A 55,342-nucleotide genomic window follows, 5' to 3' on the forward strand; every position below is an offset into this window, starting at 1 on the left:
CGCCGCGCGCTATCTTGCCAGGCCGGACGGCCCGCGCGTTGGCGCCATGGGCTTCGTCGGTTGGGATACGCACATCGCCGAAGGCGCGGCTTCGGGGCAGCTGTTCAACCTGCTTGGCGCGCTCGACGGTGCGCTCGCCTCGATCGAGACCAACATGGGCGAGGCCTGGCACGACACCGTCGTTGCCGTCGTCACCGAGTTCGGTCGCACCGCGCGGATCAACGGCACGGAGGGAACGGACCATGGCACCGGCACGGTCGCATTCCTCACCGGCGGTGCATTGAAGGGCGGCCGCGTGATCGCGGACTGGCCGGGATTGAAGCCGGCACAGCTGTTCGAGGATCGCGACCTGAAGCCGACGACGGATCTGCGCGCCGTGCTGAAGGGGCTGCTGCGCGATCATCTGCGTGTCGAGGACACCGTGCTTGCCAGCACCGTGTTCCCCGACAGCGCCGATGTCGCGCCGATGAGTGGACTTGTCGGTAGCGGATGAAGCGAGACGCGCGAGATGCGCGGAATCACGATTGGGATCGTCATGTGCTTTCTGACCCAACGGGAGATCGAGTTTCTGACCGGCCTGCAACGGCGATGGCGGAAGCTTTATTGGCGTGAGCTCGCGCGGCTTCTCACGGAGAGCGCGGCGCGCGAGGCGCACGCCGTTTTGTGGCGAGAGTCCCACGGCTGACGCGCCCTGACCGGACGCGCTGTGTCTCGCTTCGAGACGCATGAGGAACTGTGGTGGAATCGCAACAGCTTGCGCGAAACCGCAGCGGCCGCAGGGCGGCTCCTTTTCCGACAAGGTTCTGCCTCCATTGAGCGCCGGACTAGGGGCAGGTCGGAGGCGCGCAATCATGTCTCGATTCGAATGTGCCGAAACGGTTGATCCGCAGACCCACGCAAGCCGCGGTTCCCTGTGCGGAGCGGTTACTCGACTTGTCCTTAGCCTGATTGCTGCCGTATCGCTCGCGGCCTGCGCGCAGTCGCCGGTCGCGCGGCAGAAAGCGGAATTCGCAACTGCAAGCCGGCAGGCCATGACCGAGCATCGTCACGAGGCCCGCAGGCTCGCGGGCGTCTACGCCCGGCCGCGCCATCATGCGCCGACCCACGCGGCTGAGAAGCCAACGGCCGCGCATGGCGTTGCGAGCTTCTACTCGGAGGACCAGGAGACCGCGAGCGGGGAAAAGTTCGACAAGCACGAACTCACCGCCGCTCATCCTACGCTGCCGTTCGGCACGCGCCTGCGCGTGACCAACGTCTCCACCGGCCGCTCGGTGACGGTCCGCGTCAACGACCGCGGACCTTATGTCCGCGGGCGCGTCGTCGACGTCTCCTATTCGGCCGCCGAGGCGCTCGGCATGGTCAACAAGGGCGTCGCCAACGTGAAGCTTGACGTCGTGCAGTAACCGCCGCGTCGCGGGAGTCCAGCTCTGCGACGTCGCATCCGCATACCGCGCTTAACCGGCTGTTAGTCTCGCTGAAGCACCATGGCGGGCACACAATCTCGACGGTTCGGGGAGGACGCGTGAACACGATCCAGCATCTTGAGGACCAGGCTGCGCGCGCCGAGCGGCTGGCGAAACGGATCACGGATACGCTTACGGTCGAGAAATTGTTATCCTTCGCGGGCGACCGTCGCCGCGAGATCGAGGCGATGGCCGGCAGGCGCCGGAAGGCCTGATCATACCGAACACCGGAAGCGATCTAGCGTGCCGCAATCCGCGCGCGAAGTGCCGCGTGCAGGCCGGACGGAGTGCGGGAGCTCGCGCAGATGTGGCGCTCGACGAAATCCCGGAGATGGTCGGGCAGGTCGGTGCCGTCGATGTCGCAGCGGGATTGGATTTCAAGGGCGACGTCGGCCGAGATGTCCTTGACCCAGTGCTCAAGTGTGTTGAACGAAATGACCCGCACTGGATCTCTGAAGCAGCCGGCGATGAACTCGCCGATCGTCTGGTCGAGATCGACGCGCTCGATGCGGATTTCCCTGGCGCCACTGATCCGGTCGATCACGACGAACAGTGTTTGATCCGCGCCATAGGGCACATCGAGGGATGACAAAACGGCTTCGAGCATCGTAGGCACTCACGCTTTCGCTTCGCATACCGTCAACGGGAAAAAGCAGAAGAATGTTCCTCGCGATGTCGTTCGTCGTCGCGCGGCGTCAGAGATAGTCCCGCAGCCGAGACAGCTCGGCGATGTGCTCGGGCGAGAGAATCTCCGTCACCAGCGGCGGTTGTGGCGACGTATGGATCTGATAGAGGTGCCTGGTTGCCTGCGGCTTCTCCATGAAGGCCGTGATGCATCGGTCCAGCGTATCTTCGAGCACGAGGTAGGTCTCCCGGTCCTCGCGCCGTTGGTTTCCGAGCGAGGGCCATTTGCGCAAGCGCGCGGTTGCGCCGAAGTTCACTTGGGATTCGGAAGACATCTGCCCCTGCTACGCGCTCACGCAAAAAGAACCCCAGCACACATGGTCGTGTGCCAGGGCCCACATCTATCGCTGCATCTCAATGCCACGCGCTCCCAACGCCGGCGGCCAAGATTCGTTCCCAGTCGGCGAAACCATTCTCGACCGCATCTGCGGGCCCCTGGGCCGGTCCCGGCCCGCAGGTCACGTCATGAGAGCCGCGATGCCGGCAGTCAGCTCGCGGCGGCCGCGATCTTGTGCGCGGGCGGCGCTTGACCGCGGCTCGCGTCATCGCCGCGCCGTGCCTCCGGCGGAAGGCCGGCGAAGCGGCGCAAGGCGTCCGCCATCTGTACCCGTCCACTGACGCCCGTGATCACAACGTCGACCATGGTGAAGGACGAATGGAAATGGCCGCGCGCCTGCAACTGCTCGACCGGAACGCCCGCGGCTGCGAGCGCGTCCGCATAGGCGACGCCTTCGTCGCGCAAAGGATCGAACTCGCAGGTCACCACGAACGCCGGCGGCAGGCCGGCGACCTTGCCGCGCAGCGGCGAGACGCGCGGATCGGTGCGCTCGGCGGGCGAGCAGTAGATGTCCCAGAACCAGTACATCAGCGAGCGCGTCAGGAAGTAGCCGACCGCATTCTCCTCGTAGGATGGACGGTCGAACGTGCAGTCGGTGACCGGGCACACCAGAAGCTGGCCCGAGATCTGCGGGCCTCCACGATCGCGCGCGAGCTGACAGGTGACCGCGGCGATATTGCCGCCGGCACTCCAGCCCGCGACCAGCATCGGCCCCGGGGTGCCGCCGAGCTCGTCCGCATGCGCCGCGACCCAGCGCGTCGCTGCATAGCCGTCCTCGGCCGCCGCCGGGAAGCGGTGCTCCGGCGCATGCCGGTAGCCGACGCTGACGAAGATCATGTCCGTGCGCCGGCACATGTCGCGGCAGAACGGATCATCGGACTGCTCGTCGCCGAGCACCCAGCCGCCACCGTGGAAATAGACCACGATCGGGTGTGGCCCCGGCGTCGCCGGCCGATAGAGGCGATAGGGCAGCGGGCCGTCAGCGCCCTCCAGTGTGCCATCGATGACCTCGGCGACCGGCCGGCCTGCGGGGCGGGCCTTGTTGAACTCGTTGACGAAGGCGCGCGCACCCAGAGCGCCCATCGATTCGATCGGCGGCAGGTTCAGCTGCGCCAGCATGCCCAGCACGATGCGCACGTCCGGCTGCAGGCGCACGACCTCGCCGTCATTGCACTGCGCGGCGACGTTGGGCCCGGTGAGCTTGAAGCCGAGCATGCCGCGGGCGACGATCTCGTTGCAGATGCTACGGTAGGGGCCGACGCCGCCGGTATAGGGCATCAGGCCCTGCACCTTGCCGGGAACGTTGGCGCCCGTGTACCAGGTGTTGGCAAGCCGATGCAGCGTCAGCATCGAGCAGTCGGCCATGTGCTGACCCCATCCGGCCTGCGCTGTCTCGGTCGCCTCGATGGTGGTGAAGCCGGCGTCGCGAAGTGCGGCCAGGCGCTCGACCACCCAGTCGACGTGCTGCTCGATCGATACCGCCATGTTCGACAGCACCGACGGGCTGCCCGGTCCCGTAATCATGAAAAAGTTGGGAAAGCCCGCGACCGTCAGGCCGAGATAGGTCTGCGGCCCGTCCGCCCAGACCTCGGACAGCGACATGCCGCCGCGGCCGGTGATCGGATGCACGGCCCGGATCGCGCCGGTCATGGCATCGAAGCCGGTCGCGAACACGATGACATCGACCTCGAAGCTGCGCTTGTCGGTGGTGATGCCGTTAGCGGTGATCGTCTTGATCGGCTCCTGCCGCAGATTCACCAGCGTCACGTTGAGCCGGTTAAAGGTCGCATAATAGTTGGTATCGAGGCAGGGCCGCTTGGCGCCGAACGGATGGTCTTGCGGCATCAGGGCCGCGGCGGTTTCGGGATCCTTCACGACGCTGCGGATCTTCTCGCGGATCAGGTCGCAGATCAGCGCGTTGCCGTCGACATCGACGGCCTGATCAGCCCAGAGCTGGGTGAGGATGTAGACGAGATCGCCCTTGCCCCACGCCTCTTCGAAGCGCGCGCGGCGCTCGGCGTCGCTGAGCTGCCAGCTCACGGAGGTCTGTTGCGGATAGGGCACGCCGGCCATCGACCAGCGCGCCTGCTCGCGATATGCGGCGCGGTCGCCTTGCAAGAGGCCGAGCCGGTCCGCCGGTGCGGGGCCGTTATGGGCGGGCAGCGCGAAATTCGGCGTGCGCTGGAACACGGTCAGCTGCGCCGCCTGTTCGGCAATCATCGGGATCGACTGGATGCCTGAGGAGCCCGTGCCGATCACGGCGACACGCTTGCCCGCGAGATTGACACCGTCATGCGGCCAGCGCCCGGTGAAATAGACCTCGCCCTTGAAATCCTTGACGCCGTCGATCTCTGGTGGCTTTGGCGCGGAGAGACAGCCCGTCGCCATGATGTAGTGGCGGCAGGAGACGGCCGGGCCGTTGCTGGTCGTGAGCTGCCAGCGCCCGGCTGCCTCGTCCCACCGCGCTTCTGTGATCTTGGTCTTGAAGCGGATGTCGCGCCGCAGGTCGTAGCGATCGGCCACGAAGCCGAGATAGTGCAGGATTTCAGGTTGGGTTGCGTATTTTTCCGACCAGGTCCAGGCCGTCTCGAGATCCGGATCGAAAGTGTAGCTGTAGTCGATGGTCTGAATGTCGCAACGTGCGCCGGGATAGCGATTCCAGTACCAGGTGCCTCCGACATCGTCGGCTTCTTCCAGCGCGACGCTCGTCAGGCCCGCCTTGCGCAGCCGGTGCAGAAGATAGAGACCGGCAAAGCCTGCGCCGACTACGGCGACGTCCACGTGTTGGGCTTTCCCGGTGGCTTCCGAAGCACGTGCTGCAACCATTGCCTCAGCCATGCGATTATCCTCCCGAGCATTTTGCTTTGTGGATAGGCTATCGCCGCGGCGGTGGTTTGTCATCAGCGCAGATTCAATCCTGGGTAGCGCGAGATGCTGCGGACTGCAGCCCGCGCAGCGTACGCCGCGCCGCAACAATCGTCGTGAGCGCTTGATTTTTCGAGGCAATCACGCTGTTGTTCCGTCGATTGCCGAGTTCCGTGACGTTGCTCTCGGAGGACAAGGCTCTCAAGGCTCTTAAGGACCAAGGCTCTCACGAAACGTCATGAAGAAGCTGAGCGAGCGAACCAAGGCGAACATGGACGTGGTGCTGGAGGAAACCTGCCGTCAACTGCCGCATGGCGGCGACCACGACAGCCGCAGGTTCATTGCCGAGCGCTTGATCAAGGCGGCAGAAGCCGGCCATTCGACGCTCGGAGAGCTCGGCATCGTCGCGCGCCGCGCGCTCGCGGAGCTGACCGGCAAGGATGGCTAAAGCGCAAGCGTGGGGTCGTCCGGATCGCGCGCCGCGAGCAACTGCCGGCTTGCCGAGCCGCATGTTACCGACGTAACTTGGCGTCGAGCTTCTCGCGCATTGAGATTTCGCCGATGCGGTCCTTGCTGGCGCTCGCTACGGCTTCGATGGTCTCTTCAGTGGTCCTGGGACAGGTCGGCTTGGCCGCGGCCCAGCAGGCCGTGCAATTTCCGTTTGCCCTGACGCATGAAGGCCAGATGCTCGGCGCTGTGGAAGGCGAGGTGGCCTCTTTCAAGGGCCTGGCCTACGCGGCCGCGCCACTCGGGCTGCTCCGATGGCGCGCGCCAGAGGCGCTTCCCGAGAGCTCGGAAATGCGGACCGCCTACGATTTCGGTCCGGCCTGCCTGCAGCCGGCGATGCCGCATGCGAGCGAGGATTGCCTGACGCTGAACGTCTTTCGGCCCTTCGGCGTCGATGGACCGCTGCCGGTGATGGTTTTCTTCCATGACGGCGGCTTCGTGACGGGCACGGCGAATGATCCCTTGCTCGATGGCGCGAAGCTTGCGCAGGCTGGCATCATCGTCGTGACGATGAATTATCGTCTCGGCGTGTTCGGCTGGCTTGCGCATCCCTCGCTCGCCGTGAACGCGCCGGACGGCGCGAGCGCCAATTACGGCATGATGGACCAGATCGCGGCGCTGCGCTGGGTTCATGACAATGCCGCCGCGTTCGGCGGCGATCCGGGCAACGTCACCTTGTTCGGTTCGGGCTCCGGCGCGACTTCGATTGCCCTTCTGATGCTTTGCCCACAGGCAAGCGAGTTGTTTCACAAGGCGATCTTGCAGTCGCTGCCCGCGCGCCAAGGCGTGCCGTCGCTGCAAGAGGCTGAGGCCATTGGGCAACGCGTGTTCTCCCTGGTCGCCCGCGACAGGAGTACGTCCGATCCACGTGCGTTGGATACGAGAATGCTGCTTGCGGCCGAAACCCTGCTGTTCGCCAAATCCGCGCGCAGCTTCGGCCCGGTGCTGGACGGACGGCTCGTGACGGAGGACATCGCGAGCGGCTTCGGTGCCTCACATGAAAGCCGCATCCCGGTGATCATCGGCTCGAACGAGGACGAGACGAGTTTTGTCGGCGAGCCCGACCTGAAGGAGGAGCTCCGCCTCGCCGGTGAATCGGCCGATCGATTGAAGGCGCTCTATCCCGGCATCTCCGGCAAGCCTGCGGAGCTTGCCGCCCGGCTCTACACGGACCGGATTTTCACCGAGCCCGCGCGATACCTCGCGCGTCTGCACACGGCGACTGGTGCGCCGACCTACCGCTATCGATTTTCCTACATGGGCGAAGCCCAGCGTGCGAACGGCGATGGCGGTCACGGACGGGAATTGCAATTCGTCTTCGGCGCCCAGGGCGTGCCGGGCGCGAGCCCGTTTACGCGCGCCGACCGCGAGCTTGCGGGTCAGTTGCGCAGCTACTGGACCAATTTCGCAAGGACCGGCGATCCCAACGGGCCGGGTCTGCCGCCTTGGGACGCAAGCTCGCAAGGCGAGCGCTTGCTGCTGATCTCCAATGATGGAATAGCAAGCAGCGACGATCCCCTGTCGGGGCCGCTCGATCATCTCGAACGGCGGAGCCCAAGGGGATGAGTGGCAGGCGGGGCCACGCCGTCAGACATTCGCGGCGCCTGAACCGCCTCTTCCTGAACCGACTCTTGACGGATTCTTGGAGCGTCACCACGCATAGCGCACGCTTGCCTTGCCGGCATAGCTGCGCGTGACCTTGGAGAACTCGCCTTCGAACGTGCCGGCGGCCGACCAGCCGCTCAGCCACTTCTTCTCGACCGATCCCGTGACCAGCGCGGAGTCCGCCGCCATCGCTGCGCCGTTCACGACGAAGCTGGCGCCAGGCAGCGACTGGAACGTGGCGCCGACAGTGTGGTCAGGATTGAAGTCGTGCGCCCATGCGACGCGGCCGCGGAGGGTGACGATGCCATTGGCCTGGGCGAAGGATTTGTCGGTGCGGAGGCCGAGTTCGGTGCGCGTGTCGGTGACGCTCTTGGCGTTGTAGGCCAGCGCAAACAGGTTGCTACCGACGATCGCCTGCTCGGCATAGGCCGGCAGGTCGAAGGTCGTGAACTGGGCAGCGGCATAAGGTGTCCAGCCAAAGCCTTGTGTGACGAAGCGATAACCACCCTCGAGCCGGCCGGAATAAGCATTGGCATTGAACTCGGCGCGCAGGCGATCGACGCCCGCGATGGTCACCGTGCGATCGGCTGTGATGTGTTGCCAGCCGTAGGCCAGCGCTGCCGAGATGTAGGCCGGACCATTGCTGTGGCGCAGATAGGCGCCGGCCTGGAACAAGTCGGAGCGGCCGGAGCCGCCATTGGCGACACCAAAATTGGTCCCGCCGCCGGCCAGCGCAAAGCCGGCCAGCGTATCTGCCGAGAACCAGTAATCGGCCCCGGCGGCGGTCCCAAATACGCGGCTCGTCGTGTCGTTCGAGCCGATCACCGCATTGCCATCCGTCGATTGCGATCCGCCAAAGCCCGCGGCCCACACGCTCCAGCGCTGTTCGAAGGTGCGCGGCGGCGCCTTGGTGACCATCGCAAAGGCGTCTGTCCGCTTGCGCGCAGCGTAGGCGCTTGTTTGATCCTCCTCGGCAAATCCAGCCACGGCGCCTGCCGAGCCCGGCCCGCCATTCCGCCGTGTGAAAGGATCAGTGAGCAGGCCCATGAACTGGCCCATCGCATTGAATGTCGTCTGCTGCGCCGCCGTGCCAAGCTCGCCGGAGGCTTGGGTCAGGCCGGCCGATGTCAGGGCGCCGTAGACCAATGGAATGCTGCCGTTGGCATTGAAGAAGTTGGTCAGGGCGTTGCCGACCGCCTGCTGATTGCCGTTCAGCCCGCCGGGAATGGCGAAGTTCAGGACCAGATTGAGATAGGCGTCGTGGGCGTCGTAGCTCAGCGTGGTGTGGAAGTTCGCCGGCAGGTTGGTGTCGACCAGCGAGCCGAACGTGCCGGAGACGCCGCCGGCCGCCGTGAGGATCGTGTAGGTCTTGCTGACATAGCTACCGCTGGCGAACACCGCGTCCACCGTGGCACCGCCGAGCTGCGCCGTGCCCGTGACGGTCGCATAGGACGCGGTCGCAGGGTTCACCTGCACCTGATAGATAGAGCCAGGCGACAAGGTCAAGCCGGCGACCGACATGGATGTACCCGCGGTGCCATTGCCCGGCGCGAATGTGCCACCGGCATTGACCTGCATCGCTCCCACCGAGCCAGTGCCGGTCAGAGTGGTGCCGCTGTTGATCGTGGTCAGGCTGGATAATGCGATAGACCCGTCCACCCGCAACGTGCCGCCGCTTACGGTGGTCGCGCCGCTGTAGGCGTTGTTGCCGGAGAGCGTCAGCGTGCCGGTGCCGATCTTGGCCAGCCCGCCGGTCCCGAAAATGCTGCCTGAAAACGTCGTGCTGGTGCCATCATTGCCGGTCGTCAGCGTAGCCGAGCCGAGCGTCACGGAGCCCGCGCCGGCGAGCGAGCCGATGGTCTGATTGAAATTGTTGAGATCGAGCGTGGCCCCACTCGCGACGGTGTAGGCGCTGCTCGGCGAGAAGACGCCCGCGGCGCCGGCCTGCAATGTGCCGGCGTTCACCGCGGTCGGCCCCGAATAGCTCCCGGCACCGGAGAGCGTGAGCGTGCCCAGGCCGGTCTTGGTCAGCCCGCCCGGCCCGCTGATGGTGCCGGACAGCGTGGCGTTGTTGCTGGCGGTGTCAAAAGTGCCACCCTGGCTCATCAGCGTGATGGGCAGCGAACTCGCGATATTGGCGCCGGCGAACTGCATCGTCCCACCGGTGAACACCGGGCCGCTGGCGCCGCTCGCGCCCGAGGCCAGCGTGCAGGCCAGCGCCCCCGACGTGTTCGCCTTGAACGTCAACCCGGGGGCCAACAATGCGTTGCCGTTGGAGCACATGCCGAGCAAATTTGGCAAGGCTCCGGCCGGAAGTGTCCCAATGACCGCGTTGGTCGCGGTGTCGATCACGGAAACCGAATCGCTATAACGGTTAGCCACATAGGCACGGGTGCCGTCGGGACTGAGCGCGATTCCATGGGGAGAAGACCCGACGGCGATGGTGGCAGTGACCGTATTGGTCGCGGTGTCGATCACGGAAACCGAATTGCTGCCTACGTCAGTCACATAGGCACGGGTGCCGTCGGGACTGAACGCGGCATGATAGGGAGAGGACCCGACGTTGATGGTGGCGGTGACCGTATTGGTCGCAGCGTCGATCACGGAAACCGAATTGCTACCCTGGTTAGCTACATAGGCGCGGGCCCCGTCGGGACTGAACGCGACACCAAGCGGAGCAGACCCGACGTTGATGATGGCGGTGACCGTATTGGTCGCGGTGTCGATCACGGAAACCGAATTGCTGATTGTGTTCGTCACATAGGCGCGGGTCCCGTCGGGACTAAACGCGACACCAGCGGGAGCATGCCCGACGGTGATACTGGCAGTGACCGTATTGGTCGCGGTGTCGATGACGGAAACCGAATTGCCGCCTCTTTCGGTCACGTAGACGTGGGTCCCGTCGGGACTGACCGCGACACCATATGGAGGAGAAGATATGCCGCCGATGGTGGCCGTGATCGTATTGGTCGCGGTGTCCAGAACCGAAACGGTGCCGGTAGGATAATTGGTGACATAGGCAAGGGATTCATCGCCTCGCACGGCTACAGCTATGGGGCTATTGCCGACGCCGATGGCGGATCCAACGGGATTGCCGGTGGATGAATCCAGTACCGAGACGGTGTTGTCGCCAGAGTTGGGCACATAAAGGAAAGGCCCGGTCTGAGCCTCCGCCGCCCCGCTCGCGATCATCGGCAGCAGGAAGGCTGAGGCCATCAGCGCACGCTTACCGCTCCCGCCACGCAATTTTCCAAGAGTGCCCCAATTACCAGAACGGATGCGGATCGGCCCGGTGCTGAAACGAGCGATGGCAGTCCTGGGCATGCGTAACCTCAAAAAAGCTGTACGCTCCGATCGGGAGACGCACATCGGATGAATGAGGTGCCGGCCAGTTCGATGTCTTGGGCCAGCGTGCCAAGCCACTGGAATAGGGCGCCATGAGAACGCGAAGGCGCGATACGGTCACGGCGCGTCGCGCGGCTGCTGTCGAACAGCGCCGTTGAGTGGATTGCGGTGACAATTGTGAGGATTTTGGCGACATCGAGCACGATCGGCGTTGCCGGCACTCGATCCCGCTGTATGACGGATCTTTTTGGTTGCCAGGGAAAATCGACGTGGATTCGGCGAATGCGCCCAACGTCTTCGTTAAGTCCTACAAGGGGGCGTCTAGCGGACGAGAGTACGAAGCGTGGCGCGAGGAGACATGCCGGCTTCTCTGCAGACTCGACATCTCGCCGAGTGAGGGTGACAGCATCGACTGCCAGCTGCGCGTCAGCCTGCTCGGAGGATTGACGTTGTCTGTTCCGAGCGGGTCGTCAGCTCATTTCGAGCGCACGCGCGAGATCCTGCGCGACGGGTACGATGATCTGGTTCTGGTTATCGCCACCGCCGGGCGAGTGCTGATCACGCAGGAGGAACGCGAAATCGAATTGTCGGAATCGCAGATGTGCCTGATGGACATGAGCTTGCTCAGCAAGATCAGCCAGAGGGACGGAGTTCAGTTCAAGACCGTCGCAATGCCACGTTCCACGCTCTTGACGGCCTATCCGAGGGCCGAGAACGGCATATCACAGGTTCTGGGAGACCGGCCCAAATTGCGGGAAACCATTTCCCGCTATCACGACCTGTCCACGAACCTTGCGCCACATCTTGACGTGGTTGGCCAGCAGCTGATGGCGCAGCACATGGTAGACCTCGTTGGGCTCCTGCTCGGCACCGAGGCCGAACGTGAGAGCGGCGGTCATGCCGCCGCGCGCTTCGATCTGATGCGCGCCGACATGCTCGCAAGTCTCGGCCGCCACGACCTGTCGCTTGGATCGATCGCCCGGAAGCACGGCCTCAGTCAGCGCCACGCGCAGCGCTTCTTCGCACAGGCTGAAACCACCTTTACGGAATTCGTGCTGGAGCATCGGCTCATGCTGGCCCGCAAGCTGTTGCTCGACCCCATCAATCGGTCGCGCAAGATCATCGACGTGGCGTATCTTTCGGGATTTGCCGATCTCTCCTACTTCAACCGGGCATTTCGGCAGCGCTTTGGCATGACGCCGACGGAGATGCGCGGCGACTGAGAACCGAGGCTCTACGCCGCGAGCTCGACGCGGGGCGCCGGCGTCAGCTTCTCTTCCTCCAGGAAGTCCATCGCGCCGTCCTTCTCGACGGCGTAGCACCGCCGGCCTTCCCTCGACATGTAGACGGCGCGGACGACCCCGCGGCGGCCCTTGTCACTGTTGACGACATCCCCCAGCGCAAACTTTGCCATCTTGCTTCCCACAAAAACCAACCGATCGAGTGCTTCGACCGGCTGCGGATTTTGGAAGGCAAATCGTTAACGGCTTGCTAACCATGTGCGTTTCCCTATGCTCACCGCCGAAAAGCGCGTAGGGCTACGCCTCGCACTTGTTGCAACAGAGATGAGCCGACGGCGATGACGCGATTTCCGACCTTCTTCCTGTCGCATGGCGGTGGACCCTGGCCGTTCATGGACGACAGGCGGGTGCAATATGCCAAGACCGCGGAGGAGTTCAGCCGGCTACCCCAGCGGCTGTCGTCGCGACCGAAGGCGGTGCTCGTCATCACCGGTCATTGGGAAGCGGACGAGTTCACGGTCTCGACCTCGGCGCATCCGCCGATGGTCTACGACTATTACGGTTTCCCCGAGCATACCTATCACCTCAAATATCCGGCGCCGGGCGAACCGGCCCTGGCCACGCGGGTGAATGAGCTTCTGGGTCGTGCCGGCATCGATTGCCGCGAGGACGCCAACCAGGGCTTCGATCACGGCACCTTCGTGCCGCTCGGCCTGATGTATCCGAATGCCGATATGCCGATCGTGCTGTTGTCGCTGAAGTCGACTTACGATGCGGCCGAGCATATCAGGGTAGGAGAGGCGCTGACAGCGCTGCGCGATGAGGGCGTCGTGATCATCGGCAGTGGTCTCACCTATCACAACATGCGCGGCTTCGGGCGCGCGGAATCCAAGCCCGTCTCGTACGAGTTCGAGGCCTATCTGCGCGAGGCTATCGGCCAGCCGGACGCTGCGCGGCGCAATGCCATGCTGATCGACTGGCAGAACGCGCCGAGCGCGCGCCTTGCCCATCCGCGCGAGGACCATCTGCTGCCGCTCATGGTCGCAGCCGGTGCGGCTGCGAGCGACGCGGGACACCGTCTGTTCATCGACGAGGTCGCGAGCGTCGCTATGGCGTCGTACGAGTTCGGTGGGTGAATATCTGTATTCTTCCTCCTTCTCTGACCGTGCGTTGGGTGGTGGGCATGTCGCACCTCCACGAAAGCTAGCGAGCGTACAGCGCAAATTTCGGCTTTTCGGGGTAAAGCAGAAATCTGCTCGATCAGGACAATGCCCGCGATCTATCCCTTTACGGAGTTCGTCGTGGCTGGCGGCCTGATGGGCTACGCCACGGATCTGGTTGAATTGAACAAACGCATGGCGGCCGGATCTAGTCGCTGCCGCGCCATCCTAAGCCGCCACCTAACGGCCGTCCCACAGGCTTGACCCTTCGACGTTAAGTCCCAGCCGCTGCAGTCTACGCGCGATGAAGGCCTGGCACGCCAGCTCGGCTTTGATCGCCGCGTGCTCGGGCAAGCGCCCGCAAGCTAATGGAAGTTGCGCGGGGCGCGATCCGGCACGAAAGTAGTACCCCAAATAACCCCTCCATTCGAGTGCATAGAGGCTGGCACTTACTCTAGAAATACTCGCGCTAACTTTAGAAATGGTCGCGGGTCTATGTCATGCCGCGCTACCGCGCCTACATTCTCGACGAACACGGCCACCTCGTTGGCGCGGTCGACCTTGAGTGCGCTGACGATGAGGAGGCAAAAGAGCGCGCCAGACGGTTGGATAGCCATCGCGTAGAGCTCTGGCGACAAGTGCCGTTGCTTGACCTGACGGTCCATTGAGCTATCGAAGGCGGGCGCGAGCACACGGCTCGCAACAGACTGAGCCAAGCTAACGCGTGTATACTGGCGGCCGTTGTTGGCACGCGATCCGCGCTCTGATAGCCGCACAAGAAACGTTGTGGGTCAGGGGCGACCCCCTACTCATCGCTCCCCTCAACCGTGAACTCGACGTTAATCCGCCGATACTTGCGCCTGAACTCGGCAAGGATCGGGCGGGCCAGCTCTAGCGCCTCCGCCAATGTCGCCGCCCTCAGACTGCCAAGTACGTCGAAATCGACATCATTGGTCTTGATTCCCTTGAACACGAACCTGATCGCGTCCGGATGATCTTTCTCATCGGGCATACTGGCTCCCTCATCAGGCGCGCGCCCCTCCTCGTGTATATCTTGCCAAGCTGACGACCGCGTAAATTGAAATGCAGCTCGCCACTGGTTGAGCGAGATGTGTGACACTTTAGACACGGCGGTTCCATTATGAAACCCATGCGCGTCGAGGGCGACCGCGCACTTGATCACGCGCGGCGGCTGCAACTTGATCGATCGCTTGCTTGGATCCTGGCGGCGGCGCGCAAGCCCCGCGTGAAGCAATTCAATCTCAGGTGAGACCGAAAAAAAGGACGCGGTGCACCGCCTGTGTCTCAATTCCCACACTACAGTTAAAAGGCGTCCGTTGGTCGCCTTTCGAACCGACGGGCCAGACCCGACCGTTCAATCCTGTACGCGTTCTATGCGAGATTCCGGGATCACTGGCGAAAATGGAACGCTCCCTGGTTACCGACATGCCGCGCGACAAATATGTCGAGCGCTGCAAGCAACGAGCCTTCGCTTATCTCGACCAAGGCGATCTCAAAAAAGCAGCCACTTTGTTTGTTGCCGATATGAACGTCCGTCCCGATTGCGAATTGCCACACCACTTGGCGATGCTCAGCGTTTCGCTCCTGATGCGTGACGATGCGCTCGGCTGGAGGGCGCTCATCGAAGGATTGAGGTGACGGACGCCTCCGTCGGTTTTGGCATCATTTGAATTCTGTTCGTTTCGCTCTTTCGCGATGCTTTCGTACCACGCCATATCGCCGGGGACCGGTTGCTGACCGAGGCGATGCCGCCGCTTGCGGTGTAAAACGACCAGAAAGAGTTTCAGCACGGCTTCCTCTGAACTCCAGAACGTTGCCCCTATCTTCGAAGGGATGGCGATCCTGAGTGACTAACTGGAAAATCCTGCCGGAAACGCCACGTCTCGTGCAATCAATTGACCCATCAATCGGTGGGCAAAAGAAAGCGGACAAGCGTGGATAGGAAGCGCCTCCGCTTGAGTACCTCTTAATGGTGGACGCGAGATCTACCGTTTGTTCGCGACGATCGGCATCATGCAGGCACTGAACGCCGCGAGGTAAGACAATGACCACCGATCACCTCTTGCAGTCGCCGCCGATCCGTCACAGCAACCGCAAACCCGGCATCATTGGAGCCGCAATTCTTATGTTCGGGTCAATTGCCGCTGCCATCGTTCTTGGGGGAGAAACGCGCATCTCGGGCGGCTTCGAACCGTTCGAGAAATCAGCGAATGAGCGCGTCTCGCAAGCCTTCGAGGACCTTGATGGCCTCGCGCCGATCTCTGAGGACCTGAAGACTGCGCTGGCGTCGCTGAGCCAGAGCGTCCAACGCGAGCAGAAGCCCCCGGTTCGGGCCGAGGGGCAGTGATCCCATCGCTCAACAACTTGCCTTGGAATGTCCGATAGCAGCAGCGCTTATCCGGCAGGGACCACAAGGAGGCAAATGCGAGAGGGTGAACTGCCCGTACTCATCCGTATTTCAGCTTCATGACAAGGATGCCGCCGGCGAGCACCATGGTGATCGCGTTGGCGGCCACCAGCGGCGCGTCGCCGGAGAGCAGGCCGTAGACTAGCCAGAGCGCAAGCCCCAGCATCATCGCGAGGAACATGCCGAGCGAGATGTCCTCGGTGGAACGGGTCTTCCAGACCTTGATGAATTGCGGGGTGTAGGCGAGGGTCGTGCAGGTTGCCGCAGCGAACCCGAGCAGCTTGACGATGAGCGGTTCCATGGTGGCCGCCCTATAGCACTGATTCGTTGATAGAAATGCGTCTGTTGACCCGTCATTACCGGCGGGCTGCTATGATCGTGCGATAGAGTGCCGCATAGTCGCCCGCCCGGTTGCGCCAGGAGACGTCGGTCGTCATGCCGCTCAATTGCAGCCTGCGCCAGGTCAAATGGTCGTGGAAGGCGAGGTTCGCCTTGCGTAGCGCGGCGGCGAGCCCCTGCGCCGTCACTGGTCCGAACTTGAATCCGGTCGCGTCGTGGCCGCTGCTATCGGCCTCGCCGATGTCCACCACCGTGTCCGCAAGCCCGCCGACGCGCGAGACGACCGGCACGGCGCCATAGCGAAGCGCACAAAGCTGGGTGAGACCGCACGGCTCGAACCGCGACGGCACGACAAGCGCGTCGGAGCCCGCCTGGATGAGGTGGGCAAGGATCTCGTCATAGCCGATCACGACGGCGATGCGGCCGGGATGAGCGCGTGCCGCGGCCTGATAGCGGTCCTGGAGGTCGGCATCGCCGCTGCCGAGCAGCGCGAGCTGCATGCCTTCGCCGAGAATCGTCGGAATTGTCTCGAGCAGGAGATCGAGGCCCTTCTGCCACGACAGCCGACTGATCACGCCGAGCAGAAGCGCATCCGTGGACGGCGCGAGATTGAACTGTCTTTGCAGCGCCGCCTTGTTGGCGGTCCGGAATTGCAGCTCCTTCGCGCCGAAGCGATAGGCGATGTGCGGGTCGGTCTCGGGATTCCACACTGCCGTGTCGATGCCGTTGAGGATTCCGCTGAGCACGCCCGAGCGCTCGCGCAAGAGGCCGCCGAGCCCCATGCCGCCCTCGTCGCCCTGGATTTCCTGCGCGTAGGTCGGCGACACCGTGGTGATGCGGTCGGCGAATTGCAGGCCGGCCTTCAGGAAGCTGATCCCGCCAAAATATTCGACGCCGTGCAGGCTGAAGGACTCAGGCGGCAAGCCGAACGAAGCAAGCATCTCGTAGGCGAACTTGCCTTGATAGGCCATGTTGTGAATGGTCATCACGGTCCCGGGACGGGGGCCGCTTGCATAGTGCAGATGGGCTGGTAGCAATCCTGCCTGCCAGTCGTGGGCATGCACGACGTCAGGCACGAACGAAGGGACGAGGCCGAGCCCGATATCGGCGGCGACGCGCGACAGCGCCGCAAAGCGCACGCCATTATCCGGCCAGTCGATCGCCTCTGCGGTAACGTAGGGGTTGCCCGGCCGCTCATAGAGATGTGGTGCGTCGAGCACGAAGAGGTCGAGTTCGTCGTGCGTGCCCGCGAGCAGGCGCGCCGGCCCGCCGAAATAATCCGGCCAGCGCCGGATTTCCTCCGCCTTCGGCAGGGCCCGCATGACGGCCGGATAGCCCGGCACCAGCGTCCGCATCTCGACGTCATGGGCTTTCAATGCGGCCGGCAGCGCGCCGGCGACATCGGCAAGACCGCCGGTCTTGATGATCGGATAGATTTCCGATGCGACCGCAAGGACGCGCGTCAACGCCATGCGTTCAGCCTGTCGATCATCGGCTGCGTGATGAGCGAGATGCCCTGTTCGGTGGTGCGGAACCGTTTTGCGTCGAGCTCGGGATCCTCACCAACGACGAGCCCTTCAGGAATCTCGACGCCACGGTCGATCACGACGTTGCGCAGCTGCGCGCCGCGGCCGACACTCACGTAAGGCATGATCACGGCGTTCTCGACATTGGCATAGGAGTTGATGCGCACGCCCGTGAAGAGCAGCGATCGCCGCAACGAGGCGCCGGAGATGATGCATCCGCCTGATACGAGCGAGCTCACCGCCTGTCCGCGCCGGCTCTCCTCGTCGTGCACGAACTTGGCGGGAGGCGTGATCTCTGCATAGGACCAGATCGGCCATGAGCGGTCGAACAGGTCGAGCTCCGGCACCACGTCGGTAAGGTCGATGTTGGCGGCCCAGTAGGCGTCGACGGTGCCGACGTCGCGCCAATAGGAGCGCGTGTCGTCGCCGGACCGGACGCACGAGCTCGAGAACTGGTGCGCCACCGCGCGGCCGTTCTTGACGATGTAGGGAATGATGTCCTTGCCGAAATCGTGGCTCGAGTTCGGGTCGGCGGCGTCACGCTTCAGCTCCTCGTACAGGAACTTGGCGTCGAAGACGTAGATGCCCATGCTGGCGAGCGACATGTCGGGCTTGCCGGGCATCGGCGGCGGGTCTTTCGGCTTCTCGAGAAACGACTTGATGATGCCGTTGTCGTCGATATGCATGATGCCGAAGCCGGAAGACTCGGTGCGCGGCATTTCGAGGCATCCGACGGTGACGTCGGCGCGGCTGTCGACGTGCTGCCGCAGCATGAGCTCGTAATCCATCTTGTAGATGTGATCGCCGGCGAGCACCACGGTGAAGCGGGCACCGTGCGACTCGATGATGTCGATGTTCTGGTGGACGGCATCGGCCGTCCCGACATACCACATGGTCTCCGAGACGCGCTGGCTCGCGGGCAGGATGTCAAAGCTCTCGTTGCGCTCGGGACGGAAGAAGTTCCAACCCATCTGGAGATGCCGGATCAGGCTGTGGGCCTTGTATTGGGTCGCGACCGCGATGCGGCGGATACCGGAGTTCACCGCGTTCGACAATGCAAAGTCGATGATGCGGGATTTGCCCCCGAAATAGACCGCGGGCTTGGCGCGCCGGTCGGTCAGCTCGAGAAGACGGCTTCCTCGTCCGCCGGCGAGAACGAAGGCCAGGGCCTGGCGCGCGAGTGGCTCATTTCCAACACGATTCATTCTGTCCTCCCGAGGGCCCCGTTTTTATCGCCCCGAAACTTCCCTCGCGGGAAGCCGGTGGCGCCTGTATCGAAGCAGAATTCTAGCTGCACGGATAACAATTCGGAAAGTGGTCTGTTGGTTGCCATCGGTTGCGGTCCGCCCCGCGGCTCCGCTTTTTTCGATTGCCGAGTCTTCCCGATCGCCCCGAAAGGGTGGTAGGCTGATGGCTATTTCAGATCGCTTTCATATTTTTTGGATTTATTCGATGCCCTGCGCCAACGAAATGTTCGGCCTGCTGCGGCTGCTTTCAGTCGGGCTGGCCTACCTGACCGGCACCCCGGATCACCCCGTACAGAAACGCGATCGCGCCGAGGCCTGGCAGGTCCTCTCGCCCTGCGCCGAGACCGCCTCCTTTGACGGGGCGTGGACCCTGTCGTTGAAGGACAACGGCATCGCCGTCGCCAAGAGCAATCGCCACGCGCAGTTGCTGCAAGGCCACTGGGAGCTCGTTGACGGCGGGACGCCCACCTATCGCATCGACGTGCTCGCCTTCGGCAATGATTTTGTCGTGGTCCCGACGGCGGCCGGCTGCCTGCTCGGCTCGGGTACGCTCAGAAACGTCGATCTGCGCCAGAGCTGGTTTACGCATGGCAGCCGCGAGGCAGGCGATCTCCTGGCATCGGTGAGCGATCCAGGCGTGAGGACCAAGTAGACGCTTCGGTGCGGCTCGCGGGCCTTCGTCCTGCGGCATTTCAGCGCCCGCGGCGAAGCCGCTGGGATCCGTGCCGGCTTTCCGAGGTTTGAGGCGGCGGGAGGCGACGACCGGCCGGGATGCCTTGTGCGGTGCACGCAAACGGATGCTTTGATTCAGCGCAAAGATGCAAGATCATGCGGCGTGCGACCCTTCTTCCAAACGAAACGTCAGACAGGGAGCAAGGCGATGAGTATCTGGAAAGCGGCAATAGCCTGTTCACTCGCCGGTGCCGTCATGGCCGGTCAGCTGCAGCAGGCCGCGGCGGCACCAATGCCGACCAACGTGGCGACGATGAAGGCCATGGTCTCCGACGACGTCACGCAGGTGTACTGGCGCGGCGGATGGGGCTGGCGCGGTGGCGGCGGATGGGGCTGGGGCTTGGGAGCGCTTGCAGCCGGCGCCATTATCGGTGGCGCCATCGCAAGCAGCGCGCCTTATGGCTACTATGGCGATCCGTACTACGGCGGCCCCTATGGCTACGGCGGTGGCTACGCGCCAGCCTACTACGGCTACGCACCCGGCTACGCCTATTCGCCCTATTACGCCCGCCCGTATCGACCCTATTACGGCGACAGCTATGGCTATTACCGGCCATATCGCGCCTACCGCCCCTACTATGGCGGCTATTGGTAATCGCGCGAGCGTGCGTCGGCGGTTCTGACGGTCGACCCCGCCAAGGCTCGGTGCTCGCGCTGGCTCGCGCGAGCGCCGGTGACGGGCGGGCTATCCGTGGTTGGTCACGGCAGAAGCGCGATGATCGCAAAGCCGGCGTCGATGACGATGGGCTCCGACGACGAAAAATAGACGGCGGCAAGCACGCAGGCGATCGCGTAGACGAACACGAACCAGCCTTCGCAATCGCGGGTTGAAAAAATAGCTCTGCGGGGTGGAAGTGGCATGGTCAACTCCCTGCCAAAATTTGGGCATCGACTGCCCCTGATCGAAAAAGACAGCGTGATGAAATGCTTCCTGGTGATGTCCACGACATCGCCAGTCGCGACGCTAGCGCCGAGAACCGGCTGGAGTCCTTAAGCCGTCCTTACATTTGACTGAGCTTTCTCTTAAGCTCGCAAGGCACCCGGAGGTTGCGGCCGTGCGGACAGACGAGCTTGCCTTTGGCCAGTTCCGGCTCGATCGCGCCAATGCGCTGCTGTGGCGCGGACCGGAGCGCGTCGTGCTGGCGCCGAAGCCGTTCGAGGTGCTCTGCTGCCTGATCAAGCACCCCGGCGAGCTCGTTACCAAGGAAGAGCTGCTCGACGCGGTCTGGTCGGATCTGCATGTCAGCGAGTCCAGTCTCGCTGTCGCTATCAATGTGCTGCGTGCGGCGCTCGGTGATGACAGGCAGTCGCCCAGCTATATCGAGACGGTCACGCGGCGCGGCTATCGCTTCATCGCTCCCGTCACCACCGCATCATCGCCGGTCATCGAACGGCTGGAGGAGACGTTCGAGGACGTCGTCGACCGCAGGCGGCAATGGCGTGTCGGACGCACGACGGCGCTCGAGACGCTTGACACCGCGCTGCAGAAGGCCCGCGCCGGACAGCGTCAGGTCGTCTTCATCACCGGCGAAGCCGGAATAGGCAAGACGACGCTCGTCCAGATGGCTCTCGATCGTATGACGCGTGAGGGCCTCTGCGTGCTGCATTGTGGCTGCAACGAATTGTTCGGTACCCACGAGGCCTTCCTGCCGTTGATCGAAGCCCTGAACGAGCAGTGCCGCGGCGCGGGAGGCGCCGCTCTGCTCACTGCCATTCGCGAGCACGCGCCGACGTGGCTCGCCCAGATGCCAAGCTTCCTTGGGGAAGGTGATCGCGCTGCCTTCCAGCACGAGCTTTTCGGCGCGACGCGGGAACGCATGCTGCGTGAGTTCGCTGATCTCCTGGAGAGCCTCGCCTCAAAACGGCCATGGGTCATCATCCTTGAGGACCTGCACTGGAGCGACTTTGCCACCGTGGATGTTCTGTCGCGGCTGGCACGACGGGACCGCAAGGCGGCGATCCTGGTTCTCGCCACCTATCGGCCGATGGAAGTCGCGGTCGGCGGACATCCGGTCAAGGCGGTCCACCAGGATCTCCATATCCACGGACATGCAACCGAGCTTGCGCTCGACCGTCTGACAGGGAGCGACGTCGAACGCTACCTTGCCCTGCGCTTCAACTCGGCCGAACTCGCCGGTGAACTGGTCGAGCGTGTCTTCGCGCGGACCGAGGGACAGCCCTTGTTCGTGACGTCACTCCTCGATCATCTCGTTGCCCAGGGCGTGCTCGTCGAGGATAGCGGCGGGTGGCGGCTGGAGCGCGAGGAGGTTGCCTCGCATGACAGCATGCCGCGCGATTTGCAGGGCATGATCGCGCGGCAGATCGATCACCTCACGGCCGAGGAGCGCAGCCTGCTCGAGGTGGCAAGCGCGGCGGGGGCCGAGTTCTCGGCGCTGCACATTGCCGGCGCGCTCGATCGGAACGTGCTGGACGTGGAGCAGATGTGCGAGGAGCTGGCGCGTGCCGGCCGCATCATCGTTGCAGCCGGCTCGACCGAATGGCCGAGTGGAGAGGTGTCGGGCCGCTACGCGTTCCAGCACGCGTTGTACCAGGAGATGCTGTACCAGCGGCTGGCGCCGGCGCGCCGCGTGAATACTCACGTGCGGCTCGGTGTCAGTCTCGAGCCCGGTTATGGATCGCAGGCGGCGGAGGTTGCCTCAGTGCTCGCGCGTCACTTCGAGCTGGGACGCGATTTCGCAAAGGCAACGCGCTATCTCACCGTGGCGGCCGAAGGCTCGGCGCGGCGATTCAGCACGCGCGAGGCTGCAAACTACCTCACACGTGCCCTGGATCTCGTGCCGCATCTGCCGATGGACGTGCAGGTGCCGACGCGCCTGAAGCTGCTCCTGCAGCGCGCCTGGGCCTGGCGAGCCGGCGGCGACTTCCTGAACTCGCTGCAGGATCTCGGCGCGATCGTGGCCCATGCAGCGGAGAACGGCCTCGTTCGGGAGGAGGTGAACGCGCTGGTCGATCTCAGCAGGTTCTGCCTCTATATCGATCGGCGACGATGTCTGCCCCTCGCCGAGCAGGCACTGGCGAAGAGCCGGACGATCGATGACGCGGCATTCGCTGCCCTGGTCAGGGGCAACGTCGCCAATCTGAAGCTGATGCTGCGCGGCTGGAGCCGCGAGGATGCCGAGTTCTCGGCGCAGGCGTCGGCACTGATCTCGGAAGCGCAGGACCTCAGCATGCGGCTGCGGCGCTGCTCCATGGAAATGGTGCTCGAGTTCCTGAGGTCGAACTATTCGGCCTGCATTGATGCGACGAGCAGGGGTAAGCAGCTCGCCCGCATGCTCGGCGACGTCTACCTCTTCGTGCTCTACCAGTCGGTCGAAGCGTTCGCGTCCCTCTATATGGGCGAATGGGGGGCGCTGCAGCAGAGCGTTCGCTCTGCGCTCGCCATCGCGGACCGGAACGCGAATCCGCAGGCACGCGCTTTGTGCCAGCTCACGATCGGGTGGCTCCACGCCGCGGCGCAGGACCATGAGATCGCGGCGAAACACGCGGAGGAAGTCACCAACCCGATGCTCGAGGTAAACCCGTTCACCTTCTTTCTCGGCAGGAATTTGCTGGTGCGGGCCCATCTCGGGATGCGCAACTTCACTCTGGCACGCCAGCATCTCGATGCCATCGAGCGGCGGATGGAGGTGGACGGTGTGCCGATCGAATCGCTGGTCATGCCGCAGTATTTGCTGAACTGCTGCGAGTACTGGATCGGGGCCGGCGACCTCGACCGGGCAAAGGCGGCAGCCAGCCGGTTTCACGAGGTGACGAGCGCGGCGCCCGATCGGCCGTTCCTCGCGCTGTGCCAGGAGGTGATGGCGAGAATTGCGCTGCTGAGCGGCGATGCGGAGATCGCCAGGCGGCACCTGTCCGAGGCCGCCTCGACCGTTCACCATGCCGGGCTACCCTACGCGGCATGGCGGGTCTATGCCGCGCTCGCGGAGTTTTACGCCAGCCGTGGAGAGGCACGGAAGGCGGCGAACTGGAGGCGGCACTTGAACAGGGTCGTGAATTCGCTTGCGTGTTCGCTCGCGCCTGACGATCCGCTGCGCTCGCTGTCATTCTTCGACCGCAGCGAGGTCGTCGGTGCAGCGGACACTTGCGTCCGCCGGCTCGACGTCAATCGGGAAACTCGCTGATATCTTGCGGTTCTCCGGGGGACGGGATCGGTCCGTTCTGCTTGTGCCGGCGCTCGCGAGATGCGCGATAGGCATCCCTGCGCAGCCGCATGATCGAGCCGAGCGGCTGATGATCGGCCAGGCAACGCCAGGGATCGAACGACAGGACGTCGTTGGCGTAGTCGCGGCGGGTGGAGGTATTGGCGGCCTGCGAGGGAAGGGTGATCTTGCCCAGCGGCTGCGGTACCGCGACACCCTCTGGCCAGTCGATCGAGGAATCTTCGACCGGCGTGCGTTTCAGGTCGGTGCAGAGCTGGGCGCGCAGTTCATACTCCGCAAAATTCTTTTGAAAGAACTCTGTGACCGAGTCCCGCACGATTTCGTCGCCGTCATGGCTGGGCTGACCCGTGAGCTTGCGCACGGCATCCGAGATCGGCACCGCCCGGATCCTTGCGATATAGTCGCCGAAGCGGAGCGTGCCCTCGGTGTGAAAGGTTTCGCCGAGGATGTTGTTGCCGGGGTCGCCAAGCGCCTTCGCAAGCATTGGAATCGAGGCGCCGGTTGCGTTCGAAACCGTGATGGCGATGCGGGAGACGAAGCCCACGATCCTGAATCCGATGTCGGGGGTGTTCAGGTTGAGCTCGACGTTGCGCTGGGCTGCCAAATAAGCCTTGGCATCGGCCATGTAGCTCGGGTGATTGACGAGAAGGAAATCCTGGTTGGTTGAAGTGTCATCCGCCAGCGCCTTGTCGCCGGACACGCCCAAAACCTTGATTGCCATGCCGCGGGGCGCGCGAACACGATCGCTCTTGAGCCCGAAAGCGGTGGAGAGCCGGACGATGATCGGATAGCGGGCGGGCTTTGCGAACAGGCCCTGGCGCAAATGCGCCGGCAGATTGTCGTAGACGGTCAGCTCGCCGCGCAGGAAGCCGACGCCTTTGGCGTGTTGCTGGCGGATACCATGGTGAAATCGCTTGAAAGTGGCGTCGCTGGTCCGCTCGATTGAGGCGACGATGTCCCGAACGGCATCGGCCTCTTCGGGACCCGGTTGTTCGACAGAGGGATCGTAGCGCAGATATTGATCGGCTGACATGGTGCTGATCTCCAGCCCGCGGGTCGCCTGCCCTTTGCGAATGGTGGCGGCCGCTGGGCGAGTTCCATTGTAGACGCGTGCCCGTCGCGCGAGCAACCGGAACACGAATTCCGGTTGCTCTGACGCCCCCTTCCGTCGCGGCTTTCAGTCGCTTCTATTGCGCGACGCGCCGCGATGCGACGATGTTCTCCTGGCGAACTTCGCTGCGGCGCTCAGGCGTCGTGCAGACCTTGTCGCCGTAATACGCCTCGCGCCAGACATATCCCGACTGGCACGTGTCGCTGCCGGGCAGATGCCGGCTAGCGGCCCTTGCGTTCTCGCTTGCGACGACGCTTCTGGACTCCGGCGTGACGCAGACGAGGTCGCTCGGAACGGCGACCCGCCACACATAGCCGGAGGCGCATTCCATCGCAGCCATGGCCGGGCTGGCCGAGGAGACGCAGGCCGTCAGGAAGGCATAGAGGGCAGCGATCCGATAGCGACTCCGGACAGTGTTGTTGTCCGATCGCGAGGGAGAAGGTGCGCGTGCTGAAATGGTCATGATCAAATCCTCCTGAAATAAGGCGCCACGCGATCTCCCGATTGATGCGGAGGAGGCATGGACATCACCGGAGGCGATGCTACGGCGGAGGCAACAGCGGAGTCCTTAAACGCGCCTTATCTTCTTCTCATCTTTCTCTTAAGCGTGGCCGCCCTCACAGCGAGAACCAGACTATCGCCGCCATGCAGGCGAGGTGCACCAGCACGATCGCCGCGAGGTGAAGCGGTCCGGCCTTGAGGGACGGACCGCTCATCGCCGGGCTCCCTCAGTTCGATCCCGCCGCGGCCGCCGTGAAGCTGCGGTCGACGGCCTGGCTGACGTCGAGCTTCTTCGGCAGGATGCCGTAGCGGGTGGCGCGGTCGGAGGCTTCCTGCACCTCCTTCACCACGTTCTCGTCAATCACGATCGGGCTGGTGCGCTGCGCGGTGTAGGCGCTGAGCAGTACGTCCTCCGGCAGTTTGGTCAGTTCGGCAGTGCTCTTCGCATAGTCGCCGAGATGATCGAGCGACCATAGCCGCGCCCTGCTGAGGCGCTGCAAGAAATCCTGCACAGCGGCGCGCTTGCTGGCGATGGCGCTGTCGGAGGCGACGATGAAGGTGATGGTCGGCGTCAATCCTTCGCCGTCGGCGATCACGCGCGCCTTGTCCTTCAGTGTCGCGAACGAGACATACGGCTCCCACACCGCCCAGGCATCGATCGAGCCGGCGACGAGCGCGATCTTGGCGTCGACCGGGCCGAGCGGCGCGAACGTTGCGTCGTCGAGCTTGATCTGCGCCTTCTCAAGCGTCGCATCGATCAGGAACTGGCCCCAGCCGCCGCGGGTGCCGGCGAGGCGCTTGCCTTTGAGGTCGGCGGCCGACCTGATCGGTGAATCCTGCCGCACGAGGATGGCTTGCGTCTTCGCGTCCGATTTGGTGCCGCCGATCGCCTTGATCGGCGCGCCCGCGGCATAGACCGACAGGAAAGAGAGATCGCCGGTGTAGCCGACGTCAAGCGCGCCGGCGTTGAGCGCTTCGAGAATGGGCGCCGCCGCGGGGAATTCCGACCATTCGATTTTATAGGGCAGGTCCTTGGCCAGGCCGGAGATGTCCAGCAGCGAACGGTTGCCGCCTTTCTGGTCGCCGACGCGCAGCACGATCGTGTCGGCCGCGAGCGATGCGGCAGCCGTCGATAGGGTAATGGCGGCGGCGATCAGTGATGCTGCAAGCCTGCGCGTGAGGGAGTGATCGTGGGAGTCGGAGTTGATGTTCATGTGATGCTTCTTGTTCTTCCTGGCTCACGTGGCGTGAGCGACGATGCAGTGGGATGATCAAGTCTATGATCGGAGAGGCCGCAGTCAATGAAACGGCCAACCGAATTGCGCGCGCTTGCCAGAAGGACGTTTCATTGAACGAGCGTCCGCGAGAAGGCGATGTGCGCGATGCCCGATCTGCGCGGAAGATTGTGCAGGCGATGGAGTTTTCACGTGCTCCGCGAGCACGACGAGATCGTAACGAACTCGAAAAATCCTTTCGTCGTCGATGCGCGCGCTGGTGGAGAGAATGTCTGCGCTGCTCGCAACATTCGAAATTCCATTTCATTGACGATGCGGCCGACGCGCCGCATCATTTGCGCACCGCAATGAAGAGGCGAGGGATCTCGCCTCGAGGATATCCTTCTCTTAACGCAGCTCCGCACGGAACATGCGCAACGCGACGCGTTGCGTGGGCGGCGGAGCTTTGGGGCAATGAGGTGCAGATGAGCAATAACGAGGGCAAGCGCGGCAGTTCGGGTTTCGATCGGCGCCATCTGCTCCAGGCGGGCCTGGCGGCAGCGTTCGCCGCGCCGCTCGGCGCACTCGGTGCGCAGGCCTTTGCACCGCGCGCGATCGCGCCGGCGATCGATTTCTCGCAGTTTCCGCTGTGCCAGACAGCTTCTGATGCGCCCGCGCTCACGGGCGCGCCGCGCAAGCTGAAACTGTCGTGGAACGCGGGCGCCGTCTGCCTCGCGCCGGTCCCCGTGGCCATCGAGCACGGCTTCTTCCAGAAGCAGAATCTCGATGTCGAGCTCGTCAACTATTCCGGCTCGACCGATCAGCTCCTGGAGGCGATCGCGACGGGCAAGAGCGACGCGGGTCTTGGCATGGCGCTGCGTTGGTTGAAGCCGCTGGAGCAGGGCTTTGACGTCAAGATCGCGGCCGGTACCCATGGCGGCTGCATGCGCGTGCTGTCGCGCGCGGATTCCGGCGTTAACAAGCTTGCGGATCTCAAGGGCAAGATCGTTGCCGTGGGCGATCTCGGCGGCCCCGACAAGAATTTCTTCTCGATCCAGCTCGCAAAGCTCGGCATCGATCCGCTCAAGGACGTCGACTGGCGCGCTTATCCCGGCAACCTGCTGGATGTCGCGGTCCAGAAGGGTGAGGTGCAGGCGTTCCTGTCGTCCGATCCGCTCGCCTATCTCTGGCTGAAGGACAGTCAGTACAAGGAGGTTGCCTCCAATCTCGACGGTGAATATCGCGACAAGAGCTGCTGCATCCTTGGCCTGCGCGGCAGCCTGGTGCGCGCCGAGCCGCAGGTCGCGCGCGCCATCACGCAGGCACTGCTGGATGCTGCGATGTTCTCGTCGCAGAACCCGGAAAGGGCGGCAAAGTCGTTCCAGCCCTACGCGCCGAAGGCGGCGACGCTTGCCGACCTCGAAGGCATGGTGCGCTACCACACCCACCATCATCATCCGGTCGGCGAGGTGCTGAAGCGCGAGCTCAAGGCCTATGCGGACGATTTGAAGAGTGTCTCGGTATTCAAGCCGAGCACGGATACCTCCAAATTCGCGGAGCGCATCTATGTCGACGTATTCGCTGTCTGACGGCCTGCCGTCGGCCGCGCCGCGCGAGCTTGCGCTTGCCGGCTGGCTGAAGGAGTCCGGGTCGGGTGTTGCGGCGAGCCTCGCCTGGATCGCGTTCGGCTCGTCCTGCCTGCTCTGGGACGACGTCGGCGATTGGTCGCGGACCCATTCGCTCGGGATCGCCGCCTTCATCATCGCGGCCTTCGCGCTATTCGGGACGGTCGGTGCCGATTATCTCGGTTCGGCCGGACGCGCATTGCGCAACCGCGCGCCCTGGCTGCTGGCGCTCGGCCTGATCCTGACGTTGTGGGAGGTCGCGACTGCAAAATTCGCCTGGCTGCCGCTGCCGTTTTTCCCGCCGCCGCAGGCGATCGTAGAGGTCTATACCGACGATCTGCCAAAGCTGCTCGACAGCGTCTTTGCCTCGATCCGGCTCCTGCTCGGCGGCTATCTCATTGGGGCGGCCATCGGCTTCCTCACCGGCGTTTCAATCGGCTGGTCGCGCGCGGTCGGATATTGGGTGCATCCGGTGCTGCGCTTCATTGGTCCAGTGCCCGCGACGGCCTGGTTGCCGATTGCCTTCTTCACCTTCCCGTCGAGCTGGAGCGCCTCGACCTTCCTGATTGCGCTTGCGACCGGTTTTCCCGTCACCGTGCTGACATGGTCGGGCGTCGCGAGCGTCGGCAGCGCCTATTACGACGTCGCGCGCACGTTAGGTGCAAAGCCGTCCTTCCTGGTGCTGAAGGTCGCGATCCCTGCAGCACTGCCGCACGTCTTTGTCGGCCTGTTCATGGGGCTCGGCGCGTCCTTTGCCGTACTTGTCATCGCCGAGATGATCGGCGTCAAGGCGGGGCTCGGCTGGTACCTGCAATGGGCGCAGGGCTGGGCGGCCTACGCCAACATGTATGCGGCGCTGATCGTGATGTCGCTGCTCTGCTCCAGTGCAATCACGCTGTTGTTTGCGATCCGCGATCGCCTCCTGGTCTGGCAGAAGGGGACCGTCAAATGGTAGCGACTGCCGAGGTCATCGCTTATCCCGCCGCCGGTGCCGCGCTCGACATCGAGCAGGTCAGCCACGCCTTCGACATCGAGGGCACCGAGCTTCCGGTGCTCAGCGACGTCAGCATCGCCGTCGAACCCGGCGAGTTCGTCGCGCTGCTCGGTCCGTCCGGCTGCGGCAAGTCCACGCTGCTGCGGCTGGTCGCGGGCCTGGAGAAGCCGCTGGCGGGTGCCTTGCGCGAGGACGAGAGCCGTATCACGCACCCGCATCCCTCGCGCGTGGTGGTGTTCCAGGATCCAACGCTGTTTCCCTGGCGGACGGTCTGGGACAACGTTGCGCTCGGCCTTGAGGCCCAGGGCATCCTGAAAAGCCAGCGTCCGCGCGTCGACGCCGCGCTCGATCTCGTCGGGCTATCGGCGTTCCGCAACGCCTATCCGCACCAGCTCTCCGGCGGCATGGCGCAGCGCGTTGCGCTGGCGCGTGCGCTCGTCAACGATCCAAAAATCCTGATCCTCGACGAGCCGCTCGGCAAGCTCGATTCGCTCACGCGCATCACGATGCAAGCCGAGCTTGTCTCGCTGCGGCAACGCAAAGGCTTTACGACGCTGCTGGTGACCCACGACGCCGAGGAGGCGCTGGTGCTGGCCAATCGCGTCATCGTGTTCAGCGAACGACCGGCGCGCGTCAAAGCCGACATACGCGTCGACCGACCCTATCCGCGCCACCGCGGCGATCCCTATCTCGCGGATCTGCGCCGCCAAATCCTCGGCTTGTTGGGGCTCGACGCCACATGGTGACATCACAGGGCAACTCGGCGGCGAGAAGCCGCACCGCACAAAGCGAGCCGGACTACATCGAGCGTGCGCAGGGCCTCGCCGCGGTCTTCGCCGAGCGTGCCGCCGAGCACGATCGCGCGGCCAGCTTTCCCTTCGAGAACTTCAAGGAGCTGTCGGAAGCAGGCCTGTTGTCCCTGACAGTGCCCGCCGCGCTTGGTGGCGCTGGTGCGGGCGTGCGCTACGCGACGCGGATCATCGGCATCATCGCCAAAGCTGATCCGACCACCGCGCTCGTGCTCTCGATGCACTACATCAATCATCTGGTGATGGCACGAAGCCCGACCTGGTCCGCCCGCTTGTCGCGCAAGCTTGCGCGCGAGGCGGTCGAGAGCCTGGCGCTGGTCAATGCGCTGCGTGTCGAGCCGGAACTCGGCTCGCCCGCGCGTGGTGGCCTGCCTGCAACGGTCGCGCGGCGGACTGAGACCGGCTGGCGCCTATCAGGTCACAAGATCTATTCGACCGGTGTGCCGATCCTGAAATGGTACCTGGTCTGGGCGAGGACCGACGAGGCGGAGCCACGCGTCGGGCAGTTCCTGGTGCCGGCAGGCCTGCCGGGCACACGCATTGTCGAGACCTGGGATCATCATGGTCTCCGCGCGAGCGGTAGCCACGACGTCATATTCGACGACGTCGTATTCCCACTCGACTACGAGGTCGATGTCCGCAAACCAGCGGAGTGGCGCGGGCTCGATGCCACGCAGGCGACAACCCATACCGTCTTCATCGCCGCGATCTATGACGCTATCGCGCGCGCCGCGCGCGACTGGCTGATCGATTTCCTGAAGACGCGTGTGCCCTCCAGCCTCGGTGCGCCGCTTGCGACGCTTCCCCGCGCCCAGGAGGTTCTCGGCGCCATCGAGGCACGGCTTGCCGTCAATGCCCGGCTGATCGGTTCGTTCGCCGGCGACTTCGATGACGGTGTCGCGCTGTCGGCTGCCGAATCCAACGCGATCAAGCTCACCGTGACCAACAACTCGGTCGCCGTGGTCGAGGACGCGCTGTCGCTCACCGGCAATCACGGGCTTAGCCGCAGCAATCCGCTGGAGAGGCACTACCGCGACGTGCTGTGCGGTCGCGTGCACACACCGCAGGACGATTCGACGCGCATTGGCCTTGGCCGCACTGCGCTGGGACTTTGAAAATCATAGAGGAGACGATCAATGTCGATCGAGTTCATCGGCTTCATCAGCAACAACAATTCGTCCGAGACCATCGTCCGTGAGGGGCCGGTCCTGAACCCCACCCATATCGAGGCGGTCGCCAAGGCGCATGAAAACGCCGGTTTCGATCGCGCGCTGCTCGCGTTCCATTCGACGAGCCCGGACGCTCTCCAGGTAGCTCAGCACGTGCTGAATGTCACGGACCGCCTCAACGTGCTGATCGCGCAGCGTCCCGGGTTCACCGCACCGACGCTGCTGGCACGGCAGTTCGCGGCGCTCGATCAGTTCTCGCGCGGCCGCGTCGCGCTGCACGTCATCACCGGCGGCAATGCGACCGAGCTTCGGCAGGACGGCAACACGCTCGACGACAAGGACGAGCGTTACGCCCGCACGTCCGAATTCCTCGACATCGTCAGGCTGGAATGGACCAGCGACAAGCCATTCACCTACAATGGCAAGTACTACCAGGTCGAGAACGGCTTTTCGCAGGTGAAGCCCTTCCACCCCGAGGGCATTCGCATCTATTTCGGCGGCGCATCGGATGCAGCGATCGACGTCGCCGGCAAGCACGCCGACACCTTCGCCCTCTGGGGCGAGTCCTACGCTCAGGTGCGCGACGTCACCTCGCGCGTGCATAACGCAGCGGTCAGGCAGGGGCGGTCGACGCCGCGCTTCAGCCTCTCGGTCCGGCCGATCATCGCGCCGACCGAGAAGCAGGCCTGGGAAAAGGCCGAAGCGATTTTGGCGCGCGCCGCAGCGCTTCAGGACAAGACCGGCTACCGCAAGCCGGCCGACGGCCATGCCACCGCCGGCGCGCGCCGCCTGCTCGCGCTCGCAGACCAGGGCAGCCGCATCGACAAGCGCCTGTGGACCGAGATCGCAAAGCTGACGGGCGCCAACAGCAACACGACCGCGCTGGTCGGCACGCCCGAGCAGGTCGCCGAAGCCTTCGGCGACTACTACGACCTCGGCATCTCGCACTTCCTGATCCGCGGCTTCGATCCGCTGATCGACGCCATCGAATATGGCCGCGAGCTGATCCCGCTGACGCGCGAGCTGATTGCCAAGCGCCAGGTCGCTCGCGGTGAGGCCGCCGAATGATCAGGCTGATGCTCGCCGGCGCGCTGCTGTTCGGTTCGTTTGACCTCGCAGGGGCGCAGACAACCCTGCGCGTCGGTGATCAGAAGGGCAATGCACGCGCCGTGATGGAGGCGGCCGGGCAGCTCAACGACGTACCGTACAAGATCGAGTGGAAGGAATTTCCGGCAGCCGCGCCGCTGCTCGAGGCGCTCAGCGCCGGCGCGATCGAAACCGGCCTCGTGGGCGACGCGCCCTTCACCTTCGCCGCCGCCTCCGGCGTGCCGGTGAAGGCGATCGCCGCGATCCGCCAGACCGGCGAAAGTCTCGCGATCCTCGTGCCGGAGAACTCGCCGATCAAGAGCTTTGACGATCTGCGCGGCAAGAAGATCGCAACCGGCCGCGGCTCCATCGGCCATCAGCTCATTCTGGCGGCTTTGGAGAAGAACGGCTGGAGCGCGACCGACGTGCAGATCACCTTCCTCGCGCCCTCCGACGCCAAGATCGCCTATACGCAAGGCTCGGTCGACGCGTGGTCGACCTGGGAGCCCTATATCAGCCAGGAGCAGGTGCTGTTCAAGTCGCGCCGCATCATCACCTCCGAAGGCCTGACGCCGGGTCTCAGCTTCCAGGTGGCGCGGCCCGAGGCGATCCGCGACAAGCGCGCCGAGTTGACCGATTTCGTCCGGCGCCTCACCGCCGCGCGCGTCTGGTCGATCAACAATGTGAACAGCTATGCCGAGACCTGGGGCAAGCTGATGAACATCCCGGCCGCGGTGCCGCTCAACTGGCTCTCACGCGCAAAAATGCGCATCGCGCCGATCGACGACAGCGTGATCACGGACGAGCAGGCTACGATCGATCTCTATTTCCGCTGGGGTCTCATCAAGCAGAAGCTCGACGCCGTGGACATCGTCGATCGCTCCTTCTCGGGCGGGATCGCAAAAGCGGGATTGTAGGCTGTTGCTCGTGTCCCGGACGCGGTGCAGCGCGCAGCGCTGCGCCGCAGAGCCGGGACCTACGCCGCATAGAGCGCTCTCGGCAACATGGGCCCCGGCTTAGCAGCGCACCACTGCGTGATGCGCTGCATCCGGGGCACGAGACCTCACAAATACTCAAGCATTCGTGAGATGAGAACGAGGTTTCCCTCTCGGCCGCCATTGTCGAAATATTCCTCCTGCGTTCTCCATTCCCGGTAACAGCCGCATTGCTATTTGCACCGTGCCTCTTGCCGCACGCTACCTCCCGTCAAAAATCAACCAGACGACCACATCGGGAGACCGGCCATGGGCCTGCAACAAACAAAAATCGAATCGCTTCCCTTCGTCACAGCCGAGCTCAACTATCTCGCACCCACGTCGGGCAAACCGCGCACCTACGCGTTTGATCCGCCGCCGGGCGAGCCAAAGACCACCTCATTGCCCGAGCCGCACCAGGTCCCGATCTTCGACGGGCGTCTGATCGCGGAAAACTTCTCGCTCGACCGCGAAGGCTTTGCGCTGGTGCGCCATCCGACGCGCGTGAGGGATTTTTACAACGACGAGGAGGTGAGGGCGGTCTACTACCCCGCCGTCGAAGCTTTTCTCCGCGCAACGTTGAAGGCCGAGCGCGTCGTCATCTTCGATCACACCGTGCGCAGGCGCGTCGATGGCGCGGCCGACATCCGCGGCGCAGGTCCGCGCCAGCCCGCAACGCGCGTGCATGTCGACCAGACTGTTGCCTCGGGCGCCAACCGCGTCCGCGAGCATTTGCCTGATGAGGCCGAGGAGCTTCTCAAGGGTCGTGTGCAAGTCATCAATCTCTGGCGACCGATCCGCGGTCCCTTGCGCGATTCTCCGCTCGCAATGGCCGACGGTACGACGGTTGCGCCCGGCGATCTCGTCGCCTCCGACCTGATCTATCCCAACCGCCGCGGCGAGACCTATTCGGTGAAGTACAATCCGAACCATCGCTGGTTCTATTTCCCGGAGATGACACCGGACGAAGCGCTGCTGCTGAAGTGCTATGATTCCGCAACCGACGGCCGCACCCGCTTCGGGCCGCATACCGCCTTTGTCGATCCGACCACGCCGGCCGATGCACCCCCACGCGAAAGCATCGAACTGCGGACACTGGTGTTTCACAAACCGTAACAATGTGTGATGGCAGTGCCGGGCCACGCTCGGCACTGGCTTCAGGAACTTTGTCGACGAGCTCGCGTTGTTGGCGCCGGAGGCGGGGTCACCTTAGGTGGGGGACGCCATGCGCGCGCTCATCGCCGTGCTTTTCTTGTTTGCCTTTTCCTCGCCAGCCGACGCAGAGAGCGGACTAGCCTCATATTACGGATACGGAAAAGCCGCCAGGAGCGGCGAGATGACGTGTGCCCATCGGACGCGGCCGTTCGGCACCGTGCTCACGGTGTCCTATGGCGGGCGCTCTATCCAATGCCGCGTCAACGATCGCGGTCCGTTCATCCGTGGCCGCATCGTTGATCTATCCGTCCCTGCCGCTCGCGCGCTCGGCATGATGAGCGCGGGCGTGGTGCGGGTTTCCGTGCAATAGGCATGCGTCTGCCCGCAAGCTCGCTATAATGCCGCCCAACCAATGTCGAGGGGGGCGCAATGGCGAAGATCAGGGTGGGGCTCGTGGGATGCGGCTTCGTTTCGGAGTTGCACATGTATGCGTTTCGGCGCGTCTATGGCGTCGATGTCGAGGTTGCGGCGGTGGCCGCGCGCGGCGACCATGTCGTGGAGTTCGCCCGCCGCCATCAGATCGCGCGCAGCTATCGCAGCTTTTCCGACCTGATCGCCGACGCCGATATTGACGTCGTCGACATCTGCACGCCGCCCAATCTGCATGCGACGATGATCATTGCGGCCATGCAGGCGGGCAAGCACGTGATCTGCGAGAAGCCGTTCGCCGGCTATTTCGGCCGCGAGGGCGATGAGCAGCCGATCGGCAGGCACGTGCCGAAGGCGTTGATGTACGAGCGTGTGCTGGAGGAGATGGCAACTACACGCGATGCGATACAGCGGACCGGCAAGCTCTTCATGTATGCCGAGGATTGGGTCTATGCGCCGGCTGTGACCAAGACCGCCGAAATCATCAGGGCGACGAAGGACAAGATCCTGTTCATGAAAGGCGAGGAGAGCCATTCCGGCTCGCATGCCGCGCACGCCGCGCAATGGGCGATGACCGGCGGCGGCTCGCTGATCCGCATGGGCTGCCACCCGCTGTCGGCCGTGCTGTACCTGAAGCAGGTCGAGGCGAAAGCGCGTGGCGAGGAGATTCGAGTCGCGAGCGTCACCTGCGATGTCGGCAACGTCACCGCCGGTCTCAAGCCGGAGGAGCGCACCTACATCAAGGCCAACCCGGTCGATGTCGAGGATTGGGGCACGCTCACCATCACCTTCTCCGACGGTACCAAGGCCACGGTGTTTTCCGGCGACATGATCATGGGCGGCGTGCGCAACCTGATCGAGACCTACACCAGCGGCGGCTCGCTGTTCGCCAACATCACGCCGAACACGCATTTGATGAGCTACCAGACCAGCGAGGAGAAGCTCGCCTCGGTCTACATCACTGAAAAGGTCGACCGCAAAACCGGCTGGCAATATGTCTGCCTCGAAGAGGAATGGACGCGCGGCTATTTGCAGGAGATCCAGGATTTCATGGAGTGCGTGGCGACCGGACGACAACCGCTCTCCGATCTCGCGCTGGCCTATGAGACGATCAAGGTGAACTACGCCGGTTACTGGGCAGCGGACGAGGGCAGGCGGGTGGTGTTATAGAGCTTTCTTCTGGGTGAAGCAGCCGCGCATGCTGCTATCCCTTCTCCCCTTGTGGGAGAAGGTGGCGCGAAGCGCCGGATGAGGGGGTCTATCCGCGAGTCCAACTGAGAGAGGTGTTCGCGGAGAGAACCCCTCACCCGTCTCGCCGCTGAAGCGGCGAGCCACCCTCTCCCGCAAGGGGAGAGGGGAAGAGTCAGCGCCAGCTTAACGTTCGTAAACGCGTCCTACGCCCCGTACGTCGATCCCTTCGGCAGCGGAAACACCGGATCCTGGGTCCGGATGTTCGTCGGCCACACCACCGAGATGTGCTCGCCGGCATTTTGCATCACGACCGGCGTCGAGCGCTCGTTCTGGCCGGAGAGCGGCGTGCCCGGCGGGAAGAACTTTACGCCGTAGCCCTGGATGGTGCCGCCCGCGGGGATGTCGACATCAAGCGCGGCCTTGCGGATCGCATCGGGTTCGAAGCTGCCGTATTTCTCCTTCGCCACCGGCAGCACGTTGTTGAGCAGCACCCAGGTCTGGTTGAAGCCCATCGAGCAGTGCGGCGGCACGTCGGTCGCGCCGGTCTTCGCCTGGTAGCGCGAAACCATGGTCTTGATGAGATCGCCCATGCCGGGGGCGAGCTTCGACGGATCGAGCAGCTGTGCCGGCACCGGATCGATGTTGCAGAAATTGTCGATGTCGGCGCCAAACGTCGTGCGCAGCTTGTCGAGCTGGCTGTAGCCGGCGCCGGCGCCGAACAGCATCTTGAAGCGCAGCCCGCTCTCGCGCGCCTGGCGCAGAAACAGCGTGATGTCGGGGTTGTATCCGGCATGCGAGATGACGTCGGCCTTGGCGCGCTTGATCTTGGTGACGAGTACCGAGAGATCGGGCGCGGAGGCCGAATACCCCTCTTTCAGCGCCACCTGAACTCCAGCCTCCTTGGCATAGGTTTCGTCGGCGGCGGCCACGCCCACCCCATAGGGGCCGTCCTCGTGAATCAGCGCGACCTTGACGTCCTTCGGATCCATGCCGAGCTTGGCTTTCGCATGCTCGGCGAGGAAGCCCGCGAAGGCCTGGCCGTACTGGTCGGAGTGGATCTGCGCGCGGAAAACGTATTGCAGGTTCTTGTCCTTGAATACGGCGGTCGAGACCGCGGTCGTGATCCAGAGGATCTTCTTCTGTTGCTCGACCTTGGCGGAGAGCGGAACGGCGTGCGAGCTCGCATAGACGCCGTTGATGATGTCCACCTTCTCCTGGTTGATCAGCCGCTCGGCTTCGTTGATTGCGACGTCGGGCTTGCTCTGCGAGTCCGCGGCAACAGGCACGATCTTGGTCTTGCCGCCGATGCCGCCCTTCTCGTTGACGAGGTCGATCGCGATCTGTGCGCCGATCGAGGAAGCGACCGAGCCGCCCGCCGCAAACGGGCCGGTCAGATCGTAGATCACACCGATGCGCAAAGTTTCAGCTTGTGCCTGGGCGCGTGTCCAATCGAGGCTGAGTGCGGCGGCGGCAGCCGCCGAGGTCTTCAGCAGTGTCCTGCGTGAAGTCGGCATCCTATCCTCCCTTCGAACCTTCGGTTGAGACCGGCTCTATGCCTGTTTTTGCCAAGTATTTGGAGGGGATGGTGGAAAGTCAACATGCGCCGCACTAGGCAATTCGGACATGCCCGCGGCCATGATCGAGATCAAGGCGCCTGTTCGCCAGCCCGACTAACAAGACATCATGGATGTCGTCCCCTTCGTCGCTGCCGCAGCCTCGCTGCTGGCAATTCCCGGCCCGACCAATACGCTGCTAGCCACCTCCGGTGCGTCGGTCGGCTGGTCGCGCTCGCTTCATCTGTTGGCAGCCGAACTCGCGGGTTACCTGCTGGCGATCCTTATCCTGCGCGCGCTGCTGGCCCCGCTGATGATCGCGGTGCCGATGGTCGGCACCGCATTGCGCGTCGTGGTCGCGCTCTACCTTGTCCATCTTGCCGTGCTGCTGTGGCGTCACGGCGCCAGCGACTTCGGCAGCCATGCGCCGGTGACGTTTCAGCGCGTGCTGATCACGACCCTGCTCAATCCGAAGGCGATCATCTTTGCATCCGCCCTGCTGCCGTTCGAGGTCGGCGCTTGCGATCTCATGCCACGACTCGCCTTGCTCGCGGCCCAGATCGCCACGATCGGCTCGGCCTGGATTGCGCTCGGCGTCTCGCTCGGCTGCGGGTTTGACGGGATCGGGCGTCCCGCTCTCGTCTACAAGCTCAGCGCGATTGCACAGGTCATTCTCGCCGGCATGATCGGCACGCACTCCCTCGGGATCGCTTAAGGCCGTTACGCAGCCCCGCCTGACCTGATCGAGGCAGGCGGACATGGCCGATCAGCATGCCGGCGGCGCCGCGCGCATTTTCCCCTGAGTATCATTCTTTTGCTCCATCGTCGGTGCGTGCGCGCACGCGCTGTGGGAAGTCGCATTGCCTCCCGTTTTTGTGATGGATTTCTGCTGGCTTGTTCGGCGCCAGCCGAGGGCGACGATGGGCCTTCGGCTTGTGCGCATCGCGGATTGCATGCCATCCTAACGAGGCAAATTGCATGGGAAGCCCAATTCCCGGCATGGCCATCGAGCCAGTTTTAAGGGTTGGAACGCAAAACGCTCAAGGAGAAGGGACATGGAATGGACGCATCGTCTTGCAGGGCTGGCTTGCGCCGGTCTCCTGCTATCCCCGGTCAGTGCTTTGGCAGGCCCCAAGGTGGTGTCCGGTCCGGGCGCCGATCCCGGATGTTTCAAGCCTTGGTCCAGCCAGACCAAGTTCTTCCAGTGGGATAAGAAGCCGGGGCCTTACAAGATTGCCCTCGTCAACGGCTTCGTCGGCAACACCTGGCGCATCCAGATGGTGAAGACGGCGAAGGCCTTCGCCGAGCAGCCCGGCATCAAGGAGAACATCAAGGAGTTCAAGGTGGTCTCCACCGGTACCGATGTTGCAGCGCAACTCGGCGCGATGGAGGACTTCATCAATCAAGGCTTCGACGGCATCGTCACCATCGCGGTGGCGCCCGACGGTTTTGATCGCATCATCCGTCTCGCCGACAAGAACAACGTGGTGGTCGTTCCCTTCGACAACATCCTCGACACCGACAAGGTGATGATGGTCAACGAGGACCAGAAGGAGATGGGCCGCATGTCGGCGAAATGGATCATGGATGAAAGCGGCAAGAAGTCCGGCGACATCCTGGAGGTCCGCGGCCTGCCCGGCAATTCGGTCGATCGCGACCGCCATATCGGCTTCCGCGAGGTGATGGAAGCGCCCGGCAACAGCTTCAAGATCACCGAAGTGGTTGGCAATTGGGATACCGGCACCTCGCAGAAGGTGACCGCAGACGCGCTTGCGGTCCACGGTCATTTCGACGGGGTGTTCACGCAAGGCGGCTCCGACGGCACCGTGCAGGCGATGATGTCGGCCAAGCATCCCTTCGTGCCGATGTCGGGCGAGGGCGAGAACGAGTACCGCAAGCAGATCGCCGATCACGCCAAGGACGGCCTCAAGGGTATGTCCTACGGTCAGTCGCCGGCGCTGGTCGCCATCGCCATGAAGGCGGCGATCTCGGCGCTCCAGGGCAATCCCATGCCGCAGCTGATCTCGATCCCGATTCCGGTCGCGACCTACAAGGATCTCAAGCCCGGCACCAACTACTGGCCGGACCTCAACGCGAACTTCTTCGCGCCAAACCAGTTCACGCCCTGCGGCGTGAATTTCACCGCGCCGGAGATCATGTCGCAAAGCGAAAAGAATACCCAGTGACGGAGCTGGAGATGTATTGCTTGCGGCCCGGCCTTGGCCGGGCCGCCGTTGCGTGAGAACGTGCCATGTCGGATGCGGTCCTGACGCAGGAAGCCTTTCTCGAGCTGTCCGGCATTTCCAAACGCTACGCCGGCGTGCGGGCGCTCGAGGGCGTCGACTTCGCCTGTGAACGCGGCAAGATCCACGCCGTGCTGGGCGAGAACGGCGCCGGCAAATCGACGCTGATCAAGATCATCGCCGGCGTGGTGCAGCCCGACAGCGGCCGCATGCGGCTCGCCGGGCGTGACGTGAGCTTCGCGACGCCCTCGGCCGCCAATGCCGCCCGTGTGGTCTGCATCTTCCAGGAGCTGTCGCTGATGCCCGACCTCTCGGTCGCGGACAACATCTCGATCGCCTCGCCACCGCGCCGGTTCGGCCTGATCGATGCGCGGGCGCAACGCCGCCGCGCCGAGGAGCTGCTGGCCGAGATCGGGTGCGAAGACGTCAATCCGCTGATGCGCGTTCGCGACCTGCCGCTGTCGCGCCGCCAGATCGTCGAGATCGCCAAGGCGCTCGGCAAGAAGCCGCAGCTCTTGATCCTGGACGAAGCGACCTCGGCTCTCACCAGCGCCGACGTGGAGAAGGTCTACGCCATGCTGGCGCGGCTCAAGTCCGAGGGCGTCGCCATTCTCTATATCTCGCACCGCATGCACGAGGTCGAGGCGCTCGCCGACCGCGCCTCCGTGTTCCGCAACGGACGCCATATCGAAACCTTCGACAGGGGTAGGCGCTCGACCGCAGAGATCGTTCAGCTCATGATCGGTCGCGACATCGCGGCTCAATACCCTGCCAAGCCGGCCCGCACCTCGGTGAAGCCGATGCTGGCGCTCGACAATTTGTCTTGGGAAGGTCGTCTCGACCGCATCTCGCTTCGCGTCGGCGCCGGCGAGATCGTTGGTCTCGGCGGCCTCGACGGCCAGGGCCAGAAGTCCCTCCTGCTCGCGCTTTTTGGAGTGCTGCGCGGCATCTCCGGGCGCGTCACGGTCGAAGATCGCGAGGTCCGGCCGGGCTCCCCGGCCGCTGCGAAGTCGGCCGGCATTGCGCTGGTACCCGAGGACCGCAAGACGGAAGGCCTGATGCTGCCGATGTCGATCGCCGACAATCTGGTGGTCGCCTCGCTCGACGCGATCTCGACCGGACCTCTGGTCGACCGTGCCAAGGAGAGCGAAGCCGTTCAGCGCGCCATTGCGCGGCTGCAGATCAAGATCGGCGCGCCCGGCGATGCGGTCTCGACGCTTTCGGGCGGCAACCAGCAGAAGGTGGTGCTCGCCAAATGGCTGATGACCGAGCCGCGAATCATCCTGCTCAACGATCCCACGCGCGGCATCGACGTCGGCACCAAGCAGGAGCTCTACCGGCTGATGCGCGAGCTCGCCGACCAGGGCGCCGCCATCCTGTTCTACTCGACCGACTATGACGAATTGATCGGCTGTTGCGACAGGGTGGCGATCATGTATGACGGCCGTATCGTGCGCGAGCTCGAAGGCAGCGAGCTCACCGAGACCAATATCATCGCGAGCGCGCTGAACATCGATGCTGCAGCGCCGGCCGGCACTGGGGCCGTCCATGCTTGACGATGTGGCCATTCGCGTCCGCCAGAACGTCGGCATCGTCACCGCTGTCCTGTTGTTCTGCGTCCTCTACGTCCTCTACAACCTCGCGCATCCCAAGGGCTTCTCCTCGGCCGTTCTGGTGCAGAACGGCGACGAGATCTTTGCGCTGGCCATGCTGGCCATGGCCCAGACCGTTCCAGTGCTGGCGTCGGGGCTCGATCTCTCGGTCGGCGCCGTCATGACCATGGTGGGATGCTTTGCGAGCTATCTGCTCACGGGCACGGCGGGCGGCACGCCGCTGCATCTCGATCTCTTCGGCCTGCATCTTTTCCTGGGCACCTTTCCCGGCGACATCAGCGGCATCCTGCTCGGGATCGTCGTGTGCCTTGCCATCGGCGCACTGGCCGGCTTCGTCAACGGCTGTGTCGTCGTCTATGGACGCATCCAGCCGATCATCGCCACGCTCGCGACCGGCGCGGTCTATATCGGCATCGCGCTGTTCCTGCGGCCGACGCCGGGTGGCAAGATCGACGAGGATCTCAACTGGGCGCTGACCAATTCGCTCGGCGATTTCGCTGCGACCGTGCACATCTTCGACGATGGTGCGGCAGGCTGGTTCGCGCCGGTAGCCTGGATTCCGGTGCCCTTCGTGCTGCTGGTCCTGATCGCGCTCCTCGTCTGGGTGCCGTTCCGCCGCTCCGTTCTCGGCCGCGCCGTTTATGCGGTCGGCTCGGCCGAAGGCGCGGCCTATATGTCGGGACTGCCCGTTGACCGCGCCAAGATCGCGGCCTTCACGCTCGCGGGCTTTTTCGCCGGTTGCGGCGGACTTTTTCTCGCCATCCAGACCTCCTCGGGCAATGCCGACATTCCGCAGGCCGGCGCCTATACGCTCAACTCCATCGCCTCCGTCGTGATCGGCGGAACGTCGCTGCTCGGCGGCACCGGCAGCGCGATCGGCTCGATCTTCGGGGCCATGATCCTGCGCGTGATCTCCTTCTTCTTCCGCATCTTCGACATCGCGCCCCTGCTGCAACCGCTGTTCGAGGGCCTGATCCTGCTGGCAGCGGTCAGCATCGGCGCGCTCGGCGTCTTGCGCGTCAGGAACACGCTGGAGCTCTTCCGATGACATCGGCCTCTCTCAGCCTCTCGCGCGACGATCGCCCGATCCTGATTGCGGCGCTGTTCATCCTCGTCATCCTGGTCGCGGGCACCGTTTATACATTCGCCCGTTTCGGCAGCGCGCCACTGCTGTCGCCGACCTATCTGTTGCAGCAGCTCCAGATCGGCGCCTTCCTCGGTATCGTCGCGGCCGGCATGATGGTCGTGATCCTGATCGCCCAGATTGACCTTTCGGTGCCGTGGACGCTCGCCGCCGCCGCGATGATGGCGACGTCGATCGGCGGACCGCTCGCGATTCCCGTCGGGCTCGGCATCGGGCTTCTGGTCGGGCTCGTCAACGGCATCGGTGTCGCGTACTTGCGCGTGCCCTCGATGATCTTCACCCTCGGCGTCAACGCGGTGATGCGCGGCCTGATGGTTGCCCATACCGGCGGCTACGCGCCGCAGACGGCCGCCACCGATTTGATGCGGACGCTCGCCGCCGACCGTACGCTGGGCATTCCCAACGCCTTGTTCGTCTGGGCCGCGGTGTCCGTGCTGGTCGCCGTCATGCTCCAGCGCACCGCGCTCGGCCGTTACATCTATGCCATCGGCAACAAGGAAGCGGCCGCGTATCTCGCCGGCGTCGACACGCGCCGCGTCACCGTGATCTGCTTCGTCATCTGTGGTGTCGCGGCCGCGCTCGCGGGCGTGCTGCTCGCCGGCTATTCCACAAAGGCCTATCAGGGCATGGGAGACGCCTATCTATTGCCGTCGATCGCGGCGGTGGTGATCGGTGGCACCAACATTTTGGGCGGCCGCGGCCGCTATCTCGGCACGCTGATAGGCGTCGTGCTGATCGTGCTGCTCAACAGCGTGCTCTCGATCATGGACATGCCCGAGGCCGGCCGCCAGGTGATCTACGGCCTCGTCATCATCTTCATGCTGCTGGTCTATGGTCGCGGCGAACGCGTCACGAGCTGACGAATCTCAGTCCGTTCCCTAGAGCTTGATAGGTTAGGTGGTCAGATTGTGCCTGTCAGGGGTCTGACCATCCCACCGCCCGATGATAGCATCATGCCCCTGATTTGCCCGACGTGTCAAATGATTTCGTAAAATCGTAAATCATCGCGCCATTCGCCACCGGCTACTTTGCATGGGGTTGTTTTCGATACTTTTGTTGTGCGGTTGGGGGAGCCTCGCGGCGCTCCCTACACCGCCGCGCGCGTGTTGAGATAGATCGAGTACAGCGAGGTTTGGCCGCAGATATAGAGCCGGTTGCGGCGGGGGCCGCCGAAACAGACGTTGGCGACGATTTCTCCGACCGGAACCGTGCCGATATGCGTGCCATCAGGCGCGTAGCAGAAGACACTGCGGCCTGCCGACGTCCAGATATTGCCATGGATGTCGCAGCGGAAGCCGTCATAGAGCCCCTCGGGACAGGTGGCGAACAGTGTGGCGTCTCCGTTCGTCTGCTGTCCCTCCACCTTGTATGACCAGATCGTTGCTGGCAGTCCGGGGACATGCGTCGCGCCGGTGTCGGCGACGTAGAGCCGCGTCTCGTCGGGCGAGAAGGCCAGCCCGTTGGGCTGCACCCGGTCGGACACGACGCGCGTGATCTTTCCGGAGCTGCCGTCGATCCGGTAGACGTTGGAGGCGCCGATCTCCGACGGGCTCTGCTGTCCCTCGTAATCGCTGTCGATGCCGTAGGTCGGATCGGAGAACCAGATCGAGTCGTCGGATCTGACCACGACGTCGTTGGGCGAGTTCAGCCGGCTGCCGTGGAACTGGTCGGCCAGCACGGTGATCGAGCCGTCGTGCTCGGTGCGGGTGACGCGCCGCATGAAATGCTCGCAACTGACCAGCCGTCCCTGGCGGTCGACCGTATTGCCGTTGGAATTGAAGCTGGGCGAACGGAACACCGACACCGATGCATCGGTCTCGTCAAACCGCATCATGCGGTTGTTCGGAATGTCGGACCAGACGAGGTAGCGGCCGGCCGGGAAATAGGCCGGGCCTTCGGCCCAGCGGCAGCCGGTGAAAAGCTTCTCGAGATTGACATGACCGATGACCAGCCGCTCGAAGCGCGGGTCGTGAGTGACATAGGGGAGCATGGGTCCTCCGCGATGAGCCGCAGGTTCTGAAAATTGCCCGCGTGCCGCTTTCCGTCACTCTGATCGACCCTGCCAAATTTGCAAGTGGTGCTTCATCGGCGGCGCGCTGATGCAAGGAAGTGAATGCCCGGGGCACGCCCGGGCATCCGCATTTGTAGAGCTCGTTGTGAGGCTTACTGCGACAGCTTCACGAAATTGGGAAACTTGAGTTTCCCTTCCGCGATCGCCTTCGGCCAGACCGTGATCTGCTTGCCGTCCTGCCACTGGAAGACCAGACCGGTCACCGCACCGGGGCCCGACTTGATGCCGTGGGTGAACTCGTCACTCTTGCCGTAGAACTGGATGCGGCCGATCGTACCCTCGAAGTCGGTCTTCTCCAGCTCGGCGACCATCTTGTCCGGATCGGTCGAGCCCGCGCGCTTGATTGCATCCGTGATGATGTAGACCTCGTCATAGGCGGTATAGCCGGTATAGGCCGGCGGCGTACCGAACTTGGCCTTGAAGGCCGCCGCGAACGGTTTCGTCTTCGGCGTCACGGCGACATCGGGCGTTGCAACCGCCAGCGACGGCACGCCGTCGGCCGCGCCGTTGGTATCGTTCCAGAAGGTCGGGCTCAGGGCCTGCGCGCTGATGCCGAACATCGGGATCGGCACCTGCTGGTTCTTCCACTGCACTGTCGGCTGCACGCCGACATGCGAGATGCCGGTGACGATCACGTCCGGCTTCTTGCTCTCCATGTTGTTGAAGATCGGCGTGAAGTCGGTGGTGTCAGGTGAGAAGCGCACATGCTCGACGACCTTGAGGCCCGCCTTGGGCAGGCAGGCTTCGTAGCCGACGTCGAGCGGCTTGGTCCAGGCCGCGTCCTCGCTCATGATCGCGACCGTCTTGAACTTGAGCTGGTCGACGAGCAGGTCCTTTGCGGCATCGCAGACAAGCTGCGCCTGCGCGGCCGAGGTCAGGTAGCCGTGGAACGTGTATTTGTTCTTGTCATAGTCGTTATGGATCGCCTTGGTGATCTCGTTCGACGCAGCGCCCGGCGTGATCAGCGGCATCTTCAGCCGCGCCGCCCAGGGCTCCAGCGCCAGCACGACCTCGCTGATATAGCTCGCGATCACCGCGGAAACCTTGTCCTCGCTCACCGCGCGCTGGAAGGCGCGCACGGAGTCGGCCGAAGAACTCTTGTTGTCGTAGGTGACGATCTCGACCTTGCGGCCGAGCACGCCGCCCTTGGCGTTGATCTCGTCGGCGGCGATCTGCGCGCCGCCCGGCGTCGCCGCCCCCGCGATCGACTGCACCTCGGCGATGACGCCGATCTTGATGGGATCGCTCGATTGCGCATAGGCGGGCGCTGCGAGGCATAGCGCCAGCGCGGAGGCGAGAAGGAGGGTACTGCTCGGGCACGTCGTTGGTCGCATGGTCGTCTTCCTCTGCTTGTTATCGTTATTGCAATCGTCAGAGATACCCAGCGCCGGCCTCGCTTGCGAAGCGGCCGGGATCGCCCTCCCAGACGATCCGCGCATGCTCGAGCACGTAGACGCGGTCGGCGTGGGGGAGGGCGAAGGTCACGTTCTGCTCGCCGAGCAGCACGGTGATCGACGTGGTCTGTCGCAGCTTCTCCAGCGCCTTGGACAATTGCTCGAGGATGACGGGCGCGAGCCCCAGCGTCGGCTCGTCCAGGATCAGGATCTGCGGCTGCATCATCAGCGCGCGGCCGATCGCCAGCATCTGCTGCTCGCCGCCGGACAGCGTCTGCGCCAACTGTCCCTGGCGTTCCTTCAGGATCGGGAACAGCTCGAACAGCCAGGTGAGCTGCGCCGCGCGTGCCTCGTCGGTCAAATGCTGGCCGCCGAGATCGAGGTTTTCCCGCACCGACATTTCGCCGAACAGCTCGCGCGATTCCGGGCACTGCACGAGACCGCTGCGTGCGATCTTCGCCGGGCTCGTGCCGCGCAGTTTCTCGCCGCCGCGTAGGATCTCGCCGCCATAGGGCAGGAAGCCGGAGATCGTGTTGAACAGCGTGGTCTTGCCGGCGCCGTTGAGGCCGACGATCGAGACGAACTCGCCCTCATGGACGTGGATCGATACGTTGTCCAGCGCCTGCGCCTTGCCGTAATGGACGCTGACGTTCTCGACCTGGAGCAGCGGGACCTTGTCCTTGAAGCTGGTCTCGGGCCGCGCATGGGTCTCGATCGCGCCGCCCAGATAGACCCGCCGCACGGTCTCGTTTCGCATCACCTGGTCGGCCTTGCCGGTGACGATCTCCTCGCCCAGATACATCGCGAGCACGCGGTCGACGAGCGCGGCGACGCTCTTGACGTTGTGGTCGACCAGCATCACTGCGCGGCCCTCGTCGCGAAAGCTGCGGATCAGGTCGGAGAAGACGTCGACCTCGGTGCGCGTCAGGCCGGCGAAGGGCTCGTCGACCAGCACCACCTTCGGGTCGCGCGCGATCGCCTTGGCAAGCTCGAGCCGGCGCAGATCGGCAAAGGGCAGCGTCGGCGGACGTCGGCTGATCACGGCGCCGAGTCCGACGCGATCGGCGATCCATTTTGCGCGTTCGACCAGCGCCTTGTCCGGAAACAGCATGAACAGGCTGTCCGGCAACAGCGCCACCATGATGTTCTCAAGCACGGTCTGCCGGTTCAGCGGCCGCGAATGCTGGAACACCATGCCAAAGCCCTTGCGCGCGATCTTGTGCGCGGGCAGCCCGGCGACGTTCTCTCCCTCGAAGATCACTTCGCCGGCGCTCGGGCGCTCGATGCCCATCACACTCTTCATCGCAGTGGATTTGCCCGAGCCGTTCGGCCCGATCAGGCCAAAAATCTCGCCGCCACGCAGGTCGAAGCTGAGATTTTTCACGGCCGTCAGCCCGCCGAACCGCTTGGTCAGGCCCCGAACGGCGAGAACGGAGGTGGTGGTGACAGTCTGATCCATCATGAACGCGCCTCGCGTGACAGGGCCGCTCCGAGGAAACCGCCGGGGAAGAAAAGCACCACAAGCAGCGCAACCGCCGAAACGATGAAGGTCGCAAGCTCGCCGGTCGGCCGCAGGAACTCGCCGGCCACGATCAGGAAGATCGCGCCCAGCGCCGCGCCGAGCACGGTGCGCCGGCCGCCGAGCACGGCCGAGACGATGACGTTGACGCCGACCGCGACGTCGACCACGGTTCCGACCGAGGCGGTGCCGAAATAAAACACCAGCAGCGCGCCTGACAGTCCCGAGAAAAACGCGCTGACAACGAAAGCGGCGAGCTTGTGCTTGACGATGTTGAAGCCGAGCGCGCCGGCCTGCACCGGATCCTGACCACTCGCTTGCAGCACGAGCCCGATCGGCGATTGCGACAGGCCGTAGAGGATGGCCGCCGAGATCGTCATGAAGCCGAGTGCGATCCAGTAGTTGGCGCCGGCGTCGATGGTGATGACGTCGGGGATGGTCAGCCCGATCTCGCCGCCGGTGAGATCGGCGAACACGACGATGAAGTTCTGGAGCATGAGCACGGCAACCAGCGTCGTCAGGCCGAAATACGGTCCCCGGACCCTGAGCGCCGGCAGCGCCAGCACGAGGCCGGCGATGACGGAGGCGAGCGCGCCGAGCACGATGCAGAGATAGACCGACCAGCCGAACTGGTTGTTGAGGATGCCGGCGGTGTAGGCGCCGACCCCGATCAGGAAGGTCGGCCCGAAGTTGACCTCGCCAGCGAAGCCGAACAGCAGGTCCCAGGCCATGGCGAAGACGCCAAAATAGAAGGCGACCGTGAGCAGGCCGAGGACATAGCCGGAGACGTAGAGCGGCAGCGTCGCGGCGATCGCGACGAGCGCGAGCGAGACGAAGAACAGGCGTGAGGTGAAGAATCCGGACATCTCAGCGCCTCCCCAGAAGGCCCTGGGGCCGGATGTACATGACGACCACCAGAAGCAGCAGCGCCGGAATAGTGCGATAGGCCGGCGAGACCAGGTAGGCCGTGATGGTTTCGAGATAGCCGACCACGAAGGCTGCGATCAGCGAGCCGGAGACGCTGCCGAGACCGCCGAGCACGACGATCGAGAACGCACTCGCGGTCAGCGGTCCCACGCTGTAGGAGCTGACTCCCAAGAACATCCCGAGCAGCACGCCCGCGATGCCGGCGAGCACACCGTAGATCGCCCAGACCACGATGTAGATGTTGGTGAGCTCGAGGCCGAGCAGGGTGACGCCGCGCGGGTTCATCGAGGCCGCCAGCACAGCCTTGCCGGTGCGGGTGCGGTTCACCAGCAGCCACAAGAGCGCGATGACGAGGCAGCATACCACCGCGGTGAAGATCTCGTTGCGCGGCGTGCGTACGCCGAGAATGTCGACGACACCCTCGACGATCGGCAGCACGGTCTTGGCGTTGTTGGTGAAGAAATAGGCGATCAGCTCCTGGATCATGATCCCCCACAGCAGCGTGCCGGTGAGGACGAAGATTTCCTTCTCCTCATTGGGTATGCGGCGGGAATCCTGGATCGGCTTCACCACCGCGAAGTAGGTGGCAAAGGCGGTGATGAGCGCGACCCCGACACCGATCAGCGCGCCCGAATAGGTATCGACATGCAGGATGCTGGCGGCGGCCCAGGCCGCTACCGCTGCGGCCACCATGATGGCCCCGTGGGAGAGGTTGAGCACGCCGGAAACGCCGAAGATCAGCGTGAATCCGGTGGCACCGAGAGCGTAGAGGGCGCTGATGGCAAAGCCATCGATCAATATCTGGAATGCTCGCATCTATGACTTGCAATCTGGGCTGTGAGAGGCGGTCTCGCTGCCTCCTTGGATAGAAGGTGCTGCCTACGCCGCATGTGAAAGCTCCCGGGTGTTGGCCCGGGAGCTGTTCCGATCAGTTCGTGGTGAGCTTGATGAAGCTCGGGAACTTGACGTCGGTCTTGGCCACGTCCTTGGGCCAGACCGCGATCTGCTTGCCGTCCTGCCATTGCAGCATCAGGCCGGTGATCAGGCCCTTGCCGTATTTGATCGAATGGGTGAACGGATCGTCCTTGCCGTAGAACTGGACACGGCCGATGGTGCCTTCCCAATCGGTTTTCTCCAGCGCGTCGACCAGCTTGTCGGCGTCGGTCGAGCCCGCCCGCTTCACGGCGTCGGCGATGTAGTAGACCTCGTCATAAGCGGTGTATCCGGCGTAGGACGGATAGTTGCCGTACTTGTTCCGGAAACCTTCCGCGAACGGCACCGACTTCGGCGTCACCGCGACGCCGGGGCCGGAGACGCCCTGGTAGAGCACGCCTTCGGCCGCCTGGTTGCTGTCCTTGCCGAACGTCTCGTTGGTCGCCTGCGAGGAGATGCCGAACATCGGAATCGGTACCTGCTGGTTCTTCCACTGCACCGTCGGCTGCACGCCGACATGCGAGATGCCGGTGATGATCACGTCGGGCTTGGCGCCCTCGATCTTGTTGAAGATCGGCGTGAAGTCGGTGGTATCGGGCGAGAAGCGGATGTGGTCGAGCACCTTCAGCCCGATCTTGGGCAGGCATTCCTCGTAGCCGACGTCGAGCGGCTTGGTCCAGGCGGCGTCCTCGCTCATGATGACCGCCGACTTCATGTGCATCTTGTCGACCAGGAGGTCCTTGGCGGCGTCGCAGACCGAGAGCGCCAGCGCGGCCGAGGTCAGGTAGCCGTGGAAGGTGTACTTGTTCTTCGCGTAGTCGGCGTGAACGCTCTTGCTGATCTCGTTGGAGGCGGCACCCGGTGTGACGAACGGCGTCTTCAGGCGCGAAGCCCAGGGCTCCAGCGCCAGCACAACTTCGCTGATATAGCTTGCGATGACGGCGTTGACCTTATCTTCGTTGACCGCGCGCTGGAATGCACGCACTGAATCAGCCGAGGAGGAGTGATTGTCGTAAGAGATGATCTCGATCTTGCGACCGTCGATGCCGCCCTTCGCGTTGATCTCGTCGGCGGCGAGCTGCGCGGCCTGCGGGATCGATGCGCCGGCGATCGCTTGCGCCTCTGCAATCACGCCGATCTTGATAGGATCTGCTGCAAATGCCGCGCCTGATCCGCTTATCAGTGCGCCGAGCGCTGCCGCACCGAGGAATATCCGCAATGCACCAGGGAGTATGTTCTTCATTCTGTTTCTCTCCTCTTAAACAAGCCTCTTTTGAGCTATTGGGCGCGACTATAACGGCGACGACAATCTCGGCAAGTGAAACTACATTCAGGATTGTGAGAGCCGGACTAAAGTCTAGCGCTGCGCAAATAGAGTGCAGGACGATCGTTGCAGTCATGCAGAATCCGCTGGCGGGCATGCGTTCGCGTCCGTCGCGAGCCGCGGCGCGAGCATGAGCGATCGACGCGAAGGCGGTCGCCTGGCTGACATTGTCGGGATAACGTCGCGCCGCGCAGGAAGGTCCTATTGATGGCTCAACTCGTTCAATGCCGCCTCGTCAACGAGCCGTTCGCCGATCCCGGATTGCTGGTCGATTTCAGGTTCGGGCGGCGCGCCATGTTGTTCGACCTCGGCGATCTGTTCCCGCTGGCCAATCGGGAGTTGCTGCGCATCAGCAACGTCTTTGTCAGTCACCGTCACATGGATCACTTTGCCGGCTTCGATCAGTTGCTGCGGGTCAGGCATCATCAGCCGGGCCGTTTGCGCGTGATAGGACCGCCCGGTCTCATCTCGGGCATTGCGGGCAGGCTGACGTCGTATAGCTGGAATCTGCTCAACGAGGAATCGCCGGACTTCGAGATCGCCGCCGCTGAATACTGTGATGGCCGGCTCGGTGAGTGGATCTGCTTCTCGGCGAGGCGGCAGTTTCAAAGCTCGCCGATCGAAGAGCCAGCCGTTGCGCCGGGGCTAGTGTTTGCGGACGGCGATCTGAGGATCGAGGCCGCGACCCTCGATCACGGAATTCCCTGTCTTGGCTTTGCGTTGCAGGAAACCCAGCGCGTCAATGTCTGGACAGCCGGGCTCGCCGAGCTCGGCCTTCAGGTGGGGCCGTGGCTCAATGCGGCGAAAAGCGCGGTGCGTATGGGCGCGCAGCCGGGCACGTTGATTGAGATCAATAGCGGCCGGACGATCCGGCTCGGCGAGCTGACCCGGCACGCGCTCAAGGTCGCGCCCGGGCAGCGCGTCGCCTACGTGACCGACGCCGCCTTCACCCCTGCCAACGCCGAAAAGATCGTTGCTCTCGCACGCGGCGCCGATCACCTGTTCATTGAAGCAGCCTTCGCCGCAGACGACGCGCAACTTGCATCCGAGCGCCGTCACCTGACCGCGGCGCAGGCCGGATATCTCGCGCGCGAAGCGGGCGTGAAGCGGATGACAACGTTTCATTATTCTCCGCGCTATCTGGAGACGCCGGACCGGCTGCGAGATGAGGCGGAGGCCGCGTTCGCAGGGCGGACAGCGTCGCTGGCATGAGCGGCGCCCGCGCCGCCAGCGTGATCAACGCGCTCGTAGCAGCGAGGGATCGAGCGGCGGAAGCCGGGCAGGATCGAACGGCGTCAGATCGACGCGTGCTGCGCCTTCAGTGATCAATTCGGCAAACGCTTCACCGGTCGCTGGCGCATTGAGGATGCCCCACACATTATGCCCGGTCGCAACGTAAAGGCCCTCGCAGTTCGGCACCCGGCCGATCAGCGGCAAGCCGTCTCGCGTGAGCGGGCGGAAGCAGGCTTGCCGCGCGATGATCCTGTCGGCGCGAAACAGCGGCGACAGCCGTTCAGCGATCGCTTGCAGACGCTCGATCGCGTCCTGATCCGGCGTTACGGTCGCGGGGTCCACCGGTAGCGGCGCGACGTCCGAGAACGCTGTGATCAGCGTGCTGCCGTCCGCGCGCGGAAAAACCTCGATCGATATTGCGCCGCTGCTTTGCTCATACTCCAGGAATAGCGCATCGGCCGGAACGTCCCTGCCGGTGTCGTACACGATGCTCGGACTTCGCTGCCCGTACACGGCAGGCAGTCGCATCCATTGGGTCGCCAGCAGCGACCATGGTCCCATGGCGATGACAACGCCATCCGCCTCGATGACGCCGCCATCGGTCTCGACGCCCTTCGCGGTCGTTCCATCCGCATCGCGCGCGATGCCGGTAACGCGTCCGCGCCGCAGCTCGGCGCCCTGAGCGAGCGCCGCGTTCATCATCGCCGAGGTGAACTTGCGCGGATGGACGATGGCCGTCGTATCCGTCGTGCCGAGCCGGTGCGCGATGACGACGCCACTGGACAGCCAGTCGAGTGCCGACGGCGTGCCACGCAGCGCGTCGTCCCCGGCGACGAAACCGCCATAGGCGGTCATGCGGCGGTAGGCCCAATCGCCTGCGACCTCGTGCGGCAGTTGCGTGTGAAGCACAAAGCTGCGCCGCGCCAGCGCATCAAGCGGCGTCCCGGCGCACCAGTCGAGCGCCAGGAATCCCCCAGCCTTGCCGGATGCCGCGGCGGCAACTTCGGTCCGTTCGACGACGACGACATCGACGCCACGCCGGCTGAGAAAATAAGCGGTGCAGGCGCCGATCACGCCGCCGCCGCAGATGACAACGCGCATCGTGTCTTCCCTGGCAACCCCTTGACGCATCAAGGCGACTATCAAAACAATTCGGCGCCGGCGGGGCCCGCCGGCGCCTGATCAAGATCCGGCTCGCTCGCGCCGCCTCAGCCTAGCCCTGCGCCCTGCGTCGCGGTGTACACGGCGTAGAGCGACTGGCTCGCGGCCATGAACAGACGGTTGCGCTTCGGGCCGCCGAAGCAGACGTTGCCGCACACCTCCGGCAGGCGGATGCGGCCGAGCAGCTTGCCCTCCGGCGACCACACCGTCACGCCGCTATAGCCGACGGCGCGCCCCGCATTGCTGGATGACCAGACATTGCCGTTGACGTCGCAGCGCACGCCATCAGGCCCGCACTGCACGCCGTCGATCACGCAATCGGTGAAGCGCTTCTGGTTGGACAGCTTGTTGTCGCTGCCGACGTCGAACACGAAGATCTCGCCCTTTCCGCCCGCACCGGTATCGCCCGGACCCTTGCCGGTCGAGACGACATACAGCTTCTTGAAGTCGGGCGAGAAGCAGAGACCGTTGGGATCGGGCACCTGGTCCTCGCTGACCACGAGGTCGATGCGGCCACTGGGGTCGATGCGATAGCAATTGGTCGGCAGTTCGCGCTTGCCCGGCGTGAATCCGGCCGGCTGGCCAATCCGCGGATTGAGCTTGCCGCCGGCATTGCTCGGACCGCCGGGACCATCCGGCTCGCCCTCATAGAGCTGGCCGCCATAGGGCGGGTCGGTGAACCAGTAGCTGCCGTCGGAATGCGCGACGACGTCGTTCGGTGAGTTCAGCTTCTTGCCCTGATAGGAGTCTGCGAGCACCGTGGCGGTGCCGTCATGCTCGTAGCGCGTGACGCGGCGTGTGAGATGCTCGCAGGAGAGCTGGCGGCCCTGGAAGTCGAAGGAGTTGCCGTTGGAGTTGTTGGACGGCATACGGAATACGCTGACGCGGCCGTCGTCCTCGGTCCAGCGCATCTGCCTGTTGTTGGGAATATCACTCCACAGCAGATAGCGGCCCTGCGCGCTCCACGCCGGGCCCTCGGCCCACAACAGTCCGGTATGAAGCCGCTTGATCGCGGTGTTCGGTTGCGCGAGGTCGTTGAAGGACGGATCGACAGCGATGATGTCGGGGTCCCAGAAATAGGTGGTCGGCGCACCGTTTGGGCCGAAATCGCGCGGCGGCGTCGTGATCGTCGTCGGCGGCGCTGCCGGCGCGTTCTGCGCCAGCGCTGCGCCCGCGCCCGACATGGTGGCGCCTGCTGCGATCGCAAGGCCCTGGACAAGTGATCGTCGTGAAAGCGTGGTGTCTGGATCGCGCTGCTCGGAATCGCATCGTTGGCGTGTCATCGCTTCCTCCCGGTGGGGTTCGCCGGCCGGTTGATCCCGGCCGAGCAGGGTCAGGTTAGTCCGACCAGCGTCGAGTTGCGAGTGCGGCCATTCTTCTTCGCACGGTTGAAGAGCGTGAGATTCAGAATGACATCGGCAGGTTCATAGGAGACCGGGTAAGCCATATTGACGTGTCGGTTCCGGGAAGTACCCATCTCAAGAAAAAATCAAGCACTTCTAAAGCCAAAAACACATGAAGGTACAGTCTGTTGAGATGGTTCTGTCGACTAATGACAGAGATCGCTCCTTCGGCAGCTCGAGAACTGGGATCAAGATCCCTGTTGGTGCGAGCCCCGAAAGTCCAAGAGCAAATTTCAAGACCACTGGATGGCCTGTTCCGTGCAGTTTGGTCGTGACGGTGGTGTCATGAAACGACGGGATTTCATTCGGCTCATCGCCGGCGCAATGGCGTTTCCTGTGATTGCGCGCGCGCAAGAGGCACGGAAGATCTATCGCATCTTCTGGATCTCCACGGGCTCCGAGCCGGATCCGTTCCTGGACGGCTTTCTCGAGGGGCTGCGCTCGCTGGGATATGTCGAGGGCAAGAACGTGGTTCTCGAGAAGCACTATGGCAATCCATCGGCGCTGCGCCAGGTCATTTCGCAACTGAGACGCGGCGACGTAGACCTTGCCGTTTCCAGTGGCCCGGCAACGCGCGCCATGGCTACGGTAAAGGACATCCCCGTCCTGTTTGCACTCAGCGGCGACCCGGTGGCTTTGGGGGTGGTCAAGAGCCTGGCGCAACCTGGCACCAATTTCACCGGCAGCACGTTCCTCTCGCTTGAGTTGGCGGGAAAGCGCGTTGAGCTGCTCAAGGACATTTGTCCCAGAATTCGCAGGCTCGCCGTTCTCTCGAACACGGACCATCCGGGGGAACCATCGGAGTGGCGCGCGACCCAGCAGACATGCGCCGGGCTGGACATCGTGCCGACCTATGTTCCCTTCTCCGGGGCGGGTGAACTAGACAATGCGCTCGAGGTGGCTGGT

53 protein-coding genes (2 of these 53 running past the window's edge) are annotated in these 55,342 nt (G+C 64.0%); 30 read left to right on the top strand and 23 right to left on the bottom strand.

Annotation, left to right across the window (positions count from 1 at the left end; all coding sequences use genetic code 11):
- From NLN62_RS30460 to NLN62_RS30470, 3 genes are all read left to right on the top strand, one after another.
- A protein-coding gene (locus NLN62_RS30460; protein WP_027524470.1) for a DUF1501 domain-containing protein crosses the window boundary here: on the top strand, positions 1-493 show its end. The gene continues 764 nt to the left of window position 1, outside the view; 493 of the gene's 1,257 nt are visible here — the last part of the coding sequence; its start codon lies beyond the left edge, outside the window; it ends in the stop codon at positions 491-493.
- A gap of 358 nt (positions 494-851) precedes the next feature.
- Positions 852-1,403 (top strand): septal ring lytic transglycosylase RlpA family protein, encoded by a 552-nt coding sequence (locus tag NLN62_RS30465; RefSeq protein WP_027524471.1) that lies wholly within the window; start codon positions 852-854, stop codon positions 1,401-1,403.
- A gap of 119 nt (positions 1,404-1,522) precedes the next feature.
- The gene (locus tag NLN62_RS30470; protein WP_198031801.1) at positions 1,523-1,678 is read left to right on the top strand and encodes a hypothetical protein; all 156 of its coding nucleotides are present in this window, start codon (positions 1,523-1,525) and stop codon (positions 1,676-1,678) included.
- Between the two features lie 23 nt (positions 1,679-1,701).
- Here the strand turns inward: NLN62_RS30470 and NLN62_RS30475 are convergent, their stop codons facing one another.
- The 3 genes from NLN62_RS30475 to NLN62_RS30485 form a co-directional block, all read right to left on the bottom strand.
- Complete coding sequence (locus tag NLN62_RS30475; protein WP_254111284.1) at positions 1,702-2,070, bottom strand: hypothetical protein; 369 nt, start codon at positions 2,068-2,070, stop codon at positions 1,702-1,704.
- Between the two features lie 88 nt (positions 2,071-2,158).
- Positions 2,159-2,422: a hypothetical protein gene (locus NLN62_RS30480; RefSeq protein WP_027524472.1), complete on the bottom strand. Its 264-nt coding sequence runs from the start codon at positions 2,420-2,422 to the stop codon at positions 2,159-2,161.
- 212 nt (positions 2,423-2,634) lie between these two features.
- Positions 2,635-5,322 carry an alpha/beta hydrolase fold domain-containing protein gene (locus tag NLN62_RS30485; RefSeq protein WP_254111285.1) on the bottom strand — a complete coding sequence of 896 codons (2,688 nt, stop codon included), beginning with the start codon at positions 5,320-5,322 and terminating at the stop codon, positions 2,635-2,637.
- 265 nt (positions 5,323-5,587) lie between these two features.
- Between NLN62_RS30485 and NLN62_RS30490 the strand changes: the two genes are divergently transcribed.
- Together NLN62_RS30490 and NLN62_RS30495 are read left to right on the top strand one after the other, a co-directional pair.
- Positions 5,588-5,797, top strand: a complete 210-nt coding sequence (locus tag NLN62_RS30490) for a hypothetical protein (protein ID WP_035663059.1) — start codon at positions 5,588-5,590, stop codon at positions 5,795-5,797.
- A 113-nt stretch (positions 5,798-5,910) separates the two neighbouring features.
- Positions 5,911-7,422, top strand: coding sequence for a carboxylesterase/lipase family protein (locus NLN62_RS30495; protein ID WP_254111286.1), 1,512 nt, complete (start codon positions 5,911-5,913; stop codon positions 7,420-7,422).
- A gap of 84 nt (positions 7,423-7,506) precedes the next feature.
- On the opposite strand, the gene NLN62_RS30500 is transcribed toward NLN62_RS30495, so the two are convergent.
- On the bottom strand, positions 7,507-10,785 hold the full coding sequence (locus NLN62_RS30500) for an autotransporter domain-containing protein (RefSeq protein WP_254111287.1): 3,279 nt from the start codon (positions 10,783-10,785) through the stop codon (positions 7,507-7,509).
- Between the two features lie 8 nt (positions 10,786-10,793).
- Positions 10,794-11,009 carry a hypothetical protein gene (locus NLN62_RS30505; RefSeq protein ID WP_198031802.1) on the bottom strand — a complete coding sequence of 72 codons (216 nt, stop codon included), beginning with the start codon at positions 11,007-11,009 and terminating at the stop codon, positions 10,794-10,796.
- 66 nt (positions 11,010-11,075) lie between these two features.
- On the opposite strand from NLN62_RS30505, the gene NLN62_RS30510 reads away from it, so the two are divergent.
- On the top strand, positions 11,076-12,029 hold the full coding sequence (locus NLN62_RS30510; protein ID WP_027524477.1) for an AraC family transcriptional regulator: 954 nt from the start codon (positions 11,076-11,078) through the stop codon (positions 12,027-12,029).
- An 11-nt stretch (positions 12,030-12,040) separates the two neighbouring features.
- On the opposite strand, the gene NLN62_RS30515 is transcribed toward NLN62_RS30510, so the two are convergent.
- Positions 12,041-12,220, bottom strand: a complete 180-nt coding sequence (locus NLN62_RS30515; RefSeq protein ID WP_027524478.1) for a hypothetical protein — start codon at positions 12,218-12,220, stop codon at positions 12,041-12,043.
- 165 nt (positions 12,221-12,385) lie between these two features.
- Here NLN62_RS30515 and NLN62_RS30520 point away from each other — a divergent pair, with 165 nt between their 5' ends.
- The gene (locus NLN62_RS30520; RefSeq protein WP_027524479.1) at positions 12,386-13,183 is read left to right on the top strand and encodes a class III extradiol ring-cleavage dioxygenase; all 798 of its coding nucleotides are present in this window, start codon (positions 12,386-12,388) and stop codon (positions 13,181-13,183) included.
- 524 nt (positions 13,184-13,707) lie between these two features.
- Positions 13,708-13,875, top strand: coding sequence for a hypothetical protein (locus NLN62_RS30525; RefSeq protein ID WP_254111288.1), 168 nt, complete (start codon positions 13,708-13,710; stop codon positions 13,873-13,875).
- A gap of 137 nt (positions 13,876-14,012) precedes the next feature.
- Here NLN62_RS30525 and NLN62_RS30530 read toward each other — a convergent pair whose 3' ends face one another.
- A complete protein-coding gene (locus tag NLN62_RS30530) occupies positions 14,013-14,462 on the bottom strand; it encodes a hypothetical protein (protein WP_027524481.1) in 450 nt (149 codons plus the stop codon).
- 191 nt (positions 14,463-14,653) lie between these two features.
- Between NLN62_RS30530 and NLN62_RS30535 the strand changes: the two genes are divergently transcribed.
- The gene (locus NLN62_RS30535) at positions 14,654-14,866 is read left to right on the top strand and encodes a hypothetical protein (protein WP_254111289.1); all 213 of its coding nucleotides are present in this window, start codon (positions 14,654-14,656) and stop codon (positions 14,864-14,866) included.
- Between the two features lie 406 nt (positions 14,867-15,272).
- Positions 15,273-15,575 (top strand): hypothetical protein, encoded by a 303-nt coding sequence (locus tag NLN62_RS30540; protein ID WP_254111290.1) that lies wholly within the window; start codon positions 15,273-15,275, stop codon positions 15,573-15,575.
- A gap of 100 nt (positions 15,576-15,675) precedes the next feature.
- On the opposite strand, the gene NLN62_RS30545 is transcribed toward NLN62_RS30540, so the two are convergent.
- Genes NLN62_RS30545 through glgC form a run of 3 tightly spaced genes read right to left on the bottom strand, consistent with a single transcriptional unit; the run spans position 15,676 to position 18,705 of the window.
- Positions 15,676-15,936, bottom strand: coding sequence for a SemiSWEET transporter (locus NLN62_RS30545; RefSeq protein ID WP_027524484.1), 261 nt, complete (start codon positions 15,934-15,936; stop codon positions 15,676-15,678).
- A gap of 55 nt (positions 15,937-15,991) precedes the next feature.
- Positions 15,992-17,446, bottom strand: a complete 1,455-nt coding sequence (gene glgA, locus NLN62_RS30550; protein ID WP_254111291.1) for a glycogen synthase GlgA — start codon at positions 17,444-17,446, stop codon at positions 15,992-15,994.
- A complete protein-coding gene (glgC, locus tag NLN62_RS30555; protein WP_254111292.1) occupies positions 17,437-18,705 on the bottom strand; it encodes a glucose-1-phosphate adenylyltransferase in 1,269 nt (422 codons plus the stop codon). The genes glgA and glgC overlap by 10 nt, the downstream gene beginning before the upstream one ends.
- 247 nt (positions 18,706-18,952) lie before the next feature.
- On the opposite strand from glgC, the gene NLN62_RS30560 reads away from it, so the two are divergent.
- Both NLN62_RS30560 and NLN62_RS30565 read left to right on the top strand, forming a co-directional pair.
- Positions 18,953-19,399 (top strand): hypothetical protein, encoded by a 447-nt coding sequence (locus tag NLN62_RS30560; protein WP_254111293.1) that lies wholly within the window; start codon positions 18,953-18,955, stop codon positions 19,397-19,399.
- A gap of 228 nt (positions 19,400-19,627) precedes the next feature.
- The gene (locus NLN62_RS30565; protein WP_027524488.1) at positions 19,628-20,074 is read left to right on the top strand and encodes a hypothetical protein; all 447 of its coding nucleotides are present in this window, start codon (positions 19,628-19,630) and stop codon (positions 20,072-20,074) included.
- Positions 20,075-20,178: 104 nt separating this feature from the next.
- On the opposite strand, the gene NLN62_RS30570 is transcribed toward NLN62_RS30565, so the two are convergent.
- Positions 20,179-20,340, bottom strand: coding sequence for a hypothetical protein (locus tag NLN62_RS30570; RefSeq protein WP_254111294.1), 162 nt, complete (start codon positions 20,338-20,340; stop codon positions 20,179-20,181).
- 194 nt (positions 20,341-20,534) lie between these two features.
- On the opposite strand from NLN62_RS30570, the gene NLN62_RS30575 reads away from it, so the two are divergent.
- Positions 20,535-23,621 (top strand): AAA family ATPase, encoded by a 3,087-nt coding sequence (locus tag NLN62_RS30575; protein WP_254111295.1) that lies wholly within the window; start codon positions 20,535-20,537, stop codon positions 23,619-23,621.
- Here NLN62_RS30575 and NLN62_RS30580 read toward each other — a convergent pair.
- The 3 genes from NLN62_RS30580 to NLN62_RS30590 form a co-directional block, all read right to left on the bottom strand.
- On the bottom strand, positions 23,602-24,693 hold the full coding sequence (locus tag NLN62_RS30580) for a catalase family protein (protein ID WP_027524489.1): 1,092 nt from the start codon (positions 24,691-24,693) through the stop codon (positions 23,602-23,604). The genes NLN62_RS30575 and NLN62_RS30580 overlap by 20 nt on opposite strands.
- A gap of 154 nt (positions 24,694-24,847) precedes the next feature.
- Positions 24,848-25,234 carry a hypothetical protein gene (locus NLN62_RS30585; protein WP_254111296.1) on the bottom strand — a complete coding sequence of 129 codons (387 nt, stop codon included), beginning with the start codon at positions 25,232-25,234 and terminating at the stop codon, positions 24,848-24,850.
- Positions 25,235-25,499: 265 nt separating this feature from the next.
- Positions 25,500-26,486: an ABC transporter substrate-binding protein gene (locus tag NLN62_RS30590; RefSeq protein WP_254111297.1), complete on the bottom strand. Its 987-nt coding sequence runs from the start codon at positions 26,484-26,486 to the stop codon at positions 25,500-25,502.
- 168 nt (positions 26,487-26,654) lie between these two features.
- Between NLN62_RS30590 and NLN62_RS30595 the strand changes: the two genes are divergently transcribed.
- The 10 genes from NLN62_RS30595 to NLN62_RS30640 all read left to right on the top strand — a co-directional run bounded on the left by NLN62_RS30595 (position 26,655) and on the right by NLN62_RS30640 (position 35,897).
- Positions 26,655-26,858 carry a hypothetical protein gene (locus NLN62_RS30595; RefSeq protein WP_254111298.1) on the top strand — a complete coding sequence of 68 codons (204 nt, stop codon included), beginning with the start codon at positions 26,655-26,657 and terminating at the stop codon, positions 26,856-26,858.
- Between the two features lie 113 nt (positions 26,859-26,971).
- Positions 26,972-28,075: an ABC transporter substrate-binding protein gene (locus tag NLN62_RS30600; RefSeq protein ID WP_254111299.1), complete on the top strand. Its 1,104-nt coding sequence runs from the start codon at positions 26,972-26,974 to the stop codon at positions 28,073-28,075.
- On the top strand, positions 28,053-29,066 hold the full coding sequence (locus NLN62_RS30605) for an ABC transporter permease (protein ID WP_027524492.1): 1,014 nt from the start codon (positions 28,053-28,055) through the stop codon (positions 29,064-29,066). The genes NLN62_RS30600 and NLN62_RS30605 overlap by 23 nt, the downstream gene beginning before the upstream one ends.
- The gene (locus tag NLN62_RS30610; RefSeq protein WP_254111300.1) at positions 29,060-29,851 is read left to right on the top strand and encodes an ABC transporter ATP-binding protein; all 792 of its coding nucleotides are present in this window, start codon (positions 29,060-29,062) and stop codon (positions 29,849-29,851) included. The genes NLN62_RS30605 and NLN62_RS30610 overlap by 7 nt, the downstream gene beginning before the upstream one ends.
- Positions 29,845-31,029 (top strand): acyl-CoA dehydrogenase family protein, encoded by a 1,185-nt coding sequence (locus NLN62_RS30615; protein ID WP_254111301.1) that lies wholly within the window; start codon positions 29,845-29,847, stop codon positions 31,027-31,029. Before NLN62_RS30610 ends, NLN62_RS30615 begins: the two co-directional genes overlap by 7 nt.
- Before the next feature lie 21 nt (positions 31,030-31,050).
- Positions 31,051-32,151: an LLM class flavin-dependent oxidoreductase gene (locus tag NLN62_RS30620; protein WP_254111302.1), complete on the top strand. Its 1,101-nt coding sequence runs from the start codon at positions 31,051-31,053 to the stop codon at positions 32,149-32,151.
- Positions 32,148-33,086, top strand: a complete 939-nt coding sequence (locus tag NLN62_RS30625; RefSeq protein ID WP_027524496.1) for an ABC transporter substrate-binding protein — start codon at positions 32,148-32,150, stop codon at positions 33,084-33,086. Before NLN62_RS30620 ends, NLN62_RS30625 begins: the two co-directional genes overlap by 4 nt.
- A gap of 327 nt (positions 33,087-33,413) precedes the next feature.
- The gene (locus tag NLN62_RS30630; protein WP_254111303.1) at positions 33,414-34,259 is read left to right on the top strand and encodes a CmcJ/NvfI family oxidoreductase; all 846 of its coding nucleotides are present in this window, start codon (positions 33,414-33,416) and stop codon (positions 34,257-34,259) included.
- Between the two features lie 109 nt (positions 34,260-34,368).
- Positions 34,369-34,668 carry a septal ring lytic transglycosylase RlpA family protein gene (locus NLN62_RS30635; protein ID WP_254111304.1) on the top strand — a complete coding sequence of 100 codons (300 nt, stop codon included), beginning with the start codon at positions 34,369-34,371 and terminating at the stop codon, positions 34,666-34,668.
- Between the two features lie 59 nt (positions 34,669-34,727).
- Entirely contained in the window at positions 34,728-35,897 is a 1,170-nt protein-coding gene (locus NLN62_RS30640; protein WP_254111305.1) for a Gfo/Idh/MocA family protein, read from the top strand.
- Between the two features lie 224 nt (positions 35,898-36,121).
- Here NLN62_RS30640 and NLN62_RS30645 read toward each other — a convergent pair whose 3' ends face one another.
- Positions 36,122-37,432 (bottom strand): ABC transporter substrate-binding protein, encoded by a 1,311-nt coding sequence (locus NLN62_RS30645; protein ID WP_254111306.1) that lies wholly within the window; start codon positions 37,430-37,432, stop codon positions 36,122-36,124.
- Positions 37,433-37,601: 169 nt separating this feature from the next.
- Here NLN62_RS30645 and NLN62_RS30650 point away from each other — a divergent pair, with 169 nt between their 5' ends.
- The 5 genes from NLN62_RS30650 (at position 37,602) to NLN62_RS30670 (ending at position 43,331) form a co-directional block, all read left to right on the top strand.
- On the top strand, positions 37,602-38,186 hold the full coding sequence (locus NLN62_RS30650) for a LysE family translocator (protein WP_027524501.1): 585 nt from the start codon (positions 37,602-37,604) through the stop codon (positions 38,184-38,186).
- A gap of 340 nt (positions 38,187-38,526) precedes the next feature.
- Positions 38,527-39,657, top strand: coding sequence for a sugar ABC transporter substrate-binding protein (locus NLN62_RS30655; protein WP_027524502.1), 1,131 nt, complete (start codon positions 38,527-38,529; stop codon positions 39,655-39,657).
- A gap of 65 nt (positions 39,658-39,722) precedes the next feature.
- Positions 39,723-41,270: a sugar ABC transporter ATP-binding protein gene (locus NLN62_RS30660; protein WP_027524503.1), complete on the top strand. Its 1,548-nt coding sequence runs from the start codon at positions 39,723-39,725 to the stop codon at positions 41,268-41,270.
- On the top strand, positions 41,263-42,375 hold the full coding sequence (locus NLN62_RS30665) for an ABC transporter permease (protein WP_027524504.1): 1,113 nt from the start codon (positions 41,263-41,265) through the stop codon (positions 42,373-42,375). The genes NLN62_RS30660 and NLN62_RS30665 overlap by 8 nt, the downstream gene beginning before the upstream one ends.
- On the top strand, positions 42,372-43,331 hold the full coding sequence (locus NLN62_RS30670) for an ABC transporter permease (protein ID WP_027524505.1): 960 nt from the start codon (positions 42,372-42,374) through the stop codon (positions 43,329-43,331). The genes NLN62_RS30665 and NLN62_RS30670 overlap by 4 nt, the downstream gene beginning before the upstream one ends.
- Positions 43,332-43,558: 227 nt before the next feature.
- Here the strand turns inward: NLN62_RS30670 and NLN62_RS30675 are convergent, their stop codons facing one another.
- The 6 genes from NLN62_RS30675 to NLN62_RS30700 all read right to left on the bottom strand — a co-directional run bounded on the left by NLN62_RS30675 (position 43,559) and on the right by NLN62_RS30700 (position 50,558).
- Positions 43,559-44,461, bottom strand: a complete 903-nt coding sequence (locus tag NLN62_RS30675; RefSeq protein ID WP_027524506.1) for an SMP-30/gluconolactonase/LRE family protein — start codon at positions 44,459-44,461, stop codon at positions 43,559-43,561.
- A gap of 173 nt (positions 44,462-44,634) precedes the next feature.
- Positions 44,635-45,876: an ABC transporter substrate-binding protein gene (locus NLN62_RS30680; RefSeq protein WP_027524507.1), complete on the bottom strand. Its 1,242-nt coding sequence runs from the start codon at positions 45,874-45,876 to the stop codon at positions 44,635-44,637.
- Positions 45,877-45,913: 37 nt separating this feature from the next.
- Positions 45,914-47,395 (bottom strand): ATP-binding cassette domain-containing protein, encoded by a 1,482-nt coding sequence (locus NLN62_RS30685; protein WP_254113756.1) that lies wholly within the window; start codon positions 47,393-47,395, stop codon positions 45,914-45,916.
- On the bottom strand, positions 47,395-48,321 hold the full coding sequence (locus NLN62_RS30690) for a branched-chain amino acid ABC transporter permease (protein WP_027524509.1): 927 nt from the start codon (positions 48,319-48,321) through the stop codon (positions 47,395-47,397). The genes NLN62_RS30685 and NLN62_RS30690 overlap by 1 nt, the downstream gene beginning before the upstream one ends.
- 1 nt (position 48,322) lies before the next feature.
- On the bottom strand, positions 48,323-49,198 hold the full coding sequence (locus NLN62_RS30695; RefSeq protein WP_027524510.1) for a branched-chain amino acid ABC transporter permease: 876 nt from the start codon (positions 49,196-49,198) through the stop codon (positions 48,323-48,325).
- A gap of 112 nt (positions 49,199-49,310) precedes the next feature.
- Positions 49,311-50,558, bottom strand: a complete 1,248-nt coding sequence (locus NLN62_RS30700; protein ID WP_254111307.1) for an ABC transporter substrate-binding protein — start codon at positions 50,556-50,558, stop codon at positions 49,311-49,313.
- 288 nt (positions 50,559-50,846) lie between these two features.
- Here NLN62_RS30700 and NLN62_RS30705 point away from each other — a divergent pair, with 288 nt between their 5' ends.
- On the top strand, positions 50,847-51,851 hold the full coding sequence (locus NLN62_RS30705) for an MBL fold metallo-hydrolase (RefSeq protein ID WP_254111308.1): 1,005 nt from the start codon (positions 50,847-50,849) through the stop codon (positions 51,849-51,851).
- Between the two features lie 24 nt (positions 51,852-51,875).
- Here NLN62_RS30705 and NLN62_RS30710 read toward each other — a convergent pair whose 3' ends face one another.
- Positions 51,876-52,973 (bottom strand): FAD-binding oxidoreductase, encoded by a 1,098-nt coding sequence (locus NLN62_RS30710; protein ID WP_254111309.1) that lies wholly within the window; start codon positions 52,971-52,973, stop codon positions 51,876-51,878.
- Positions 52,974-53,080: 107 nt separating this feature from the next.
- Positions 53,081-54,316, bottom strand: a complete 1,236-nt coding sequence (locus NLN62_RS30715) for an SMP-30/gluconolactonase/LRE family protein (protein WP_254111310.1) — start codon at positions 54,314-54,316, stop codon at positions 53,081-53,083.
- A gap of 366 nt (positions 54,317-54,682) precedes the next feature.
- On the opposite strand from NLN62_RS30715, the gene NLN62_RS30720 reads away from it, so the two are divergent.
- Positions 54,683-55,342: the 5' portion of an ABC transporter substrate-binding protein gene (locus NLN62_RS30720; RefSeq protein ID WP_254111311.1), read on the top strand. Its footprint extends 345 nt past the window's final position; only the first 660 of its 1,005 coding nucleotides appear in the window; its start codon is at positions 54,683-54,685; its stop codon lies beyond the right edge, outside the window.

It is taken from the genome of Bradyrhizobium sp. CCGUVB23, from assembly GCF_024199885.1.
Taxonomy (GTDB): domain Bacteria; phylum Pseudomonadota; class Alphaproteobacteria; order Rhizobiales; family Xanthobacteraceae; genus Bradyrhizobium.

What these genes read in the sequence shown, in the direction of transcription:
- NLN62_RS30465 (WP_027524471.1), top strand. Translation starts at nt 852, where the DNA reads ATGTCTCGATTCGAATGTGCCGAAACGGTTGATCCGCAGACCCACGCA.
- NLN62_RS30475 (WP_254111284.1), bottom strand. Translation starts at nt 2,070, where the DNA reads ATGCTCGAAGCCGTTTTGTCATCCCTCGATGTGCCCTATGGCGCGGAT.
- NLN62_RS30480 (WP_027524472.1), bottom strand. Translation starts at nt 2,422, where the DNA reads ATGTCTTCCGAATCCCAAGTGAACTTCGGCGCAACCGCGCGCTTGCGC.
- NLN62_RS30485 (WP_254111285.1), bottom strand. Translation starts at nt 5,322, where the DNA reads ATGGCTGAGGCAATGGTTGCAGCACGTGCTTCGGAAGCCACCGGGAAA.
- NLN62_RS30490 (WP_035663059.1), top strand. Translation starts at nt 5,588, where the DNA reads ATGAAGAAGCTGAGCGAGCGAACCAAGGCGAACATGGACGTGGTGCTG.
- NLN62_RS30495 (WP_254111286.1), top strand. Translation starts at nt 5,911, where the DNA reads ATGCGGTCCTTGCTGGCGCTCGCTACGGCTTCGATGGTCTCTTCAGTG.
- NLN62_RS30500 (WP_254111287.1), bottom strand. Translation starts at nt 10,785, where the DNA reads ATGCCCAGGACTGCCATCGCTCGTTTCAGCACCGGGCCGATCCGCATC.
- NLN62_RS30515 (WP_027524478.1), bottom strand. Translation starts at nt 12,220, where the DNA reads ATGGCAAAGTTTGCGCTGGGGGATGTCGTCAACAGTGACAAGGGCCGC.
- NLN62_RS30520 (WP_027524479.1), top strand. Translation starts at nt 12,386, where the DNA reads ATGACGCGATTTCCGACCTTCTTCCTGTCGCATGGCGGTGGACCCTGG.
- NLN62_RS30525 (WP_254111288.1), top strand. Translation starts at nt 13,708, where the DNA reads ATGCCGCGCTACCGCGCCTACATTCTCGACGAACACGGCCACCTCGTT.
- NLN62_RS30535 (WP_254111289.1), top strand. Translation starts at nt 14,654, where the DNA reads ATGCCGCGCGACAAATATGTCGAGCGCTGCAAGCAACGAGCCTTCGCT.
- NLN62_RS30540 (WP_254111290.1), top strand. Translation starts at nt 15,273, where the DNA reads ATGACCACCGATCACCTCTTGCAGTCGCCGCCGATCCGTCACAGCAAC.
- NLN62_RS30545 (WP_027524484.1), bottom strand. Translation starts at nt 15,936, where the DNA reads ATGGAACCGCTCATCGTCAAGCTGCTCGGGTTCGCTGCGGCAACCTGC.
- glgA (WP_254111291.1), bottom strand. Translation starts at nt 17,446, where the DNA reads ATGGCGTTGACGCGCGTCCTTGCGGTCGCATCGGAAATCTATCCGATC.
- glgC (WP_254111292.1), bottom strand. Translation starts at nt 18,705, where the DNA reads ATGAATCGTGTTGGAAATGAGCCACTCGCGCGCCAGGCCCTGGCCTTC.
- NLN62_RS30560 (WP_254111293.1), top strand. Translation starts at nt 18,953, where the DNA reads ATGCCCTGCGCCAACGAAATGTTCGGCCTGCTGCGGCTGCTTTCAGTC.
- NLN62_RS30565 (WP_027524488.1), top strand. Translation starts at nt 19,628, where the DNA reads ATGAGTATCTGGAAAGCGGCAATAGCCTGTTCACTCGCCGGTGCCGTC.
- NLN62_RS30570 (WP_254111294.1), bottom strand. Translation starts at nt 20,340, where the DNA reads ATGCCACTTCCACCCCGCAGAGCTATTTTTTCAACCCGCGATTGCGAA.
- NLN62_RS30580 (WP_027524489.1), bottom strand. Translation starts at nt 24,693, where the DNA reads ATGTCAGCCGATCAATATCTGCGCTACGATCCCTCTGTCGAACAACCG.
- NLN62_RS30585 (WP_254111296.1), bottom strand. Translation starts at nt 25,234, where the DNA reads ATGACCATTTCAGCACGCGCACCTTCTCCCTCGCGATCGGACAACAAC.
- NLN62_RS30590 (WP_254111297.1), bottom strand. Translation starts at nt 26,486, where the DNA reads ATGAACATCAACTCCGACTCCCACGATCACTCCCTCACGCGCAGGCTT.
- NLN62_RS30595 (WP_254111298.1), top strand. Translation starts at nt 26,655, where the DNA reads ATGCCCGATCTGCGCGGAAGATTGTGCAGGCGATGGAGTTTTCACGTG.
- NLN62_RS30600 (WP_254111299.1), top strand. Translation starts at nt 26,972, where the DNA reads ATGAGCAATAACGAGGGCAAGCGCGGCAGTTCGGGTTTCGATCGGCGC.
- NLN62_RS30605 (WP_027524492.1), top strand. Translation starts at nt 28,053, where the DNA reads ATGTCGACGTATTCGCTGTCTGACGGCCTGCCGTCGGCCGCGCCGCGC.
- NLN62_RS30610 (WP_254111300.1), top strand. Translation starts at nt 29,060, where the DNA reads ATGGTAGCGACTGCCGAGGTCATCGCTTATCCCGCCGCCGGTGCCGCG.
- NLN62_RS30615 (WP_254111301.1), top strand. Translation starts at nt 29,845, where the DNA reads ATGGTGACATCACAGGGCAACTCGGCGGCGAGAAGCCGCACCGCACAA.
- NLN62_RS30620 (WP_254111302.1), top strand. Translation starts at nt 31,051, where the DNA reads ATGTCGATCGAGTTCATCGGCTTCATCAGCAACAACAATTCGTCCGAG.
- NLN62_RS30625 (WP_027524496.1), top strand. Translation starts at nt 32,148, where the DNA reads ATGATCAGGCTGATGCTCGCCGGCGCGCTGCTGTTCGGTTCGTTTGAC.
- NLN62_RS30630 (WP_254111303.1), top strand. Translation starts at nt 33,414, where the DNA reads ATGGGCCTGCAACAAACAAAAATCGAATCGCTTCCCTTCGTCACAGCC.
- NLN62_RS30635 (WP_254111304.1), top strand. Translation starts at nt 34,369, where the DNA reads ATGCGCGCGCTCATCGCCGTGCTTTTCTTGTTTGCCTTTTCCTCGCCA.
- NLN62_RS30640 (WP_254111305.1), top strand. Translation starts at nt 34,728, where the DNA reads ATGGCGAAGATCAGGGTGGGGCTCGTGGGATGCGGCTTCGTTTCGGAG.
- NLN62_RS30645 (WP_254111306.1), bottom strand. Translation starts at nt 37,432, where the DNA reads ATGCCGACTTCACGCAGGACACTGCTGAAGACCTCGGCGGCTGCCGCC.
- NLN62_RS30650 (WP_027524501.1), top strand. Translation starts at nt 37,602, where the DNA reads ATGGATGTCGTCCCCTTCGTCGCTGCCGCAGCCTCGCTGCTGGCAATT.
- NLN62_RS30655 (WP_027524502.1), top strand. Translation starts at nt 38,527, where the DNA reads ATGGAATGGACGCATCGTCTTGCAGGGCTGGCTTGCGCCGGTCTCCTG.
- NLN62_RS30660 (WP_027524503.1), top strand. Translation starts at nt 39,723, where the DNA reads ATGTCGGATGCGGTCCTGACGCAGGAAGCCTTTCTCGAGCTGTCCGGC.
- NLN62_RS30665 (WP_027524504.1), top strand. Translation starts at nt 41,263, where the DNA reads ATGCTTGACGATGTGGCCATTCGCGTCCGCCAGAACGTCGGCATCGTC.
- NLN62_RS30670 (WP_027524505.1), top strand. Translation starts at nt 42,372, where the DNA reads ATGACATCGGCCTCTCTCAGCCTCTCGCGCGACGATCGCCCGATCCTG.
- NLN62_RS30675 (WP_027524506.1), bottom strand. Translation starts at nt 44,461, where the DNA reads ATGCTCCCCTATGTCACTCACGACCCGCGCTTCGAGCGGCTGGTCATC.
- NLN62_RS30680 (WP_027524507.1), bottom strand. Translation starts at nt 45,876, where the DNA reads ATGCGACCAACGACGTGCCCGAGCAGTACCCTCCTTCTCGCCTCCGCG.
- NLN62_RS30685 (WP_254113756.1), bottom strand. Translation starts at nt 47,395, where the DNA reads ATGGATCAGACTGTCACCACCACCTCCGTTCTCGCCGTTCGGGGCCTG.
- NLN62_RS30690 (WP_027524509.1), bottom strand. Translation starts at nt 48,321, where the DNA reads ATGTCCGGATTCTTCACCTCACGCCTGTTCTTCGTCTCGCTCGCGCTC.
- NLN62_RS30695 (WP_027524510.1), bottom strand. Translation starts at nt 49,198, where the DNA reads ATGCGAGCATTCCAGATATTGATCGATGGCTTTGCCATCAGCGCCCTC.
- NLN62_RS30700 (WP_254111307.1), bottom strand. Translation starts at nt 50,558, where the DNA reads ATGAAGAACATACTCCCTGGTGCATTGCGGATATTCCTCGGTGCGGCA.
- NLN62_RS30705 (WP_254111308.1), top strand. Translation starts at nt 50,847, where the DNA reads ATGGCTCAACTCGTTCAATGCCGCCTCGTCAACGAGCCGTTCGCCGAT.
- NLN62_RS30710 (WP_254111309.1), bottom strand. Translation starts at nt 52,973, where the DNA reads ATGCGCGTTGTCATCTGCGGCGGCGGCGTGATCGGCGCCTGCACCGCT.
- NLN62_RS30715 (WP_254111310.1), bottom strand. Translation starts at nt 54,316, where the DNA reads ATGACACGCCAACGATGCGATTCCGAGCAGCGCGATCCAGACACCACG.